A 43,792-nucleotide genomic window follows, 5' to 3' on the forward strand; every position below is an offset into this window, starting at 1 on the left:
GGAATTTCGTTAATAGTTTTTTTAGGATATATATTTTTTTATGATTTACTAACTAAATTTGTAAAATACAAAACTTTATTTAAAAGGAATAAAGATTTTTTAAAGGCTGTTTTTATAGCAAGTACAATATCTTTCTTTATTTTATTGCCCCAGCTATTTCCAGCTATTAAGAGTTATTTCGATTCTTCTGAAGCAATAAATATTTCTGCCTATAATCCGCAGCATAGACCGTTTGAGGATTTATTTAATCAATCGGCAAAGCCATTAGGTTATCTTTTGCCTTCAACTGAACATCCGATATTTGGGGGATTTACAAAAAGATTTGTAGGTTCGCCTTTATGGGGGGCAAGCTATACCGAGCATCAGCTGTATTTAGGATGGACGACGATATTGCTTACTCTTTATGCTATTAAAATATGGAGAAAGAAACGTAAAGCAATAAGAATCAAAGATCAAATGGCAAGAGGGGAGGAAGAACTAAAGGAGGATTTTTATATCGGGTTTTTTATCTTTTTTGTAATTGTTGCCTGGTTATTTTCACAACCACCTTGGTGGCAGTTAGGGAAGTTTAAAATTTTATTGCCTTCGTTTTTTATGTATAAAGTTTTACCTATGTTCAGAGCATATTGCAGATTTGGTATAGTAGTTTTATTGGCTATGGCTGTTTTGGCAGGATATGGGTTGAAATTTGTCATGGAAAGGCAAAGATCTAAAATTAAGCGGGGTTTTATAGGGGTGTTTTGTTGCGGGTTAATTCTGTTTGAATTTTGGCATAATCCTATGACTCATTATATTGATTTATCTAAATATCCAGCTGTTTATGACTGGTTAGAAGAACAAGAGGGTGATGTTGTTATCGTTGAATATCCAATGATAAAAGACGGGGTTAATGAGAAATATAAGTTTTATCAGACAATACATCATAAAAAATTGATTAATGGGGCTGCGCCTGGTATGTCTGGATATCAAGTTAAACTGCAAATCTTGGATTTAGGAGCTCCTAAAACACCATTTATATTAGATTATCTAGGTGCAGATTATGCTATTGTTCATACAGGTGAGTATAAAGAATCTGAGGATTATTCAAGATATAGCCAGTATGAAAAAATCAGGAACCACCCTGATTTAAAATTAATTAAGTCTTTTCCTGATGGAATTGAAGTTTATAGAATAAAGTGATTTCTTTTATTTTATTAAATTTGTTGGTTATATGATGGTTTTGACGAATCCGATCATCTTAATCTGTATATACCTTAGTTATGTTTTTCGGTAAATAGGTTTTTATTGTTGTTCAGAAAGAATAGATGAAACTTACAATAATAATGCCTGTCTACAACGAAGAATATTTAATAGGTAAGATGTTAGTTGACATAGTAAGTCAGGTACTGCTTGAGATAATAGAAGAGATTATTGTGGTAGATGATCATTCAGTAGACACCACAGCTCAGATTGTTAGCGAATTTGCTCAAAATCATATTGCCTTTGATATCAAAGTTGTCTCTAATAGTACTCCTGCAGATTTTTCCAATGCTTTAAGGTTTAGAATAGAGAAAGCAAGAGGAGATCTGATTATTCATTTTATCTTTTCGCCCCTCCATAATATTTCTTCTGCACCACCTATCCAGTAACACCATACTCTCTCAAATATTACAGGAGAAATATTTATTAAAAAATTTATGACGGGTGACAATGCTCTGGAAATAAAAAATAATATTTTATGATTAGTCATAGGAAAATCTCTATCTATCTCCATATAAGGATGTTTTGTATTATTAGGTATTTTTATCCAATTTATTCTCTCTTTAATTATATCTTTAAATAAAGACTCATCTTTAGGGAAATGGAAAGTTCTCCCATGTGTTAAGCCATTAGATATTGCACCATAGCAAAATGTTCTATAATGCTCAATCTCTCCTACTGCTCTTATGTCAGAACTATGAGGAACTTGTATGTGTAAAAAACCGCCTATTTTTAATATTCTATGACACTCTTTTAATACTTGACTTGTCATATTTCTTGGAAAATGCTCTAATACATGAGTTAAATATATTCCGTCTATACTATTATCTTTCCATTTCCAAGGGAAATTTCCTAAATCAACTATTTCATCAGCAACAGTATTTTCAGATGTGCAATCAATATTTACTACATTTTTAATCTTTAGTTTTCCACAACCAAGATTAAGTATCATATTATCCTCTTTTATTTTTAAAGATTTGAACTTGCATATTGCATAAAAAGATAGGTAAAATCTCCATAGCTTGTTATAATATAGGTTATTAGATAAAAAACAAAGAAAATTTTACTTGTGATAAATTATAGCACAATTAAAACGGTATAAAGAATCTGAAGGCTATTCAAGATATAACCAATATGAAAAAATCAGAAGTCATTCTGATTTAGAATTAATTAAATCTTTTCCTGATGGAATTGAGGTTTATAGAATAAAGTGATCTCTTTTATTTTATTAAATTTGCTGGTTATCTTTTCTGCAAAAACAGTCGTAGAGAGGTTCTTTGCTGAATTCTCTACAACGGATAAAATATTAGCAGGCTTCTCATTAACGCTTGCTCAGATAGTTTTATCAGAACAGATACTCGGTGTCTTTTCTCAATTAAATTTATTGAATCTGATTATTTTTAATACATTTATTTGTATTACATTTTTGATTCTATTTAGAAAGAATAAAGAGAAAGAATATACTCAAAGATTAGATTCTGATTTTAAATTCTTAGATAGCAAGGTTTTGTTATTTGCAGTATCTATTCTTTTAGGTTTTGTGTTGGTTAAAGTGTTTTTGAGCCTTATTAATCCTACCTTCGGCTGGGATTGCCTTAATTATCATTTTACTCAGCCTGTAGAGTGGCTAAAAAATCATAATCTTATTAATCCAATCACAATAAATGATGATCCATCCCCGGAGTATTACCCTATCAATGGAGGGCTAATATATCTCTGGTTTATTCTGCCGTTTAAGAGCGGTTATATGGCGGATTTAGGACAGCTGCCTTTCTATCTAATATCTTTAATAGCAGTATTTGCTATTGCTCTTAAAGCCGGGTTAAGTAAAAGGATTAGCTTAATGGCTGCTCTTACATTCGGAATTATTCCTAACTACCTTAAAGAGATTGAGATAGGTTATGCCGATATTATGATGAGTTCTCTCTTTATATTAAGTTTTTATTGGCTTTTTCTGCTGCATAAGAGATTCAAGTGGTCGATATTCTTTATTGCTGCTATTACATTGGGATTTCTTCTGGGTATTAAAACAGCAGCCTTTCCTTATACAATTCTACTGTTCCTCTATTTATTCTATATACTCTTAAAGTCTAAAGGTATAAAGAGAGCCTTGCCGTATATGCTCTTTACCTTATTCGGATTGTTATTATTCGGAGAATACGGATTTATAAGAAATTTCATTCTTACCGGTAACCCCCTATATCCTTTGGATTTTACTCTATTCGGTAAAACGATATTTAAAGGTGTTATGCCTTTGTCTAACTATCATGCTCAATGGACGGCAGCAGACTTTAACTATAAGAAGTTATTCTTTTCAGAAGGCTTAGGAGCTCAGCTTGTCTTATTAATAGCCCCTCTTACGATTATTGCTCCAATTATTGCAATTATAAAAAAGAGAGTTAATTTCTTTGTTTTTTTACCTATAATTTTGTTTTTAATGTTCAGGTATTTTATACCTCAACTCTGGGTGAGGTTTCTTTATCCTTATTTAGCGATTGGAACTGCAGTAGGTTTCTGGGGATTAAAAGAGCTGAATATTAAGCAGAATATCATAAGTGTATTCTTTATTCTCTTTATGTTGCTCTCTGCAGCAGAGCTTGCAGGACATATGGAATTAATATCCAGCTTAGCTCTTGGTCTATTGATATTTAGCTTCTTTCTTCTTAAGAAGAGATATAATTGGAACATTAAGAGGTATATCCCTATTCTGCTGGTTATAATGGCAGGTCTGATGTTTTTGGGTGAGAAGAAATATTTAAAAGAAGAGTATGATAGGTATATTAAATATGCTCCTTTTCCTAAGGAAGAGGCGGAAGGCTGGAAACATCTAAATGAGATAACAGCTGATGGAGCTAATGTTGCCTATGTTGGACGTCCTCAGGCCTATCCTTTATACGGGACTAAGCTGAAAAATAATGTTTATTACATTTCAGTAAATGAGAAGGAACCTTATTTACATGCATATAAGGATAGTTATTACGAATGGAGTCCTGATTATAATCTTAAACATGCTGTAATAAGGGCCAATGAAAATTATAGAGGTAATGCTGATTATAATGTTTGGCTTAAGAATTTAAGAGCCAAAGATATAGATTTTCTATTTATCTATGCGCTGCACAGGATAGAGGATTTTCCTTTTGAAGATAGCTGGGCAGAGAACCATCCTAAGGTGTTTAATTTGGTTTTTTCAAATAGATTGGTGCATATCTATAAGGCTAATAGATGAAAGTCAGTATTATAATACCCGCCCACAACGAAGAGTATTTAATAGCTAAGATATTGGCTGATATAGTAAGCCGGACACCGCTTGAGATAGTAGAAGAGATTATTGTAGTAGATGACCATTCAGTAGATACTACAGCCAGTGTTGTCAGTAAATTTGCTCAAAATCATACTGCATTTAATATCAAAGCTGTTTCTAATAATACCCCTGCAGGTTTTGCCAATGCTTTAAGGTTTGGAATAGAAAAAGCAAGAGGCGATCTGATTATACATTTAATGGCTGATGAGTGTGACAGGATTAGTGATATCTCTTTGATGTTTAATAAATTTAAAACTAGTAATGCAGATATAGTCTGCGGTTCCAGGTATATGGAGTCTGGAGAGAGAAACGGAGGGTCTGTATTGAAGGGTTTTTTCTCTCGTTTTGTCGGCGTGAGCCTGCATTCCATTATAAATATTCCTACCAGAGATTGCAGCAATGCTTTTAAGATGTATAGAAAGAAGATATTAGATAAGATTATACTCAATTCTAATGGTTTTGAAGTTTCCATGGAATTATGTTTAAAAGCTTATCTTTTAGGTTATAAGATAGATGAGGTCTCCACTGTCTGGCATGAGAGGGAGGAGGGCAGTTCTGATTTTAAGATGTTTAAGGAGTCATCCGGATATATCAGATTGTATTTCTGGGCTATTTTTAAATATTTCCAAAGTAGAATGTATGCTGTAAAATCATAGGGTTATGAAAGGTATAATTTTAGCAGGCGGTAAAGCAACAAGACTATATCCTGTAACAAAAGGGGTATGTAAGCAGATGCTGCCTGTCTATGATAAGCCGATGGTATATTACCCCCTTTCTATTTTAATGTTTTCTGGGATAAGAGAGATTCTCATTATTTCAACTCCGCAGGCTATTGATGGATTTAAAAGCTTATTTAATAGCGGGGAAGATTTTGGACTTAGTATTGATTATGCAGTACAAGAGGAACCGAGAGGAATTGCAGAAAGTTTTATTATAGCGGAGGATTTTATCGGGGAAGATAGTGTCTGCCTTATATTGGGGGACAACATATTCTACGGTCATGATTTTCCTGATATCTGCAGGAATGCTCTTGATTCTCGTGAGGGTGCTTTAGTATTTGGATATTATGTCAATGACCCTGATCGTTATGCAGTAATAGATTTTGACAAAGATAATAAAGTAATTTCTATAGAAGAGAAACCTGAAAAACCAAAGTCTAACTGGGCTGTAACAGGACTATATTTTTATGATAATAAGGTTGTTAATATTGCAAAGAATCTTAAACCCTCTGCCAGAGGAGAGCTTGAGATTACCGATGTAAATAAGGAATATCTTAGACGGGGTGAATTGAACGTCAAATTATTGGGCCGTGGTTATGCCTGGCTTGATACTGGAACACATGATTCTTTAATTGATGCTTCTATTTTTATAAAAACAATAGAGGAGAGGCAGGGATTAAAGATAGGCTGTATAGAGGAGATAGCATATAGAATGGGATATATTGATAGAAAACAGTTAAAAAAGTTAGCAGAAAAGATAAATATGACATATGGAGAATATCTAATAAGGGTTGCCAATGAAGAATAGTAAAGATGTATTGATTTTAGGCAAAGGTTTTATAGGTGAGATGTTAGAGAGAGCATTACAGTGCTCTATAACTGATAAATATATCAGCTCCTTTAGGGATGCTCAGAAAATTATTGAAGAGTTTAAGCCTAAAGTTTTAATCAACTGTATAGGTTCAACCGGTGAAAACAACGTTGATGATTGTGAAAAGAATCCGGATAAGACTTTGATGGCAAATACATTTGTTCCGATTATTCTTTCTGAGGCAGCATTACGTTACAATATTAAACTTATACATATATCAAGCGGCTGTATCTATCATTTTAATTATTCAGAAGATGAGCCTATAGCTGAAGATAAAATTCCTGATTTTTTTGAGCTTTTCTATAGTCGAACAAAAATATATTCTGAACAGATCTTGAAAATATTGGCTAAAAAATATTCTATTCTGATTGTAAAAATACGTATTCCTTTAACAGGCTTCCCTCATCCCAAGAACCTTCTTACTAAGTTAATTGAATATAAGAGTATTATAGATATACCCAATTCGATCACTTATATACCGGATTTTATAAATGCATTAGAGCATTTAATTAATATAGGAGCAGAAGGAATTTATAATGCAGTTAATAAAGGGGGATTAAAGTATTCCGAGCTTTTAGATGTTTACAGGAAGTATACTCCTGATTTTAACTATAAGATAATCGACATTAAAGAGCTTGGTTTAGTTAGAACCAATCTTATTTTATCTACAGATAAATTGGAAAAGACAGGATTTAAAATAAGAGATATCCATGATGTTTTAGAAGAATGCGTAAAAAACTACATAAAGTATTAATAACGGGCGGCGCTGGGTTTATCGGCAGTGAATTCGTAAGGCTTCTTGCAGGGCGTAGATATGAAATAATAGTTGTTGATAAGCTAACCTATGCCGGCGATTTAGAAAGATTAAAAACTCTAGAAGAGAAGTATAAGTTTTATAAATTAGATATATGCGATAGATACGGTATAGAGAAGATTTTTAAGCAGGAGAGACCTGATATAGTAGTTCATTTTGCCGCTCAAACCCATGTAGATAGAAGCATAAAAGATGCAGCAGTGTTCATAGAGACAAACATAAAAGGAACTCAGAACTTATTAGATGCTGCCAAAAAATACAGAATTAAAAAGTTTATTCATATCTCAACAGATGAAGTATATGGCGAGATAAAAAAAGGAAAGTTTAATGAAGATTCTCACTTGCAGCCCGGCAATCCTTATGCCGCTTCAAAGGCAGCTGCCGATTTACTTATAAAGTCATATATCAGGACTTATGATTTTCCTGCAGTAATTGTAAGGCCGTGCAATAACTACGGGCCCTGGCAGTATCCTGAAAAACTTGTCCCTTTAACCATTGTTAAACTGTTAGATAATAAGCAGGTTCCTATTTACGGCAAGGGGGTTAATAAAAGAGAGTGGCTCTATGTAGCTGATTGTGCTGGAGGTATTTTAAAGATAATGGAGTCTGGTAAGCCTGGAGAAATCTATAATTTAGGCAGCGGTATAGAGAAAATGAATTTAAATCTAGCAAAGAAGATTATTAAGATTTTAGGCAGTTCGGAGCATTTAATTAAATTTGTAACAGACCGGCCTGGCCACGATTTAAGATACTGTTTAGATTCAACCAAGATAAATAAACTTGGCTGGAAACCTAAAACCAGTTTTGATGAAGGAATTAATCAGACGGTGCTCTGGTATAAGGAAAATAGTCAGTGGCTGGAGACTAAAATTGAATATTTAAGGAAATATTGGCGGGATGCTTACCGCAAGAAGTAATCACCTGATTGTAATCAGCGTTTTTTAAATAATAATTTTCATAAATAGCTATGAGTAAGAAAAAAGATATTAGAGATGTATTTTTATCTCTTGTGCCGGATAAGACTAAAAGAATACTGGATATAGGTTGTGGTGCTGGCGGGTTCTCTGAGAAGTTAAAAAACAGAGGCGTAGAAGAGATTGTAGGGATAGAAAAAAACTCTGAATTATGCAAGTTAGCTAAAGATAGATTGAATGAAGTCTTCTCAGCAGATATAGAGAATTTTCAGCTCTCTTATCCTAAGGAATACTTCGATTGTATTATCTATGCGGATATTTTAGAGCATTTAATTGAGCCTTTAAATGTTTTGATAAGCTATAAAAAGTATTTAAAAGATCAAGGCTTCATAATAGCCAGCATACCTAATATTCGCTACTATAAGGTAATTTTAAGATTAATTTTAGGTGGAACTTGGGATTATATGGATGAGGGCGGCCTTTTAGATAAGACTCATTTGAGGTTTTTTACTTTAGTAAATATTAAGGAACTTTTCCAGAAAGCTGGTTTTGAGATTGTTGAAATTAAAAGAAATATAGTGGCTGCTCGAGGATTTAAAATATTGAATATTTTATTTTTTAATAAATTAAAGGGTTTTCTTAGTTATCAGTATTTTATTAAAGCAAAGAAAAATAAACTTGGTTTTATTGAGAAAAAGAGAAAGGTTTACTCATTCTGAAATGAACTCTATTTGTGATGTAGTAGTTCTTACCTGGAACCAGCTAGATGTAGTTAAAAAGTGCATTGAGAGTTTTTTTGAAAAAACGAATATCCCTTCCAGATTAATCATTATTGATAATAATAGCTGTGACGGAACGAAAGAGTATATAGCTTCATTGAAAGATACAGAGAATCATCAAGTTAGTATCGTGCTGAATAGTGAAAACAGAGGTTTTGTGAGAGGGATGAACCAGGGAATAGCTCTATCAGAGGCTCCCTATGTATGCTTAGCAAATAGTGATTTGATTTTTACCAAAGACTGGCTTAAAGAGATAATTTTGGTGTTCGAAAAGTACCCGGATGTAGGGGTTTTGAATCCGGACAGCAACAATCTAGGATTAAGATTTGATAAAGGAGAGTCTTTAGATGAAGCTGCTGAGAGATTGAAAATTAGAGAAAGTGGCGATTTTGAAGAGATGCCCTTCTGCATAGGTTTTTGCATGCTGATAAGAAGGAGTGTGATTGAAAAGGTGGGAGTATTATCAGAAGAGTTTATACCTATGTTTTTTGAAGATACGGATTATTCGATGAAATCTAATCAGGCAGGATATAGAGTAGGAGTAGCTAAGAGATCTTATGTCTGGCACGAAGAGCATGTCTCTTTAAAGGATATAGGAGATAAGAGAAAAGAGGAAATTTTTAAAAACAGCAGAGATGTTTTCTTTAAAAAATGGGGTAAGATTTTGCGTATCGCATGGATTGTGGAAAATTACAAAGAGTTGGTCGAGAATATTAATCGAGGTATAGAGTTAGCGCGAAATGGTAATTTTGTATGGTTTTTTGTTAAGAATTTAAAAGTAAACAAAGATAAAATCTTTAAAGAGAATGGGTTTATTAAACATTCCGGAGTCTATTTCATTAGTTACAGGAATAGAGTCGACTTAATGTGGAAAATCTTGAAAAAGAAGAAAAGATATCAGCCGATAATAGTAAAAAGTAGATTTTTGGGGTATCTCTTCGCTAACTTAGGATATGAAGTGATAAAGAAGTTCGATAGAAGTAAAATAACAGAGATAAAAAAGATAGGTTAAAATCAATATTCTCTCCAATATAAGCTTAAGATAAAGAATTACAAAGATTGTAATGGAGTAGATAGAGATGTCCGGATTATTTAGATTGATTAAAAAGATTCTTAGTAAATAGGGTATTTAGTTATTTTAAAAATAAAGTATATAGTGTAAAATTTCATAACCATGAAACTTAAATTTAAGATCTTAATACCTCTAGCTGTATTGGTTATAGCAGCTGTATCTTATTCAAGATTTCTATTGTTTGACAGAAACAATTTAAATTTACCTCAAAATATTAATAATCTCCATTATCAGGCTTACTGGTGGATAATACCGGTTGGAGAAGCGGTTCTTACTGTAAGCGAGAATCAACTTTATAACGGGGAAGATGCTGTTTTAATAGAAGCAGAAGCAGAGACGAAAGGTATATTCGAGACTATCTTTGGTATTAAAACTAAGATGAACTCCGTTGTTGATGCTGAGACTATGCTCCCTATCCTTTTCAGAGAAGTAACTTATCGTGTGGATGAGAAAAAAGAGGATAAGATTATAAATTACGATCAGGAAAACAATAAGTTAACTACAAAAGATGCTATCTGCCGTATCTTACCCAGTACCCATGACCCTCTCTCTGCAATTATGTTTTTAAGGAATAAGGATATTAAGGAAGGAGATAATATAGAGATAAATCTAAATAGTAATCGAAGTAATTATAAAGTTGGGATTGATGTAATGAATAAAATTAAGAATAGAGAGAGAGAATTCTTCCATCTTAAAGGTCTATCTGAAAGAAGACAGGGTGAGAAAGCGCGCCACAGAGTTGAGTTCTCACTCTATATAACAGAAGGTGAGCATATTCCTGTTTTAATTAGAGCTTTTACTCCTCTTGGGCCTATTGCATTTAAACTGGTTAATCCTGATTAAGTCTATTAAACAATATTGTGAAGATACTAGGGATTGCGGCGCCGTTCGGACATGACTCATCAGCAGCCCTTATTGTTGATGGTAAGATAGTTGCGGCAGTTGAAGAAGAGCGTTTTACACGTAAGAAGCATGCTGAAGGACAGCTCCCCCTAAACTCTGTTAAATACTGCCTTGAGGCCTCAGGATTAAGGCCGGAGGATATAGATATTATAGCCTATCCCTGGGCTGTCAGTGCTCTGCGCAGCAAGAGAAGAGAGTATCTCTTCAGGACTTTTAAGAGCAGGCCTTCAAGAGCATATAAGAAGTTCTTCCGTAATAGAAAGGAGTTTAATGACCAGATAAACTTTATAAATAAAACACTCTCTCCCTGCGGTTTTGATACAGACAATATAAATATCAGGTGGGTTGAGCACCACACGGCTCATGCAGCAAGCAGTTTTTACTTATCAGGCATGAGCGAAGCAGCCTATCTCTCTATTGATGCAGGGGGTGAGATAGTATCGACTCTGATTGGGAAGGCAAAAGACAGCAGGCTGACTAAGATAAAAGAGATTATAGCACCTGATTCTCTGGGCGACTTTTATGCCACCATGACAGATTACCTGGGTTTCAGGCGCGGCAATGGCGAATATAAGGTTATGGGTATGGCGCCGTACGGCGATCCCGATAATTTTAATTTTGACCATATTATTAACTGGATAGATAGAAAGAAAAGCTATTGCTGTAATGATGACTATGTCTGGGTGCAGAGAAGCAGGAGGTTTAAAGCTGATAAGGTCTATTCCAAGAAGATGGTTGATGAGTTTGGCTTGGAGAGAGAAGGAGAGGGTCTATCAGAGCCTTATATTCATATCGCAGCAGTTACACAGAAGAAGTTGGAGGATATAACGGTTAAACTTATCGATACTTATCTTAAAGATGAATTAGAGAGGCATGGTAATCTCTGTTTTGCAGGGGGCTGTGCTTTAAATGTTGCCTTAAACAGGGTATTACTTAAGCTGCCTTATATAAAGAGACTCTTTGTTCAGCCTGCATCTCATGATTCAGGGGGTTCTCTGGGCGCTGCAGCTTTTGCAGCAGTAGAGGCAGGGGATAGAGTTGAAGTTATGAATCATGTCTATTACGGTCCGGAGTACTCTAATAGTCAGATAGAAGGCGAGCTTAAAAGGTCAGGCCTTGCATATAAGTATGAAGATAATATAGCTGAGACTGTAGCTGATCTATTATGCCAGGATGAGATTGTCGGCTGGTTCCAGGGCAGGATGGAGTGGGGACCAAGAGCATTAGGGGCAAGGAGTATAATAGGCAATCCAACAATACCCGGAACAGCTGATAGAATAAATGCTTTAATAAAATTCAGAGAGAAGTGGCGCCCATTCTGCCCTTCTATCTTAAGAGAGTTTGCCTCTGATATCCTAAACTCAGACCACCCGGCTCCTTTTATGGCTATAGCCTTCGATGTTAACGAAAGCTGGCGTGAGAAGATACCTGAAGTAGTCCATGTCAATGGAACCTGCAGGCCGCAGATAGTAGATGAACATACCAACCTGAAGTACTATAAGCTTATTAAGAGCTTTCAGCATAAAACCGGGGTACCTGTCGTCATAAATACATCTTTAAACAGAAAAGGTGAGCCTATAGTCTGTACCCCTCATGATGCGGTAGAGATGTTTAAGGGGAGCGGGTTAGAATATATGGCAATAGGTGATTACTTGGTTTGGAAATAGCATTAATTAAATATGTTAATTACTCCTAAAAGAAAGTCAAAAATATCTAAGTTTTTAAGAAAAACAAAACTCAGTTATCTTCCTTACCGTCTTGGTATTGAGCCGGGTAATATTTGCAATCTTAAGTGTCCTCTATGCCCCACAGGCAGCGGCGATCTTTCTATGAAGAAAGGTTTTATGGAATTGACTCTGTTCAAAAAAATAGTAGATGAGATTAAGGGCAGTATATCATCTTTAAATTTTTATAGCTGGGGAGAGCCGTTGTTAAACCCAGATTTTATCTCAATGATAGAATATGTAAAAAAAGTGAATAGTAGTATATATGTTACAACAAGCACTAACTTGAATATAAACAATAGAGATTTGCTGGTCTCTTTAGTCAGGTCTGGAATTGATAAGATAATAGTCTCTTGTGATGGTATAACAGCTGAGAGTTATCTGAAATATCGTGTTGGCGGAGATTTTAATCTTGTTATGAATAATTTGAAATTTATCCATGATATTGAGAAGAGATATAATAAATCAATAGTGCTTTGGAACTTCATGGTATTTAAACATAACGAAAAAGAGGTAGAGAAAGCTATTCAGCTGGCAAAATCTTTAGAAGTTAATTTGGATATAGGTAAAATGCGTGTCTCACTTAAGGATGATATAATGAAAACACATAGTGAAAATATAGAAAAGTATAAAGAATGGATTCCAGATAGTCCGGAGTATAGCGGTTACGATAAAGAAAAGAATATACCAAAGAAGATAATAAAGACATGTATTAAGCCATGGCAGGAGATAAGCATAAACTGGGACGGCAAGGTTTTTCCATGCTGCGGTGTCTATGGTGATTTCTTTAGTCTGGGAAATGTTAAAGATAGCTCTATAAGAGAGGTTTGGAATAATGAGCTCTATCGTATTGCACGGCATGAGATTTTAAATAAAAAAGTCAAGGTAAAGACTATCTGTGGAATCTGTAAGAGCACAGGTTTTATGTCAATGTAAGGTTTATTAATGAAAAAAGCTCTTCTATTCAGAAATGATAGACTCGGTGAGTTCCTCTTGAATATCCCAGCTTTACGCGCAATAAAAGAGACTTATAATTCTAAAGTAACAATAGTCGTTAGCGAATATTTAAAAGATTTAGCCTCCTGCATTGAATATGTAGATAAGGTCTTAGTCTGGAATAATGAGAAACACTCTTTAATTGATATCTTAAGGTTTAGTTCTAAATTAAAAGCTGAGAAGTTTGATTTCTCAATCTCTTTTAATCCTACAAAAGAGGCCCATCTAATTGGTTTTTTAAGCAGGATACCCATAAGAGCCGGTTACGATAAAAAACTCGGGTTTTTGCTGAATCACAAGATAAAAGACTATAAAGCACTCTCTTTAATGCATGAGGTTGAGTATAACCTTGAATTAGTCAGCCTAATAGGTGCTGAGACAAGGAATAGGGATTTAAACATTAAAGTTTCCAATGAAGTTTTAGTCCAATGGGATAGTTTTTTAAAAGAGAAAAATATAACTAAATATATGGTAGTTCATCCTTTTACATCTTATGACTGGAAGAGTTGGCCGATGGATAGATATTTTAAGTTAATTCAGGAACTTAAAGATAAAATAGAGATTGTAATTGTCGGGGGAGAAGAGAATAAAGACAACAACAAATTTGACTCTTTAGTGGATGACTTAAGAGTATTTAATCTTGTTGGTAAGACTGACTTACTTAAGCTCTCTGCAGTCTTAAAAAAAGCAGCTCTCTTAGTTTCAAACGATAGCGGTCCGGTTCATCTATCATGCTCTGTCAATACGCCTGTAGTCGCGTTATTTAATACCTCAAAGCAGCAGTTGTCGGCTAGGAGATGGGGCCCTTGGGGAGATAATCATAGCGTTATTGAGAGCGGTAATATTTCAGATATTGAGGTCTCAAAAGTATTAAATAAAGCCTCTGAATATCTTTTTTAACTAAAGCACTCCTTAAATATTGTTCTCCTTGACTCTGAAATTGGCTGTATTATAATAGTATTGTCTCTGCGATGAGCGCTTGTTGGCTAGTATAAATTTGAGTCAAATTTATAACTTAGGGTGTTCGGAGTCAAGTCAGCTTATTGCGCCTCAAGAGCAGTAGAGGTACAGACGCTGGCCTGCAGAGCGCCCACTTGTTGAGAGAGCTCAATAATCATCTAGTTAGCGGCGGCATCGCGGAGTCTTTTTATTACCACATGGATCTGCTTCACATTATTGTTCTAATTTTTTGAATAAAATTATTATTGACAAATTTCCTTAAACTACATATATTATGTAGTATATGGAAAGATATGATTTAGGTATTTTAACAAAAAAAATCTATGATTCAGATATCTCTTTTTTTACGATTAAGACAATTAGGGATATTTTAGAGATTAAAAAAGAAAGTACTTTTTTCGCTATAATGAATAGATTGGTAGAATCAGAGTTATTCATCAAGATTGAAAAAGGGAAGTATCTTCTGTCTAACAATAATATCTCTGATTTTACTTTGGCTAATTTAATCTATCAGCCTTCTTATATATCTTTTGAAGCTGCTTTAAGTTTTTATGGGATTCTATCACAGTTTCCTTATGAGATATCTAGTGCTAGCGTAAAAAAGACTATCAGAAAGGTCTTTGAGGGCAAGATCTTTACTTACAACCATATAAAGAAAGATTTATTTTGGGGTTATGAAAAAAAGAACAATGAACTAATTGCTTTACCTGAAAAAGCATTATTAGATCAATTGTATATCGCGGCCAATGGTTATAAGAGAATAGATTTAGATGAGTATGATTTAGATAGAATCAATATTGTAAGATTAAGGGAGTATCTATCTAAATATCCAAAAACGAGGCAGTTTAATAGTATTATAGGGAAAGCAAGGAGTTATGTTAAGTTATGATAACTAAAGAACAGCTTCATTCTTTAGCTAAGGAAAATAAAATCAGTGAAACTGTTATCTTTCGAGAATATTTACAGCTACTTTTCTTAAGCGAATTATATTCTAAAAAAGAGGCTACTAAAATATTTTTTAAAGGTGGTACAGCTCTACATCTTATTTATGGAGCTTTGCGGTTTTCTGAAGATTTAGATTTTACAGTAGAATTAGAAGAAAAAGATTTTATAGGATTTATTTCAGATTTTTTAAAATCATTATCAAAAAAAGAGTCTATTAATTTTAAAGAGAGAAAGACTATTACTGGGAAGAAGTTCTTACTAACAGTTTCTCCTGGGATTTTGCCGTATAAATCCTTTGTTAGTTTAGATTTTTCTTTTAGGGAAAAAGTCATAGAGCCTCAAAAATCATTTCTTCATACTGCTTTTCCTGTTCTTTTTAGTTCTTATGTTTATCATTTTTCAAAAGAGGAGATTTTGGCTGAAAAAATCAGAGCTCTATTAACTAGGGCTAAGGGCAGGGATATGTACGACCTATGGTTTCTTTTTAATCAAGGGGTTAAGTTAAATGGGGATTTAATTAAGGAGAAATTAAAATATTATAATTTATTAGATATTGATAATACTGAGATATTAGAAAAGATTAAAGGATTTTCAAAGAAAGATTTTGTTTTAGATATGCGCCCGTTTTTACCTCTTTATCAGAGAGATAAGCTGCCTGATTTTTTTGATTACCTTATAGATTTTTTGAAAAAGAAATTAAGTTGAATAGATAATATTATAAATATTTTATTTTAAAAGAGTCTCTCTTTTGTTAAAATTTAACAGCATATGAAGAAAAATACCCCTACTTTTGAGGAGATTATAGCCAGACTTAACTCTTTCTGGAGTAAGCAGGGATGTTCTCTGTTACAGCCTTACGATATGGAGGTTGGCGCAGGAACTTTCCACCCGGCTACTTTCTTTAGTTCTCTGGATAAAAATCCCAGGAGATTTGCCTATGTTCAAGGCTCCCGCAGGCCGACTGACGGAAGGTACGGTGATAACCCTTTAAGAGCGGGTTCTTATTACCAGTATCAGGTAATACTCAAGCCCTCGCCGGATAATGTCAGAGAGCTCTATCTAAAGAGCTTAAAGGCAATAGGTTTTAATCTAGATAATTATGATCTCAGATTTGTTGAGGATGACTGGGAGTCACCCACACTTGGTGCCTGGGGGCTTGGCTGGGAGGTCTGGCTGGACAGCCTTGAGGTTACTCAGTTTACCTACTTCCAGCAGGTCGGCGGGTTTAATTTAGATGATATAACAGTAGAGATAACATACGGGCTTGAGAGGCTCTCAATCTACTTGCAGGATACTCTGGAGATATCGGATTTAATCTGGTCCAGCGGTGTTAAATACGGTGATTTACATGACGTGCGCGAGAGAGAACTCTGCAGTTATAACTTTAAATTTGCCGATATAGAGAGCTACAAGAAGATATACTCTCTATTTGAAAGAGAGGCTGACAGGCTTATCAAAGAAGGCCTGCTCTATCCAGCCTATGAGATGGTATTAAAGCTGTCTCATACATTTAATATCCTGGATGCCAGAGGTGCGCTATCTGTAACAGAGCGTCAGAACTATATCACATCAATCAGGAAGAGGGCCAAGGGCTGCGCCAGGCTGTACCTAAAGAGGCAGGAGTCTTAATCATGGCCTCAAAGTCTGATTTCTTAATAGAGCTTGGAGCTGAAGAGATTCCATCTAATCTGATAGAGTCCATATCAGAGCAATTTAAAGATAGTTTTATTGCAACTCTCTGTAAGGAGGGGGTAAAGGTAGAGAGAGCAGATATAGAAGCAGCTGCAACCTCCAAGCGCCTTCTTCTCTTTGGAGAGCTTAATAGTGAGAGCGAGTCTAAAGAGGTAACTCTTCAAGGTCCAAGTGAAAAAATTGCTTACGATAAAGATGGCAAACCTACTCAGGCTCTAGCTGGATTTGTTAAATCTCAAGGAGTCTTAATTGAAGATGCATTTATAGAGTCTACAGATAGAGGGAGATATCTATTTATAAAGAAGAGAGAGAAGTCCCGAAAGACAGAGGATATAATAGTCCAAGCATTGCTTGGTATAATATCAGATATATCTATTCCAAGGTATATGAAGTGGGATAGCTCCAGTTTTAAGTTTACCCGCCCTATCAGATCGATTCTCCTGATCTTCGGCTCAACTATTTTAAAAAGGGATTTTAATGGTATTAAGTCATCTGACTTTACTTTAATACGGGAATCTTCAAGCATAAAGAGAGTAAAAGTAGGTTCAAAAGAGGGTTACTTTAAAGAGTTAAAGGCGAGAGGTATAGTCCTCTCTATTAAAGAGCGAGAGAAGAGAATAAAGAGCCTCTTAGATAGAGAGGCTAAGAAGGCAGGGTTTAAGTTATACCCTCAAGCTGAACTATTGGCTGAAGTGGTAAATTTAGTCCAAAGCCCTGCTGTTATAAGATGCAGTTTCAATAAGAGTTATCTTAAGCTTCCCAAGGTAGTTCTCATGGCCTCTATGGCAAAATACCAGAGGGTCTTTGCTCTGGTTGACAAGGATTCTAAACTGGAAAATCAGTTCTTGGCTGTATTAGATTCAAGCCCTAAGAATAAGAGCTCTATAAGGCGTCATTATGAGTTTGTACTGGATGCCCGTCTCAGGGATGCAGCGCTCTTCTATAATGAGGATATAGAGAGTTCATTGGATAGCAGAGTAGAGAGGTTAAAGGGTATAGTCTTGCATGATGAGTTAGGGACTTTGCTGGATAAGACCAGCAGACTCAAGTTAATGGCTAAAGAGATATCAAAGATACTTAACTTCGACGATAAAAAGACCAAGGACTTTATCCGTTCAGTTGAGCTCTCCAAGGTAGACCTATTGACAAAGATGGTCTATGAGTTCCCTTCTCTTGAAGGTGTCATGGGCGGGATCTACGCCGGGCATCAGAGAGAGAGTAAAGGAGTAGCTGCTGCAATAGCTGAGCATTATAAGCCGAGGAGTAATGATGACAGCTTACCCAATACAGAGTTAGGGGCATTGCTATCATTGGTTGATAAGCTCTACAATGTAGCCGGAATCTTAGGTATTGGCGTGGTTCCGTCAGGAAGTACGGACCCTTTTACAATAAGGCGTCAGATTCAATCTATTGTCAGAATACTTATTCAATACCAGCTTGAGATCTCACTTGAAAATCTCTTCTCACTTGCCTTCATGCTCTTTAAGAACTCTTTAAGTGAAGATTATGATAGAGTAAAAAACATATTCTTATCAATCGCGGGAGAGAGGTTCTCTCTCTTAATGGCTGATGCGGGTATAGCCTCTGATCTGGTAGAGGCTGTATCAGAGGTTAATTTCAAGGTTCCATCCGAGGTCTATCTAAGGCTGAGACAGCTTCTCAATATCTATGAAACAGAAGATTTTTATAAGGCTCTCAAGGTTGCCGAGAGGACCGGGAGAATAGTAAAAGATAAAGGAGAGTTAACCGGCAGTATTGATAGAAGACTATTAAAAGAGAGAGAAGAGCTGGAACTTTACAAGGTATATCTTGAGGTAGAAGATAAGATTGCAGAGAGAGTAGATAAAAGAGAGTATGGTAAAGCAGCTATTTTGTACGGAAAGAGTTTTTATGATATAATAGACAGGTTTTTTAGCGAGGTCTTGGTTAACGTGGATGAAAAAAAATTAAGAGAGAACAGAAAGCTGCTTCTCTCTGAAGTTAATAGACTATTAACTGAAAGGGTTTTAAATCCAAAAGAAATGGAGGTATTAAAAGATGCAAAGTCAACCCAGCGCAAAAACAGATCCAACAATGACTGATAAGTATATCTACTCTTTCTCATCAGGTAAGGCGGATGGAGATGCTGCTATGAAGAATCTTCTGGGTGGAAAGGGAGCAAACTTGGCAGAGATGACCAATCTTGGAATTCCGGTTCCGGCAGGTTTTACAATCTCAACCCAGAGCTGCATCTACTATACAGAGCACAATGAGTGGCCTAGAGGATTAGAGGCTGAACTTAGACAGGCCATTAAGAATTTGGAAGAGGTAACAGCTAAGGGTTTTGGCGATAGAGAGAATCCGCTCCTTGTGTCTGTCAGGTCTGGTGCAAGGGTATCTATGCCTGGAATGATGGATACGATATTAAACCTTGGTTTAAATGATGATGCTGTTCAGGGCTTGATTAAGAAGACCGATAATCCAAGATTTGCTTACGATGCTTACAGAAGGTTTATCCAGATGTTTGGAAGTGTTGTCTTAGAGATTGAGCATAGTAAGTTTGAGAAGCTGATAGAGAAGAAGAAGGAAGATAAAGGTGCTGAGATTGATACAGATTTAAAGGCCGAAGATTTAAAAGAGCTGGTTGGAGAGTATAAAGCACTTGTTAAAGAGGAGACCGGTAAAGATTTCCCCGACGAAGCCTGGGATCAGCTTGTCGAGTCTACCAACGCCGTCTTTAAATCCTGGGGTAACAAACGTGCGAATACCTATCGTGAGCTGAATAAGATTCCGCATGATCTGGGAACAGCTGTAAATATACAGACAATGGTATTCGGTAATATGGGTGATACATCAGGTACCGGAGTTGCATTTACAAGAGACCCCTCAACGGGTGAGAGAGTCTATTACGGTGAGTTTCTTATCAATGCTCAGGGTGAGGATGTTGTTGCAGGTATCAGAACTCCTGAGCCTCTGGCAGACCTGGAGAGAGAGATGCCGGCAATCTATAAAGAGTTAACAGCTATCTTTGATAAACTTGAGACTCATTACAAGGATATGCAGGATCTTGAGTTTACAATAGAAGATAATACGTTATATCTCCTGCAGACCAGAACAGGTAAGCGTACTGCACTCTCTGCTGTAAATATTGCAGTAGATATGGTCAATGAAGGATTGATTGATGAGAGAGAGGCTATTATGAGAGTTATGCCTGAGCAGCTGGATAGACTTCTGCATCCTATGATAGACCCCAAAGAGAGTATTACCGTTATCGCTAAGGGTCTTCCGGCTTCTCCCGGTGCTGCAGTAGGTAAGGTTGTATTTGAATCTGATGATGCAATAGAGATGGCTAAAAACGGAGAGAAGGTAGTGCTTGTCCGTACTGAGACCTCACCTGAGGATATCGGCGGCATGGCCTCCGCTGAAGGAATCTTAACAGCAAGGGGCGGCATGACATCACATGCTGCTGTTGTAGGACGCGGCATGGGTAAGTGCTGTGTTGTAGGCTGTACCGCTATCTCCATAAATGAAGAAGAAGAGTATCTCTCGGTTGGAGAGCTGAAGATAGAGAGAGGCGATACCATCACTCTTAACGGTTCAACAGGCGATGTTATCCAGGGCAGAGTTAAATTGATTGAGCCTGAGGTCAGCGGTAATTTCAGGACTCTTATGGAGTGGGCCGATAAATATAAAACTTTAGGCGTTAGAACAAATGCTGACTCTCCCGGAGATGCTAAAGTTGCGCTTGATTTTGGAGCTGAAGGTATAGGTCTATGCCGTACGGAGCATATGTTTTTCGGTGAAGATAGAATCAAAGCAGTACGTAAGATGATACTTGCTGATAATAAAGAGGCAAGAGAAGAGTCGCTTTTAAAGCTTCTTCCGCTTCAGCAGGGTGACTTTAAAGGTATCTTTGAGGTTATGGACGGTCTACCTGTTACGATAAGGCTCCTTGACCCGCCTCTGCATGAGTTCCTGCCTCAGGGTGATGAAGATATTGAAAGAGTTGCAAATGATTTAGGAATTGAGAAGAGAGAGTTAAAGAGCAAGGTTGAACAGTTAAAAGAGTTTAACCCTATGCTTGGTCATAGAGGCTGCCGTCTGGGTATAACCTATCCTGAGATCTATAAGATGCAGGCAGAGGCGATATTTAAAGCTCAAGGTGAGGTGCAGAAGTCCGGTAAGAATGCTATAGTAGAGGTTATGATACCTCTTGTGGGAGATGTAAATGAGTTAAAAGGTTTAAAACAGGATGTAATTGATGCAGCAGATAGAGTTCAGAAAGAGCTTGGTATTGAGTTGAAGTATATGATCGGAACCATGATAGAGATCCCCAGAGCAGCTTTAACGGCGGGTGAGATAGCTAAAGAGGCTGAGTTCTTCAGCTTCGGGACGAATGACCTTACTCAGATGACATTCGGTTTCTCACGCGATGATATTGCAAAGTTCTTGCCCGTATACCTTGAGAATAAGATCTTAAAGGAAGATCCTTTTATGGTCTTAGACCAGGCTGGAGTCGGTCAGCTAGTCAAGATGGGAATAGAGAGGGGCAGAGCAGCGAATCCAAAGTTAAAGATTGGAATCTGCGGAGAGCATGGCGGTGAACCGGAGTCTGTTACGTTCTGTCATAAGGTTGGAATGAACTACGTCAGCTGTTCGCCCTATAGAGTTCCGATAGCGAAACTTGCTGCTGCACAAGCAGCACTTAGCTGAAAAGTCTATATGAGCTTTGATGTATTAAGAGATTATTTTAGGGAGATAAGAAAGATTCCGGTTCTCTCTTTTGATGAAGAGAAGGAGCTGGTTATAAGAGCGCAGAAAGGGAACGAGAATGCGCGGGTTAAACTTATTAGAAGCAACCTGCGTCTTGTTGTTAAGATAGCCAGGAAGTATGAGAGATACGGCATGTCTTTACCCGACTTAATTGAAGAGGGTAATATCGGTCTTATGAAGGCATTGCACAGGTTCAATGTCGAGCTGGGCTACAGGTTCTCAACCTATGCATCCTGGTGGATAAGACAGCATGTCATAAGAGCTCTTGCCAATCAATCCAGGGTTGTCAGAATTCCGGTCTACATGACTGAACTTCTGTATAAGATGCGTAAAGCTCAGGAGAGGCTTATTCAAAAATACGGACGCAGGCCTACGGATGAAGAGCTCGCGAAGGCCTTAAAGGTTAAGGTCTCCAAGATCCATCGACTTAAGAAGGTTCAGTATAATGCCTCTTCACTTGATAGGCGCATAAGCGAAGACAGTGATGTTGAGTTTATCGATCTTCTGCAGGATGATGAGATAGGGGCGATAGATGAGCTTGTCAATCTCTTTGAGAGAGAGGAGGTTGAGGCGCTGCTCCTTTTTATGGATGAGCGCTCTAGAGATATTATTAAGCTGAGATTCGGTCTTAAAAGCGGGATTCCAAAGACATTGGCTGAGATAGCAAGAAAATTTAATATCACAAGAGAGCGCGTGAGGCAGATTGAGAAAGAGGTGCTGGTTAAGATGCGTGAGATTATAACCTCAGGTAAACCTCTTATAAGAGCAGATATAAAGAAAAAAGAAGAGGCTATAGAGAGCGGTAAACATAAGAGGTCTAAGTCCGGGAAGAGCTCTAAGACTAAGAAGGTTAAAAAGTCAAAACATAGGACCGCTAAGAGTAAAATCAAAACTAAAAAAACAGCTAAAGTAAAACCTAAGACTGTTAAAAAGAGAGTCAAGGCTGCTAAAGCTAAGAAGGTGGTTAAAAAATCAGCTAAGGTAAAACCTAAGATTACTAAGAAGAGAGCAATCAAGAAGAACCTTAAGGTGGCTAAGAGTAAAGCTAAAAGGAGAAAGAGATAGTGGATTTAAGTTCTTACATTAGAGAGGTAATGGATTTTCCAAAAGAGGGGATAGGTTTTAAAGATATAACCACTCTTCTTAAGGATGGCAAAGCTTTCTCTTCATCAGTTGATGCTCTATATGATGCAGTTAAGGATTATGAATTTGATAAGATAGTTGCTATTGAATCCAGAGGGTTTATCTTCGGTGCGGCATTGGCTTATAAGATGGGAGTTGGTTTTGTTCCGGTGCGTAAGGAAGGAAAGCTTCCCTCCGATACCGTTTCAGTTACTTATGAGCTTGAGTACGGTCAGGATACGCTTCAGATGCATAGCGATGCATTATCTCCCGCTGAGCGGGTATTAATAATAGATGACCTACTTGCTACAGGCGGTACCGCAGCTGCAGCAGCTGAGATGGTTAAAAAAGCAGGGGCAGAGGTAGCTCTGGCTGCATTTCTTATTGAGCTTGAGTTTTTAGAAGGCAGGGAGAAGTTAAAGGATTATCCTATCCTAAGTCTTATTAAGTATTGAGGTTCTAATTCCATCATTTAATTATTTTACCTTAGGTTGGCTCGTCTTATAAATGCAGATAATAGTAGTAAAATACTTGATATTATTAATTTTTGTATGTATATTTAAGCTATGAAGGAGAATATTGAAGCAATAAAACAGAAAATTGTTCCTATTTTGCAAAATTACGGAGTTAAAAAAATAGCTCTTTTTGGCTCTTCTATTCGAGATGAGATGGAAGAGAACAGTGATATTGATATTCTAATAGATATTAAGGCAGATATTAGTCTGCTTGGCTTTGTAGGGCTTAAACAAAAACTTGAAGAAGTTTTAGGGCGGAAAGTAGATTTAGTAGAATATGATACTCTTAAACCTATTCTTAGAGAAAGGATTTTAAAAGAACAGGTAGTGCTATTATGAAAAGAGATATCAGGGTATATATTGAAGATATTTTAGAGGCTATCTCAAAGATAGAAGAGTATATAAAGGGACTTAATAGTGAGGATGACTTTTACAATAATACCCAAGTTCAGGATGCTGTTTTAAGGCGGTTAGAAATTATTAGTGAAGCTGTTAAAAGTATTCCTCAAGAATTCCGAGATCAATATCTAAATATACCGTGGAAACAAATTGCTGGCATGCGAGACATACTTATTCATGAATAATTTGGGGTAAATCTAAAGCGAACCCTAAAGGTTGCCAAAGAAGATATAGTTGATTTAAAAGATAAGATTTTAAAGATAAAAAAAGATTTAAGCTGAATTTGTAAAACAGAGTATTAATTTGACGGAGTCTCTTTTCTATCATAGAATCTACAGATATGGCTGCAGAAGAACGTAATTTTAGTAAAATTGATGATATCTTAAAAGAGCTCTCTCTGGGCCGAGTTGTCATCATGGTTGATGATGAAGGCCGGGAGAATGAGGGTGATTTTATCATGTCGGCTTCAGATGTAAAGCCGGAGGATATTAACTTTATGGCTACTCACGGCAGGGGTCTGATCTGTGTTCCCATGGAAAGTAAGAGGCTGGATAAGCTGGATTTAAAGCCGATGCGTCTTTCATCAGAAGATAAGTTTAAGACTGCCTGGGCCGTCTCCTGCGATGCAGCCAGCGGTATCACAACTGGAATATCAGCTCATGATAGGGCATATACGGTCGGAGTCTTAACAGCTGAAGATACGGAACCTGAAGATTTAATCAAGCCCGGCCATGTATTTCCCCTAAGGGCAAAAGACGGAGGGGTTCTGGTTAGAGCTGGACATACAGAGGCTGCTGTTGACATGATGCGTCTGGCAGGTCTCTATCCGGCCGGGGTGATATGTGAGATTATGAATCAGGACGGGACTATGGCAAGAGTTCCGGAGCTGCTTAAGATAGCCAAGAAGCATAATCTTAAGATCTCAACTATAAAGGATTTAATAGAGTATAGAAGAAAGAGAGAGAGGCTGATTGAGAGAGTTCTTGTAACAGAGATGCCTACATCGGCCGGTGAGTTCAAGTTATATCTTTATAATGACAGAATAGATAATGGTTACCATCTTGCTCTTGTTATGTCTAAAGGGGATAACGAAAAACCTTTAGACCAAGAGCCGGTATTAGTCAGAGTCCACTCCCAATGTCTTACGGGTGATATCTTTCACTCTTTACGCTGCGACTGCGGAGAGCAGCTGCATAGAGCGATGGATATGATAGCCAAAGACGGCAAAGGTGTGATACTATATATGAATCAGGAAGGAAGAGGAATAGGACTTGTTGAGAAACTTAAGGCCTATGCTCTTCAGGATAATGGTTTAGATACAGTAGAAGCCAATGAAGCTTTGGGTCATGGGCCTGATCTGAGAGAGTACGGTATAGGCGCTCAAATCTTGGCCGACCTGGGTTTAAAAAATATAAGACTCCTTACAAATAATCCCCGCAAGATTGTGGGTTTAAAAGGTTATGGTCTTGAGATAGTAGAGAGAGTCTCTATTGAGGTAGAGCCCAATCCCTCAAACGCAAGGTATCTTAGGACAAAGAAGAGAAAGTTAGGACATGATTTAAAGAATGTGTAAAGGAGGAGAGAGATATGAAAGAAGTAAAAGCAGATCTAATAGCAAAAGGTTTAAAGTTCGGTATTGTCATCTCAAGGTTCAATGAGTTTATTACGTCAAGGCTTTTGAGCGGAGCAGTAGATACACTGATTGCCCACGGAGCAGAAGATAAGGATATAGAGAGTTACTACTGCCCGGGCTCTTTTGAGATTCCCGGTTTTGTCAATCAGGTTGCCAAGAAGAAAAAATATAACTCAATAATATGTCTCGGTGCTGTAATACGCGGTGAGACACCTCACTTTGAGTATGTTGCATCTGAGGTATCTAAAGGGATAGCCAAGCTGAATATGGATTTGAATATTCCTATAAGCTTTGGAATTATAACATCAGATAGTCTGGAGCAGGCTATAGAGAGGGCTGGTTCAAAAGACGGCAATAAAGGCCGAGAGGCTGCACTCTCAGCCATTGAGATGGCCAATCTTTATAAGAAGATTAAGTAGTCCACAATCTTGTTTCGTAATAGGGGTTCTTATGCGTAAGCGCACTAAATCACGTGAGATTGCATTAAAGATTCTGTATAGGGTGGATATATCCAAAGAGTCTTCCTCTGAGGTTTTGGACGATATCTTAAGGAGAGAGAGGGATAAAAATATCAAAAAGTTTGCCCGGGAACTCGCTATAAATACTTTGGATAATATGCCGGTTTTAGATCGACTGATAACAAAGCATACTTTAAACTGGCAGCTTAACAGGATGGCGGTAATTGATAGAAATATCCTCCGTCTTGCCAGCTATGAGCTTCTCTTCTGCAGCAGTATCCCTCCCAAGGTTAGTATTAATGAAGCTATTGAACTGGCTAAGAAGTATGGGGACCAGGATTCCGGAAAGTTTGTAAATGGAATACTTGATGAGATAACACGTCAAGAGGTCTCCAGCAAATCAGAGTTTTTAAATGAATAGAGAAGCGGATCTGCATTTACACTCAATGTATTCAGACGGTACGTTTAGCCCTGCTGAGATCTTAAGACGTGCTAAAGAGCTCTCCTTGAGCTGTATCTCTATAACAGACCATGATACCGTAGCTGGACTGGATGAAGCTTTTAAAGCGGCCAATGAGATTGATATCGAGTTTATATCCGGGGTTGAGCTCTCCTCTTCTTATAGAGATAGAGAGATTCATATCCTGGGCTATTTTATAGATTATAAAGAAGAATGGTTTTTAAATAGACTTAAGAGTTTTAGAGACTTTAGAAAGTTAAGACTTCTTAAGATGGTTAAAAAGTTAAGAGACTGTGGTCTTAGCGTCAATTATGAGAAGATATTGAATGATAATCCCAAAGCTGCGATTGGCAGGCTCCATCTCGGTAAGGCTCTTTATGAGGAAGGCCATATATCGTCAATAAAAGAGGCATTTGATAGATATCTGGGAGAAGGGAAGTCCTGTTATGTTGAGAAAGAAGAGCTCTCTGTTCCAAGAGCAATAGAGATGGTAAGGTCTTTAGGGGGTATCTCAGTCTTAGCCCACCCTTACCTTTTAAGAGATGACTCTATAGTGGCTGAATTGCTGGATTTTGGTTTTGATGGAATAGAGGCAGCTCATTTTAAGCATCCTAAGGGTACTGAGAAAAGGTATTCCAAGATGGCCGGAGAGAGAGGGCTTCTTTTAAGCGGGGGCTCTGATTGTCATGGTGAGGCTAGGGCAGATATACTTATGGGTAAGAAGAGAGTCCCCTATGATATTGTAATTAAGATGAAAGAGTATTTAGATGAGAGAAGATAGAGATCTTAAATTTATGCATAGAGCTATCTCTCTTGCTAAGAAGGCCAGAGGCAAGACCAGCCCCAACCCTATGGTTGGTGCAGTATTGGTTGATAAGAACGGTAAGATAATATCGGAAGGTTATCACAGAAGAGCCGGGGCCAGCCATGCAGAGGTTGAGGCTATAGATAAGGCCGGCTTAAAATCTAAAGCTGCAACTCTATATGTCAGCCTTGAACCCTGCTCTAGTTATGGTCAAACTCCACCCTGCGTGGATAGAATAATAGAGTCTGGAATAAAGCGTGTTGTAATAGCAGTGCTAGACCCAAATCCCGAGAATCATAATAGAGGAGTTAGGCTTTTAAAAAAGAGCGGAATAGATATTAGATTAGGAGTCATGAGAGAAGAGGCCGAATATCTTAATAGGGTCTTCTTTAAACATATCAGGGAGAGAGTGCCCTATGTTAGTCTAAAGGCTGCTCTATCTTTAGACGGCAGGATTGCAGATAATAAGGGTCTATCTAAATGGATTAGTTCAGGAGATGCCAGAGATTTTGTACATAGAGAGATACGTTCAAAAGTTGATGCCGTAATGGTTGGAATAGGTACTGTTTTAAAAGATGATCCTTCTCTGACCTTAAGAGATTCAAAAGGAAGGCTGGTTAAAGAGCAGCCTCTAAGAGTCGTTCTGGATTCAAATTTAAAGATTCCGATAGGGGCTAATATTTTAAAACATAGAAAAGGAACTCTCTTAATAGTTACCTCAGTTAAGACGGGAAAGAAAAAAAAGAGAGAGGAATTGATAAAGAGAGGGGTTAGGATAATAGATATAGCCTATTTAAGCGCTAAGGGGTTAGATCTGAAGAGAGTGCTTAAAGCGTTATACAGAGAGGGTATCTGCCATCTTTTGGTTGAGGGCGGATCTTCAGTCTTAAGCAGTTTCTTAGAGAGAGGTTTAGCCGATTATCTCTATCTCTTTATCTCTAATATGGTTTTAGGCGGAAGCTATCTTATCTATAATGGCAGAGAGTTTAAATTAAATAAGTGTCCTAAGATAGTCCGTAGGGATTGTAAGATTTTCAATAATTCAGTAATGGTATCCGGGGATATAGTCTATGTTTAGCGGTATTATAGAAGAGGTAGCTCAACTTGAGAGTATAACCAGGAAGTCCAGCTATTATGAGCTTAAGGTTAGAAGTAAAAAGATCATAAAAGAATTGGCCTTAGGTGATAGCATAGCTGTAGACGGGGTCTGTCTGACCTTAAAAGCTAAAAATAGGGATAGGCTTATCTTTGATGTTATAGACGAAACTTATTCAAATACTAAGCTTAAATATCTCAGGAGGGGAAGATTAAATTTAGAACGGGCTTTAAAGTTAGGCGATAGAATCTCCGGTCATATCTTAACAGGCCATGTTGATACTGTTATATCTGTAGCAAAGATAGAGAAGAGAACTAAGAGGTTAAAGCTATATTTAAAATTGCCTTCTAAATATAAACATCTGATTGTCGATAAGGGGTCTGTTGCCTTAGACGGGGTAAGCCTTACCGTACAGGATTTAAAGCCGGACTCATTCTCTGTTGCCATTATACCCTATACAGAAGAGCGGACGAATCTGGGTGATTTAAGAGTCGGCTCCAAGGTAAATATTGAGTTTGATCTATTCGGTAAATATGTAGACAAGAGATTAAAGGCCGGGGCGTAGCTCAGCATGGCTAGAGCGCTTGGTTCGGGACTAAGAGGCCGCTGGTTCAAATCCAGTCGCCCCGACCAGATTAGACATTGTGATTTTTGAGGGAAAGAAAGATTCTCTTTTGACTTCTTTTCTGCCGAAATTTTGCCTTTTTTCTAAAGAACAACAAAAATCAAAATATTTTCTCAAAGGAGCCGATTTTAGTTTATTTTTCTAAGGACTTACAGTATAATATGGCCTGAAAGTAATGGTTATATATGACTGGTAGTATAATACCATATACATATCCAAAGTCAAGGGCTTAAATGTTATCCGTCAATATTAAGAAATTAAGAAAACAAAAAAAGTTATCTCAAGATCAACTTGCCAGATTGGCAGACATCCCATATAATACTTTGGTAAAAGTTGAATCTGGCAAATCAAATAATCCTACTTTTGAAACGCTTTCTAAATTGGCTGACGTTTTTGATGTTACTATTGATGATTTAGCAGGAAAGAAGAGGAATAGCAAAAAATGAAAGATCGGACACTGCATAAGATAGTTATTGGCGACTCACGGCAGATGAATGAAGTAAAAGATAATTCAGTCCATTTAGTAATTACATCACCTCCTTACTGGCAACTTAAAGATTATGGGTCTAAGGCTCAAATTGGCTTTAATGATTCATATCAGGATTATATCGATAATTTAAGCAAGGTCTGGAAAGAATGTTACAGAATATTACATCCGGGTTGTAGATTGTGTATTAATATAGGAGATCAATTTGCACGAGCAGTTATTTATGGTCGATATAAAGTTATTCCCATAAGGACTGAAATTACTAAATATTGTGAGTCAATAAGTTTTGACTATATGGGTGGAATTATTTGGCAAAAGGTTACAACATGCAAAACTACAGGCGGTGCTACTGTGATGGGTTCTTACCCTTATCCACGGGGGGGCATAATTAAAATTGATTATGAATTTATTCTAATATTCAAAAAATTAGGCAAAGATATAAAACCGAGTGTAGAAATAAAAGAAAAATCTAAGCTTTCAAAGGAAGAATGGAACGAATATTTTAATGGGCATTGGAATTTCCCTGGTGAAAAACAAAATGGCCATATTGCAATGTTTCCTTTAGAGCTGCCAAGGCGGTTAATTAAAATGTTTAGTTTCTACGGTGATACAGTTTTGGACCCATTTTTAGGAAGCGGTACTACATTAAAAGCAGCTTTAGAATTAAAGAGAAATTCTATTGGTTATGAAATAAACAAAGAATTTTTGGAGACAATTAAATCTAAGATTGGTGTACCCAAAGAACCCCTACTTTATAAAAGAAACTTCGATTACGAAATTATTTTTCAAAAACAAAATAGTAAGAATGAAAACGAAAAGAGCATCTCTGCCAAGATCAATAATAGCAATAATCATTTAGAGAGATTAACTGACCCAAAGCAATTTAGATTCGGGACTGTAATAGATAATAGCGGCAGAAGAGAAAGGGTGGATACATATAGAGTAAAAATTATTCCTCAGCCAGATGAAATAATATTAGATTCAGGATTAAAAATTAAACTTTTAGGAATTTGCCCTGCCGAAGATCAAACATATAAAAATAAAGCTATTGAATTCCTGAAGAATATGACATCTGGCAACAGAGTCTTTTTGAGATACGATGATTTAAAATTTGACAAGAAAAAAAATATTTTAGCTTATCTTTATTTAGCTAATAAAACATTATTAAATGCTAAATTGATAACAAATGGTCTTGCAGGATGTAACAGGGAATTAGATTTCCGGCTTAAAAATAGATTTATGAGATATGAAGAAGAAGCGAGGAATGCTAAACTTGGTATATGGGGCAAGAAAAAGAAAGGACAAACATTATGCCTAAAGAGTGGATCCTGAATCAGGCAAATATGAGATGGGGATTAACAAGAAAAACCAAAGTAGGTTCAGTTTCAGAATTAATAAGAAAATGCTCTCCCAAAGCTGTTAAGGTATGGGAAGAATATTATTATAAAAATGTTTATTCCAAACAGCATTTGGAACAACTTGGGAGAGTGCTATATATGAAGATAACAGAAGTATGCCAGGCAGAGATTGAAAGTTTAACAGAAGAAGATTGTATTAATTTTATTGTCAATCTTGTAGTAAATCGGACATACGATGGTTATCAATCAGAAATTCAAACTATTTATGGTCAGTTACAACAGATGCTGGGAGTTAAAGTTGAACCTGCCTCGGATGAGTGGGATAGAGGGTATAATGTAGATTTTTTCATCAAAATAAAAGGTCGATATATTGGACTTCAAATCAAACCAGCAGGATATGCTTATATCACACAGATTATCAACGAATTGAAATTTCAGAAAAAGACGCACGAAAAATTTACTACTAAATATGGCGGGAAAGTTTTTTATATTATTTCTGTGAAAGAAGGCGATAAAAAGAAAATTTATAATACAGGTGTAATTGAGGAGATTAAACAAGAAATAGCGAGATTAGAAAATGAGTAAAGAAACTGACAAGAAAAAAATTAGAAGAGCGTTTAGAAAAGGAAAAAAGTCTGCTAAAACAGCAGATGAGATACAAAGAGAAACAGGAATTGAGAGCAGTAGAACGCAAGAGCCTATACGTGGGATGATTAGAGAACTTATCAGAGAGGGGTTGCCAGTAGAGGTTTGCCTAAATGTGGATAGAGGATAATAAAGATAGAAGAAGAGCTAAAAGAAGTGATTAAAAACTTGAAAAGTAGAAGTAAAGGAGGTGTTAGATGAATATTTTGTTTCAGAGAATGATTAGGGCGGCAAAGTTAGACTCAAATCTGTATGAAGAAGTAGAGCATGATAAGACCTCACTATCTCAGGCAATGCTTGTTGTTCTTTTATCCAGCATTGCCGCTGGTATCGGGGCGATGAGCATTAAAGGCGGTATAAACCTGATTGCAGTTGCAGCTGCAGCATTGATAGGATGGGCTGTCTGGGCTTCTATTGTCTATTTTATCGGTGTAAAGTTATTGCCCACGCCTCAAACAGAGTCTAATGTCGGAGAACTTTTGAGAACAATAGGATTCTCTTCATCTCCGGGTCTAATTAGAATTTTAGGTATTATTCCAGGGTTGTTCAATGTAGTCTCGCTTATTGCCCAGATTTGGATGTTGATAGCAATGGTGATAGCAGTACGGCAGGCTCTGGATTATGAATCTACCGGTAGAGCAATACTGGTCTGCATCATCGGCTGGTTTATTCAGGCAGCTCTTTTAATGTTTTTATTGAGATAGAGGGCTGGGAATATGTTAAAGAGAGTAGATGTATATTACTCCGGAAGGGTCCAGGGGGTTGGCTTTAGATTTACCGCAGAGCGGATTGCTCTTGATATGAAAAATATTGCAGGCTGGGTAAAGAACCTGCCTGACGGAAGAGTCGAGATGGTAGCTGAGGCGGATGAGGATAGTCTGAAAGATTTTCTGGAGAGGATTCGTAAGAGCATCATGAAGCTATACATTGAAAGAGAAGATATTATCTGGGTAACTGCAGAGAACGGAATGAATGATTTTATCATAAGGTTCTATTGATCTATTATGCGTTATGCAGTCTTAGGAGATATCCATTCTAATTTAGAGGCCTTGGAAGAGGTTCTGCTGGACTTAAAAGAGAAGAAAATAGATAAGGTCTTCTCTATCGGCGATATTGTAGGCTATGGGGCCGACCCTTCAAAATGTATAGATATTGCAAGAGAGCGTTTTGAGTTTACTACTTTAGGTAATCATGATTCAGCCCTAACAGGGGGGCTTTCGCTGGACCTATTTAGCGGTATGGCTAAGGATGCTATAATCTGGAGCCAGAACAGAGTCGAGCATAATAATATTGAGTTTTTATCAGACCTGCCTTTGATTGAAGAGTATGGCGGTATGGTATTTGCCCATAGCTCACTCTATTCTCCCGAGAGTTTTGACTATCCTGTATCCTCCGAAGGGATAAGGAAGAATTTTGATATCCAGGATGATAAGAGGGTCTGTTTTATCGGTCACTCCCATATCCCGGCTATATTTATGATCGATGATATCTCGGGGGATATTGTAGAACTTCAAGATAAGGATACTATGGTTGAGTCCAAGAAGAGGTATTTCATAAATACAGGAAGCGTGGGTCAGCCTAGAGATGGAGACTCCAGGGCCGCATATATATATTATGATGATAGCGAGGGCAGAATAAGCATAGAGAGAGTAGATTATGATATCGGTAAAACAGCTTCTAAAATAACTGTGACAGGTTTGCCTGATAAATTGGCTGCCAGACTCTATGAGGGCGTTTGATATGGCGGGAGGGAGTATCTCCAAGATAGAACGTAGAGTAGAAGAGTTGAGGAAGAAGATAAGACTCTACGATCGCAAGTACTATTTAGAGAGTAATCCTCAGGTATCAGACTCTATCTATGACGCCCTCTATAGAGAGTTAAAAAATTTAGAAGAGAAATATCCTGAGCTCGTAAGACCTGACTCTCCCACTCAGAGAGTAGGTTCTTCTCTCATAGACGGTTTTAAAGCTCTCTCTCACAGTGTTCCTATGCTGAGCATGGATAATACTTATTCTGAGGATGAGCTTAGAGATTTTGATAGCAGGGTCAGGAAGAACCTGGGTCTGGATAGCGTTGAATATGTTGTTGAGCTTAAGATAGACGGTGTAAGCATCTCAATACGTTATGAGAATGGATTGCTTATCTCAGGAGTGACAAGAGGGGATGGCTACAGGGGTGATGATGTAAGCAATAATATCAAAACCATCAGAACTATTCCTCTTAATATTAAGACCGGCAGAGGTAGGATTGCCTCTGTCTTAGAGCTTAGAGGTGAAGTCTATATCTCAGAGAGCAAGTTCCTGGAGATAAATAGAGCGAGAGATAGAAACGGTGAGAATATGTTCGTTAATCCTAGAAATGCAGCAGCCGGCTCTCTTAAATTGCTGGACCCTTCTGAGGTTAGGAAGAGAAAGCTGGATATCTTTCTCTGGGGGGCAGGAGAGTATCGGGGGGTAAGTTTCAGCAAGCAGAGTGAGATACTCAATTACTTTAAAGAGCTTGGATTTAAAGTAAATGAGAATTACAGAGTGATTAAAGGAATAGAGAGAGTTATAGAGTATTGTAATAGCTGGTGCAGCAAGCGTGATTCTCTGGAGTATGATATTGACGGCATGGTTGTTAAAGTTAACTCTCTTAATGCCCAGAGGAAGCTGGGCAGGACTTCAAAATCACCCCGCTGGCTTATAGCCTATAAATTCCCGGCTCAGAAGGTTGAGACCATATTAAGAGATATAAAGGTCCAGGTCGGAAGGTTCGGTACCCTTACTCCTGTAGCTGTAGTTGATGCTGTCTTTGTATCCGGCAGTATAGTCAAAAGGGCAAGTCTGCATAATCAGGATCAGATAGAGAGGCTGGGGGTTAAGATAGGCGACCATCTATTGATTCAGAAATCAGGTGAGATTATACCTCAAGTTGTCGAGGTGTTAAAGAAGAAAAGAAGAGGCAGAGAGAGGAGCTTTAAGATGCCAAGCGAATGTCCTATCTGCGGGGGCAGCGTAAGGAGATTAAAGGGTGAGGTAGCTCTGCGTTGTTTAAACTCAAACTGCCTTTCTAAGCTTAAGAATTCAATAAAGCTCTTTGTCTCAAGAGATGCTATGGATATAAGCGGAGTGGGTGAGAGCCTGGCTGCACAGTTAGTCCAGAGCGGTATGGTTAGAGATTACGGGGATCTCTACTCCTTAAAGAGAGAAGAGTTATCAAGTCTTGATAGGATGGGAGATACTTCAGCCGGAAATATAATAGCTTCATTAAAAAAGAGTAAGAGCCAGCCTCTATCCAGGCTGATATATGCTTTAGGTATAAGACATGCCGGGCTCCATACTTCAGAAGTTTTGGCGGATAACTTCTCGTCTTTAGACGGGCTAAGAGCTGCTTCTTTCCAAGAGCTCTCTAATATAGACGAGGTTGGGCCTAAGATTGCAGAGAGCATTATTAATTTTTTTTCAGAGAGCATAAATAAGAAGGTTATCTATAAGCTTAAAAAAGCGGGGTTAAACTTAAGAAGTAAGAGAGCTAAGTCCGATACCCTCAAAGGTAAGAGATTTATTATAACCGGGACTCTTAAAGGATTTAGTAGAAAAGAGGCTGAGAATGCTGTAAAATTAAATGGAGGCCGGATCTTATCAACTGTAAGTTCTAAGACTGATTTCTTGGTAGTTGGAGAGAATCCGGGCTCTAAGCTTAAAAAAGCAAAAGAGTTAAAGGTTAAAATAATAACAGAGGATGATTTCAATAGAGTCTTAGTTGAGGAGAAGATGGTTTCATGAAAAAGATTATATTTATTCTATTTTTGGTGTTTTTAGCTCTGGATATATCCGGCTGCGGTTCTTTGAAAGGTGTGCGGGGTAAGTTTATCAGAGAGAAAAAAGATAAAGAGGAGAGGCCAATAGTTATTCTTGCGCTCAGAGATGATGAAGATATTGCAGACTACCATGAGCTTTACAGAAAACATTACTTTCTCTGGCAGTACTGGCATGATGAACTTATTGATTCTATAGAAGAGAATTTTAAAAAGCAGCAGCAATGTGTTTTGCAGGTATCTGAGCATCTGGAGTATTTGAAAAAATATGTTATTCTTGGAAAACAGGATCTTCTGAACGGTTATATCGGGAGAGTGAACAAGATAAAGAACAGGATGACCGATAGACGTCTCTCCGATATCCGGCGTTCCAGAATAGCTAAAGAGCTGAAGAAGCTTAAAAGGCTGATAGATAAAGAGTATAGATACTCTGAGATTAAAGACTATATTATTACTCCCTCCGACAAAGAGTGATCTCTCCTTATGAAGAGTATTTTACCCAAAGAGCTGATCATTGCCTCTAATGCTTATAAAAATATAGGAGCCATACTATCCAGATACGGTAAGAGAGTCTATATCTTAAGGGCCGGAGGGTCGTTTAAAAATAGTTTCTGGGCTAAAGAGATAGTGGCTTTACTCAAGAAGAGCGAGCTGGACTTCCTGATATCTAGACCTATACCCCCTGAGCCTGAGGTATCTATTGTTAGAGAGCTGATAAGAGAGGCCAGGTCTTTTAAGGCTGATATTATCTGCGGGATAGGCGGGGGCAGCGTTATGGACGCGGCAAAGATGACGGCAGCATGCTTTAACGAGAAGTTTAAGAATATCTCTGAGTATCTATATTCCAAGAAGATAGAGTCGAGAGGGGTAAAGTGTGTATTGTTAACTACAACTTCCGGTTCCGGTTCTGAGGTCTCAAGCAGCGTTGTCTTAGGAGATAGTTCAAGAGGGGAGAAGCGGGGAGTACGGGATCAGAAGCTAATAGCGGATCTAGCTATAATAGACCCGGTAGTTACTCTTACTTTAGGAAGAGATGTTACTCTTTATTCCGCTTTAGATGCTTTGACACACGCAGTTGAGGCCTATGTCTCAACTGATGTTGACGTAGCAAGCTCTATTTTAGCTAGGAGGGCATCTGAGATTATCTATAAGAATCTAAGCCGGGCTCTTAAAGAGCCTAGAGATATGCTATTTAGGCAGAGGCTCTCTTATGCTTCGCTCTTTGCTGCTCTTGCCTTCTCTTCATCCGGGCTCGGGCTTGCTCATGCTCTATCCCATCCAATAGGTATGGCCTATGGTCTCTCTCATGGTTTAGTCAACGCTGTAATTATTCCCCATGTGGTTGAGTTTAACTATTCTGTAGCTAAAGAGAGTTATCAGGATTTGATTTTTGATAAAAGGTATAAGAGTCTCTATAATCTTCTTAAGAGCTGGTTAAAGAAACTCGGTATTCCTTCAAGCTTTAAAGAGTTAGGGTTAAAAATAGATAATAAGTTAAAAGATAAGATTGCCTCTGCTACTCTTAATTCGGGAGTCTTAAAATATAATCCTAAGGGAGTTAAGGAAGAGGATATCTATTATATTCTGGAGAGACTATGGGTGAGATAAACGTTAAAAGAGTAGTAGTGCTCGATGACTATCAATCCAACTCCTATTTGGTCTGGCAGGAGGGTATTAAGTTCTGCCTGATTATTGATTGCGGCGGTGAGTTTGATAAGATAACCAGAGCTCTTAAGGGGCTCGGCTTAGAGCCTGAAGCAATACTTTTAACCCATGGCCATGGGGACCATATAGCCGGAGTTGACGAGAGCGGGTTAGATATCTATATCCATAAGGATGATCTGGATTTCCTCTCTAATCCTGAGCTTAATCTCTCTCTCTTTTTGGGCGGTTCTTTAAAGATAAAGAGAGAGCCGGCTATTTTTAATTCAGACCAAGAGCTATATTTTCCTAAATCGGATTTAAAGTTTAAAGTTATACATACTCCGGGGCATACTCCGGGAAGCTGCTGTTTTTTAACTAAAGACTTGCTTTTCTCAGGAGATACGCTCTTCTTATCCGGGGTGGGCAGAACGGATTTGCCTCTATCTTCAGAGAGCGCTCTTAAAGATTCTATTTTAAATAAGCTTTTTAAGCTGGATCAGAGTATTAGTATATATCCCGGCCATGGCGATATGACCGGAATAGGTTATGAGAGAGAGAATAACCCTTTTCTTTTCAGTGATTCTTTATAAGAGCAATGGATAGAGAACTGCTATTAGATGATTTTTTGTCTTATGTTAGTTTAGAGAGAGGTCTAAGTGATAATACTTCCCGGGCCTACAGGGTCGACATTAAAAAGTTCTATGATTTTATGGATAGTAAAGGAGTAGGGCTATCATCAGTAAGGAGAGATTTTATATCAGACTACCTCTGGAGTGAAAGAGAGAGAGGTAAGGAGTCTTCTACTGCTGCAAGAAACCTTGTATCTATAAAGGTCTTCTTCCGCTTCTTAACAAGAGAGGGCCATATCAAAGAAGACCCTACCGAGGCTATGGATTCACCTAAGCTTTGGAAGAGATTACCTGAGGTCTTAAACTTAACTGAAGTTGAAAGGCTTCTTGAGGCTGCAGGATCTGGTGATACCCAGAGCATAAGAGATAGGGCGATACTTGAGCTGCTCTACGGCAGCGGATTGAGGATATCAGAGCTCAACAGCCTTAAAGTGTTAGACGTTAATCTCGGAGTAAGTTTTCTTAAATGTAAGGGTAAAGGCGGTAAAGAGAGGATAGTCCCCTTAGGGAGTAAGGCTGCTTGCGCAATAGAGAGATATTTAAAGACCTCAAGGCCGGAATATTTAAAAGGCAGCAGCGATTATCTATTTTTGAATAGGTCGGGCAAGATGATATCGCGGCAATCCTGCTGGAAGATCATCAAAAAATATGCCTCTCTTTCAGGGATAAAGAAGTCTATCAGTCCTCATACGCTGAGGCACTCTTTTGCAACGCATCTTCTTGAGGGGGGTGCCGATTTAAGGTCTGTACAAGAGATGCTTGGCCATGCTAATATTTCTACAACACAGATATATACCCACGTGGATAGGGAATATCTTAAACAGATTCACAAAAAATATCATCCACGTCCATGAAGATAAGAGTAGAGAATCTAAATAAAAGAGTTGACCCCAAGCTTAAACCCTTACTCAGGAGCTTCTCAGATATCGCAGAGAGTTTAGACATTAAACTCTATATCGTGGGGGGGTTAGTCAGAGATTTGATATTAAAGAGAGGCTGTTTGGATTTAGACTTACTCTTAAGTTCAAAGTTAGACAGCTTTATAGATTTAGTTCAGAGTAAGCTTGGGCTAAGTGTTGAAGAGACCTCTTTCTTGACCGCTAAGGCCGAAGTTAATGGTCTAAGTATTGATATTGCTCAGGCTAGAGGAGAGCTGTATCAAAATAACGGTTCTCTTCCTGAGGTCTACCCCTCAAAGATAGAAGAGGATTTTAGGAGGCGGGACTTTACCATAAACAGCTTGATGGCTAGAGTCTATAAGGGTGAGCTGGTTGAGGTTTTGGACTATGCGGGAGGGTTGGCTGATATTGATAAAAGAGTTATACGGATAATAAGAAAAGGCAGTCTCTATGAAGATCCTACCCGGATAATAAGAGCCTTAAGGTATAGAGCGAGGTTTGGTTTTAAGATAGAAGAGAGCACTTTAAGCGAGCTGAAGGAGGCTATCAATTCAAATGTCTATGAGAGTTTAAGCACTCAGAGGCTGGGAGCTGAGCTTCTAAGAGTATTTAAGGAAGAGAGGGTATTTGGGCCGATAACCGAGTTATTTAAACTTAATGCTATGGGTTTTATCCCTTCTGTTGAGATAGACTCTACTCTTAGAGAGAACTTAAAAGTCTGGGATGGTTTTAAAGGCAAATCCTGTTTCGAGCACTATTTTATTGTGCCTTTAAATATTGTAGCTGGAGATTTAAGTAGAGAGGATTTAAATATTCTCTTTGATATCTTTGAGCTTACGAAGCATCAGAGAAAGATAATGGTTGAGTTTAAAGATATTGATAGAGAGAAGCTGCTGGGGTATCTTTCAAATAGCTTGAAGGCTGTTGATATTTATGATAGATTAAATGGCCTTGATATACATTCTATCGTCTCTCTCTATATCTCTGCTTCCAGCAGAAGAGCAAAGAGGAATCTGCTCTCTTTTATAGATAAGATATCCAAGGTTAGGCTCGAGATAACGGGAGAGGATGTAAAGGGTTTAGGTGTTGCTGAGTCTCCTCAGATAGGCGAGGTACTGAAGAGGGTCTTACGCAGTAAGATATCGGGGGCTCTTAAGAGCAGGGCTGATGAGGTTAGAGCGCTTAAAGATCTGTTAAAGGTCTAATGCAGATATGGTAATCTTCATATCCGGAGTTTTGGTTAAGATAACATTAAAAAAGTATTGAGCAGTCTGTTATAGGATAGAGTCTTTAAATGAGCAGAATAGATAGGGTAAATCAAGAACTTAAGAAGGCAATAAGTGAGATACTTCTCTTTGAAGTCAAGGACGAGAGAGTAGGCTTGCTTACGGTGACCCATGTTAAGATGAGTGCTGACTTAAAACAGGCCAAGGTCTACTACACTGTTTCAGGAGATGAAAAGAAGAGAGAGGAGGTTAAGAAAGGGATAGATAGTGCTAATGGTTTTGTGAGGCAGCTCTTGGCTCATAAGATGCGGATGAAGTATGCCCCCGAAATTATATTCTATTTCGACGATACACTGGATAGGACTATAAAGGTAGAAGAGATGCTTGATGAGATAAGAGATGAAGATAGAAAAGAAGATCAAAGACAAGTTACTTAAATTTAACAGTTTTATTATAACAACCCATATAGATCCTGATGGTGATGCTATAGGCAGCCAGCTGCTTCTCAGGCGGCTCCTGAAGAGGCTGAACAAGAAAGTGGTTATGGTAAATGTCAATTCTACACCCGCTAACCTTAAGTTTCTGCCCGGGGTTAAAAGCATAAAGCTTTCCAGAGATTATAAGGTAGACTTTAATAAGTTTGATACTTTAGTTGCTTTAGATATTGCAAATCCTCATAGAGTCGGGAGAATGAGTAAGGTTATCTCTTCTGCTGAATATGTTATAAATATTGACCACCACATAAGCAATAGCAATTTCGGTGATTTGAATTGGGTAGAGAGAGATGTGTCTTGTGTAGGTGAGATGATATACCGGCTTTATGGTTACCTGGGCTTAGAGCTGGACTATAAAGATGCTCTGCTTAGCTATGTTTCAATAGCAACAGATACAGGTTATTTCAGGCATGAGAATACAACTTCTGAGACTCATAGGATTGCTGCCTCTCTCATAGATAAAGGGGTCAAGCCGAATGTTGTCTATAGCGAGCTTTTTGAAAATAAGAGCCTCTCCAAGATGCGTATTTTTGCTTATGCTTTGAGCAGCCTGGAGAAGAGAGACTGTATGGCCTGGGTAGATATCAGCAAAAAGGCACTTAAGAGGAGTACTGCAAAGAGGGAGGAACTTGAAGGGTTGATAGACTCCGTTAAGACTCTTAGAGGAATAAAAGTGGCTATGGTATTTCAAGAACTTGATGATGGTATTATTAAGATAGGTTTTCGCTCTAAAGAGAAGAGAGTAGATGTGGATAAGATTGCAGCTATCTTTGGCGGCGGAGGCCATAAGATGGCCAGCGGCTGCAGAGTTAAAGGGACCCTTTCGGGAGTTAAGAAGAGAGTGCTCTCTATAGTAGCTGAATATCTAAAGAAGGGTTAGCAATATGTTTAATGGATTCCTACTAATCAATAAACCTAGTGGTATAACTTCACATGATGTGGTTGATTTTATCAGAGAGCGTTTTCAAATCAGAAGGGTTGGTCATGGAGGGACACTCGATCCTCTTGCAACAGGCCTTTTGATTTTAATGCTGGGAAGAGCTACAAAGCTCTCTCAGAATATTATAGGGCTCGATAAAGAGTATTTTGCTCAGATGAGCCTGGGATTTTCTACTACGACCGGAGACCTGGCCGGTGAGACAATTGAGAAAGCAGAAGATAAGAGTTATTTAAACCTTAAAGAAGATCAGGTTCAAGGAGCGTTCGACTCTTTTATCGGTAAGATAGACCAGATTCCTCCGATGTATTCAGCAGTTAAGTATAAGGGTAAAAGGTTATATAAGCTTGCCCGGCGTGGTATTGAGGTTCCCAGAAAGCCCAGAAAGGTTAAAGTCTATAATATGACTATAGAGAAGATAGAGTTACCCGAGGTATCTTTTAAGGTAAAATGTTCTAGGGGGCTCTACATAAGACAGCTCTGCATTGATATAGGTAAGAGGCTCGGCTACCCGGCCCATCTATCTAGAATGGTCAGAACCTCGATAGGTAGATTCGGTTTAGAGGAAGCTAAGAACCTTAATCAGATACTGAATGAATCTGATTCTGAAAAATATATTATACCTCCTGAGATAGCCTGGGATCTTATCCAGAGATGATACTTCTAAAAGAATCTGATTTTTCGAAAAAAGATATTCATAAAAACATAGTTTTGACCTTAGGCGTCTTTGATGGTGTCCATATAGGTCATAGAGAAATATTTGACCTTCTTAAGTCTTTAACTTCCGATCTGGATTCAAAGAGTCTCATTATAACGCTCTCTCCTGACCCTGAAGAGGTTCTCTATTCCGATAGGAGGTTTACCGTTATAAGCCCCTTGGATTATAAGATAGAGATCTTGTCTCAGTTGGGCTTGGACTACTCTATGGTGCTTAAGACTGATAAAGAGTTGCTTGGGTGCAGCCCTAGAGAGTTTTTCGATAAGTTTATCTGGGAGAGGTTCCGTCCTAAAGCTATTGTTGTCGGAGAAGATTTTAGGTTTGGCAGAAAGAGAGAGGCTGACGTAGATGGTTTACGTAAGCTTTCGAGTGAGTATAAGTTTTCACTCCATATAGTTCCCTTTTTAAACTATAAGGGAGAGAAAGTAAGCAGCTCTAGAATCAGAGAGGCTCTTTTGCGGGGTGAGATAGAAGATGTGAGTTATATGTTATCCCGGCTCCCCAGATTTAGCGGCCGTGTTGTACCCGGTGAGGGCAGGGGGAGAAAACTCGGTTTCCCTACAGCCAATATAATAACCGATTATGTATTTGATTTAAAGAAGGGTGTCTATACGGGTTGGGCTTTGCTTAAATCAAAGAGGTTGCCTGCTCTTCTTTACGCCGGCACTGCGCCTACCTTTGGCGGCAAGTTTTTGCGTTTTAGGTCTATATTCCTAGATTTAGAGGTTATCTCTACGGGAAGAGAATGGCATTTGAAATTCAGAACTTCTTAAGAGAAGAGAGATTGTTCTTTAATAAGGGAGATATCCAGAAGCAGCTTGAAGTAGATAGAGAGTCTCTTATAAAAGAACTCTCTCATGAGGTTTAATAAAGATGGATAGGGTAGTCTTAAGGAATAAAAAGGTAAGACGAGATTTTTATGTTGAATATACTATTGAGGCTGGGATAGTCCTCTGTGGAAGCGAGGTGAAATCCTTAAGAGAAGGAAAAGCCTCTCTCTCGGATAGTTTTGCTTTAATTGAAGGAGGAGAGGTCTTCTTATATAACTTTCATATCAATCCCTATAAGTTCTCATCCGTAAATCATGAGCCTAAAAGAAAGAGGAAGCTCTTGCTTAATAAGCGTGAAATATCCAGATTAGTTATGGATGTTCAGAAGAAAGGTTTTACCCTTATACCTCTGAGCGTCTATTTTAAAGATAGTAGGTTGATCAAGGTTGAGATTGCCTTAGCGCGGGGTAAGAAGAAATACGACAAAAGAGAAGACCTTAAGAAGAAAGTTATCAATGCTGAGATTGATAGGGAGTTGAAAAAGCGCAGATAAGATGTTATATTTATATTGTATTATTGATCTTTGAAAATGGGGGTGAATGGATTCGATCCATTAAGTAGGCTTTGAAGCTGCATGCCGAGGATATCAGGCGGCCTCGCTAAAAACCTGATAACACAATTAAGTGACGCTGGTTGCGTCCCATTCTCTTTCTGTTAAAGAGAGAGGCCTCTCTTAGGGTTTACCTGTGACTCTATCTGAGGCTTGAAAAGCAGGTTGCCTCTCTTATTCTGCCTGCGGATAAGAGGTTAAGACTTAGCAGGATAGCTTCTTTAAATCCTGCCTTTTGGAGTTAAAGAGGTGAATTTAAATAAAAGGCTAAACATGTAGAAGCTCAGAGTACACTCATTGGAGACGCGGGCTCAATTCCCGCCACCTCCATCTTTAATATATTAGGTAGCATAATAGGGTCAGTTAGTTATGTAAAAAGTAGTCAATCCTGCAGTAAAATCAAGTATTTACATTACAAGATAAGTCAAGTTATTGTAAGTTATCATTTACTCTTAGAAAGCATGATTTTGTATTTTTGGTGGTGTTTTGGTGGGGTTTTTGATTTGATTTAAATATTTTATTTATTGTAAAACAATATAAGTTATTATATTATTTACACATGAGTCCAACTGTATTCAAAGAAGGAAAATATAGATTTCATTTTTTCTCTAAAGAGGAAGATAGAGTCCATATCCATGTTGTTTCTTCTGATGGAGAAGCAAAATTTTGGATAGAACCAACAATTTCATTAGCAAATTATTTTGGTTTTTCTAAAAAACAACTAAATTTTTTACAAAAGATTGTCGAAAGGCGTAAGAATGAAATTATTAAAGAATGGAAA

Annotated in this window: 49 protein-coding genes, 1 tRNA gene and 1 other RNA gene; 50 read left to right on the plus strand and 1 reads right to left on the minus strand. The window is 37.7% G+C overall.

Going from position 1 to position 43,792, the window contains the following annotated elements; all coding sequences use genetic code 11:
* The coding region (locus tag P9L98_05495; GenBank protein ID MDP8216752.1) for a hypothetical protein at nucleotides 1-1,179 on the plus strand (1,179 nt) is incomplete at its 5' end.
* A gap of 125 nt (nucleotides 1,180-1,304) precedes the next feature.
* Nucleotides 1,305-1,628, plus strand: a complete 324-nt coding sequence (locus P9L98_05500; protein MDP8216753.1) for a glycosyltransferase — start codon at nucleotides 1,305-1,307, stop codon at nucleotides 1,626-1,628.
* Here P9L98_05500 and P9L98_05505 read toward each other — a convergent pair.
* Nucleotides 1,574-2,206, minus strand: a complete 633-nt coding sequence (locus P9L98_05505; protein MDP8216754.1) for a methyltransferase domain-containing protein — start codon at nucleotides 2,204-2,206, stop codon at nucleotides 1,574-1,576. The genes P9L98_05500 and P9L98_05505 overlap by 55 nt on opposite strands.
* Nucleotides 2,207-2,449: 243 nt before the next feature.
* Here P9L98_05505 and P9L98_05510 point away from each other — a divergent pair, with 243 nt between their 5' ends.
* The 48 genes from P9L98_05510 to P9L98_05745 all read left to right on the plus strand — a co-directional run.
* Nucleotides 2,450-4,465, plus strand: coding sequence for a hypothetical protein (locus P9L98_05510; GenBank protein ID MDP8216755.1), 2,016 nt, complete (start codon nucleotides 2,450-2,452; stop codon nucleotides 4,463-4,465).
* The gene (locus P9L98_05515) at nucleotides 4,462-5,196 is read left to right on the plus strand and encodes a glycosyltransferase family 2 protein (GenBank protein MDP8216756.1); all 735 of its coding nucleotides are present in this window, start codon (nucleotides 4,462-4,464) and stop codon (nucleotides 5,194-5,196) included. The genes P9L98_05510 and P9L98_05515 overlap by 4 nt, the downstream gene beginning before the upstream one ends.
* A 4-nt stretch (nucleotides 5,197-5,200) precedes the next feature.
* Nucleotides 5,201-6,067 (plus strand): glucose-1-phosphate thymidylyltransferase RfbA, encoded by an 867-nt coding sequence (rfbA, locus tag P9L98_05520; protein MDP8216757.1) that lies wholly within the window; start codon nucleotides 5,201-5,203, stop codon nucleotides 6,065-6,067.
* Complete coding sequence (locus P9L98_05525) at nucleotides 6,057-6,884, plus strand: sugar nucleotide-binding protein (GenBank protein ID MDP8216758.1); 828 nt, start codon at nucleotides 6,057-6,059, stop codon at nucleotides 6,882-6,884. Before rfbA ends, P9L98_05525 begins: the two co-directional genes overlap by 11 nt.
* The gene (gene rfbB, locus P9L98_05530; protein MDP8216759.1) at nucleotides 6,857-7,861 is read left to right on the plus strand and encodes a dTDP-glucose 4,6-dehydratase; all 1,005 of its coding nucleotides are present in this window, start codon (nucleotides 6,857-6,859) and stop codon (nucleotides 7,859-7,861) included. Before P9L98_05525 ends, rfbB begins: the two co-directional genes overlap by 28 nt.
* A gap of 50 nt (nucleotides 7,862-7,911) precedes the next feature.
* Complete coding sequence (locus P9L98_05535; GenBank protein ID MDP8216760.1) at nucleotides 7,912-8,577, plus strand: class I SAM-dependent methyltransferase; 666 nt, start codon at nucleotides 7,912-7,914, stop codon at nucleotides 8,575-8,577.
* Nucleotides 8,546-9,649: a glycosyltransferase family 2 protein gene (locus P9L98_05540; GenBank protein ID MDP8216761.1), complete on the plus strand. Its 1,104-nt coding sequence runs from the start codon at nucleotides 8,546-8,548 to the stop codon at nucleotides 9,647-9,649. The genes P9L98_05535 and P9L98_05540 overlap by 32 nt, the downstream gene beginning before the upstream one ends.
* A gap of 162 nt (nucleotides 9,650-9,811) precedes the next feature.
* Nucleotides 9,812-10,552: a DUF3108 domain-containing protein gene (locus P9L98_05545; GenBank protein MDP8216762.1), complete on the plus strand. Its 741-nt coding sequence runs from the start codon at nucleotides 9,812-9,814 to the stop codon at nucleotides 10,550-10,552.
* A gap of 17 nt (nucleotides 10,553-10,569) precedes the next feature.
* Complete coding sequence (locus P9L98_05550; GenBank protein MDP8216763.1) at nucleotides 10,570-12,279, plus strand: carbamoyltransferase C-terminal domain-containing protein; 1,710 nt, start codon at nucleotides 10,570-10,572, stop codon at nucleotides 12,277-12,279.
* A gap of 12 nt (nucleotides 12,280-12,291) precedes the next feature.
* The gene (locus P9L98_05555; GenBank protein ID MDP8216764.1) at nucleotides 12,292-13,272 is read left to right on the plus strand and encodes a radical SAM protein; all 981 of its coding nucleotides are present in this window, start codon (nucleotides 12,292-12,294) and stop codon (nucleotides 13,270-13,272) included.
* Nucleotides 13,273-13,281: 9 nt separating this feature from the next.
* Nucleotides 13,282-14,232, plus strand: coding sequence for a glycosyltransferase family 9 protein (locus P9L98_05560; protein MDP8216765.1), 951 nt, complete (start codon nucleotides 13,282-13,284; stop codon nucleotides 14,230-14,232).
* Nucleotides 14,233-14,575: 343 nt separating this feature from the next.
* A complete protein-coding gene (locus P9L98_05565) occupies nucleotides 14,576-15,181 on the plus strand; it encodes a hypothetical protein (protein ID MDP8216766.1) in 606 nt (201 codons plus the stop codon).
* A complete protein-coding gene (locus tag P9L98_05570; protein ID MDP8216767.1) occupies nucleotides 15,178-15,942 on the plus strand; it encodes a nucleotidyl transferase AbiEii/AbiGii toxin family protein in 765 nt (254 codons plus the stop codon). The genes P9L98_05565 and P9L98_05570 overlap by 4 nt, the downstream gene beginning before the upstream one ends.
* Before the next feature lie 63 nt (nucleotides 15,943-16,005).
* Nucleotides 16,006-16,866, plus strand: coding sequence for a glycine--tRNA ligase subunit alpha (locus tag P9L98_05575; GenBank protein MDP8216768.1), 861 nt, complete (start codon nucleotides 16,006-16,008; stop codon nucleotides 16,864-16,866).
* 2 nt (nucleotides 16,867-16,868) lie between these two features.
* Nucleotides 16,869-19,010: a glycine--tRNA ligase subunit beta gene (gene glyS / locus P9L98_05580; GenBank protein MDP8216769.1), complete on the plus strand. Its 2,142-nt coding sequence runs from the start codon at nucleotides 16,869-16,871 to the stop codon at nucleotides 19,008-19,010.
* On the plus strand, nucleotides 19,003-21,621 hold the full coding sequence (ppdK, locus tag P9L98_05585; protein MDP8216770.1) for a pyruvate, phosphate dikinase: 2,619 nt from the start codon (nucleotides 19,003-19,005) through the stop codon (nucleotides 21,619-21,621). The genes glyS and ppdK overlap by 8 nt, the downstream gene beginning before the upstream one ends.
* A gap of 9 nt (nucleotides 21,622-21,630) precedes the next feature.
* Nucleotides 21,631-22,746: an RNA polymerase sigma factor RpoD/SigA gene (locus tag P9L98_05590; protein ID MDP8216771.1), complete on the plus strand. Its 1,116-nt coding sequence runs from the start codon at nucleotides 21,631-21,633 to the stop codon at nucleotides 22,744-22,746.
* Nucleotides 22,746-23,258 carry an adenine phosphoribosyltransferase gene (locus P9L98_05595; protein ID MDP8216772.1) on the plus strand — a complete coding sequence of 171 codons (513 nt, stop codon included), beginning with the start codon at nucleotides 22,746-22,748 and terminating at the stop codon, nucleotides 23,256-23,258. Before P9L98_05590 ends, P9L98_05595 begins: the two co-directional genes overlap by 1 nt.
* A gap of 111 nt (nucleotides 23,259-23,369) precedes the next feature.
* On the plus strand, nucleotides 23,370-23,657 hold the full coding sequence (locus P9L98_05600; GenBank protein ID MDP8216773.1) for a nucleotidyltransferase family protein: 288 nt from the start codon (nucleotides 23,370-23,372) through the stop codon (nucleotides 23,655-23,657).
* On the plus strand, nucleotides 23,654-23,902 hold the full coding sequence (locus tag P9L98_05605) for a DUF86 domain-containing protein (GenBank protein ID MDP8216774.1): 249 nt from the start codon (nucleotides 23,654-23,656) through the stop codon (nucleotides 23,900-23,902). Before P9L98_05600 ends, P9L98_05605 begins: the two co-directional genes overlap by 4 nt.
* Before the next feature lie 155 nt (nucleotides 23,903-24,057).
* Nucleotides 24,058-25,290: a bifunctional 3,4-dihydroxy-2-butanone-4-phosphate synthase/GTP cyclohydrolase II gene (locus P9L98_05610; protein ID MDP8216775.1), complete on the plus strand. Its 1,233-nt coding sequence runs from the start codon at nucleotides 24,058-24,060 to the stop codon at nucleotides 25,288-25,290.
* 14 nt (nucleotides 25,291-25,304) lie between these two features.
* Complete coding sequence (gene ribE / locus P9L98_05615) at nucleotides 25,305-25,769, plus strand: 6,7-dimethyl-8-ribityllumazine synthase (GenBank protein ID MDP8216776.1); 465 nt, start codon at nucleotides 25,305-25,307, stop codon at nucleotides 25,767-25,769.
* 31 nt (nucleotides 25,770-25,800) lie between these two features.
* Nucleotides 25,801-26,229: a transcription antitermination factor NusB gene (gene nusB, locus P9L98_05620; GenBank protein ID MDP8216777.1), complete on the plus strand. Its 429-nt coding sequence runs from the start codon at nucleotides 25,801-25,803 to the stop codon at nucleotides 26,227-26,229.
* Complete coding sequence (locus P9L98_05625) at nucleotides 26,222-27,049, plus strand: PHP domain-containing protein (GenBank protein ID MDP8216778.1); 828 nt, start codon at nucleotides 26,222-26,224, stop codon at nucleotides 27,047-27,049. Before nusB ends, P9L98_05625 begins: the two co-directional genes overlap by 8 nt.
* Nucleotides 27,036-28,151, plus strand: coding sequence for a bifunctional diaminohydroxyphosphoribosylaminopyrimidine deaminase/5-amino-6-(5-phosphoribosylamino)uracil reductase RibD (ribD, locus tag P9L98_05630; protein MDP8216779.1), 1,116 nt, complete (start codon nucleotides 27,036-27,038; stop codon nucleotides 28,149-28,151). The genes P9L98_05625 and ribD overlap by 14 nt, the downstream gene beginning before the upstream one ends.
* Nucleotides 28,144-28,734 carry a riboflavin synthase gene (locus tag P9L98_05635; protein ID MDP8216780.1) on the plus strand — a complete coding sequence of 197 codons (591 nt, stop codon included), beginning with the start codon at nucleotides 28,144-28,146 and terminating at the stop codon, nucleotides 28,732-28,734. Before ribD ends, P9L98_05635 begins: the two co-directional genes overlap by 8 nt.
* Nucleotides 28,725-28,802, plus strand: a tRNA-Pro gene (locus P9L98_05640). Before P9L98_05635 ends, P9L98_05640 begins: the two co-directional genes overlap by 10 nt.
* A gap of 225 nt (nucleotides 28,803-29,027) precedes the next feature.
* Nucleotides 29,028-29,240 carry a helix-turn-helix transcriptional regulator gene (locus P9L98_05645; protein MDP8216781.1) on the plus strand — a complete coding sequence of 71 codons (213 nt, stop codon included), beginning with the start codon at nucleotides 29,028-29,030 and terminating at the stop codon, nucleotides 29,238-29,240.
* A 44-nt stretch (nucleotides 29,241-29,284) separates the two neighbouring features.
* Nucleotides 29,285-30,613 (plus strand): DNA methyltransferase, encoded by a 1,329-nt coding sequence (locus P9L98_05650; protein ID MDP8216782.1) that lies wholly within the window; start codon nucleotides 29,285-29,287, stop codon nucleotides 30,611-30,613.
* Nucleotides 30,592-31,224 (plus strand): MjaI family restriction endonuclease, encoded by a 633-nt coding sequence (locus P9L98_05655; GenBank protein ID MDP8216783.1) that lies wholly within the window; start codon nucleotides 30,592-30,594, stop codon nucleotides 31,222-31,224. Before P9L98_05650 ends, P9L98_05655 begins: the two co-directional genes overlap by 22 nt.
* Complete coding sequence (locus tag P9L98_05660; GenBank protein MDP8216784.1) at nucleotides 31,217-31,414, plus strand: hypothetical protein; 198 nt, start codon at nucleotides 31,217-31,219, stop codon at nucleotides 31,412-31,414. The genes P9L98_05655 and P9L98_05660 overlap by 8 nt, the downstream gene beginning before the upstream one ends.
* Nucleotides 31,415-31,481: 67 nt before the next feature.
* Nucleotides 31,482-31,988, plus strand: coding sequence for a YIP1 family protein (locus tag P9L98_05665; GenBank protein ID MDP8216785.1), 507 nt, complete (start codon nucleotides 31,482-31,484; stop codon nucleotides 31,986-31,988).
* A 12-nt stretch (nucleotides 31,989-32,000) separates the two neighbouring features.
* Nucleotides 32,001-32,282 (plus strand): acylphosphatase, encoded by a 282-nt coding sequence (locus P9L98_05670; protein ID MDP8216786.1) that lies wholly within the window; start codon nucleotides 32,001-32,003, stop codon nucleotides 32,280-32,282.
* Between the two features lie 6 nt (nucleotides 32,283-32,288).
* Complete coding sequence (locus P9L98_05675; protein MDP8216787.1) at nucleotides 32,289-33,023, plus strand: metallophosphoesterase family protein; 735 nt, start codon at nucleotides 32,289-32,291, stop codon at nucleotides 33,021-33,023.
* Entirely contained in the window at nucleotides 33,010-35,052 is a 2,043-nt protein-coding gene (ligA, locus tag P9L98_05680; GenBank protein MDP8216788.1) for an NAD-dependent DNA ligase LigA, read from the plus strand. Before P9L98_05675 ends, ligA begins: the two co-directional genes overlap by 14 nt.
* The gene (locus P9L98_05685) at nucleotides 35,049-35,558 is read left to right on the plus strand and encodes a hypothetical protein (GenBank protein ID MDP8216789.1); all 510 of its coding nucleotides are present in this window, start codon (nucleotides 35,049-35,051) and stop codon (nucleotides 35,556-35,558) included. The genes ligA and P9L98_05685 overlap by 4 nt, the downstream gene beginning before the upstream one ends.
* Before the next feature lie 9 nt (nucleotides 35,559-35,567).
* Complete coding sequence (locus P9L98_05690) at nucleotides 35,568-36,692, plus strand: iron-containing alcohol dehydrogenase (protein ID MDP8216790.1); 1,125 nt, start codon at nucleotides 35,568-35,570, stop codon at nucleotides 36,690-36,692.
* Entirely contained in the window at nucleotides 36,680-37,318 is a 639-nt protein-coding gene (locus tag P9L98_05695) for an MBL fold metallo-hydrolase (protein MDP8216791.1), read from the plus strand. Before P9L98_05690 ends, P9L98_05695 begins: the two co-directional genes overlap by 13 nt.
* A gap of 5 nt (nucleotides 37,319-37,323) precedes the next feature.
* A complete protein-coding gene (xerD, locus tag P9L98_05700; protein MDP8216792.1) occupies nucleotides 37,324-38,211 on the plus strand; it encodes a site-specific tyrosine recombinase XerD in 888 nt (295 codons plus the stop codon).
* Complete coding sequence (locus P9L98_05705; protein ID MDP8216793.1) at nucleotides 38,208-39,461, plus strand: hypothetical protein; 1,254 nt, start codon at nucleotides 38,208-38,210, stop codon at nucleotides 39,459-39,461. The genes xerD and P9L98_05705 overlap by 4 nt, the downstream gene beginning before the upstream one ends.
* Before the next feature lie 89 nt (nucleotides 39,462-39,550).
* Nucleotides 39,551-39,919, plus strand: a complete 369-nt coding sequence (gene rbfA, locus P9L98_05710) for a 30S ribosome-binding factor RbfA (GenBank protein ID MDP8216794.1) — start codon at nucleotides 39,551-39,553, stop codon at nucleotides 39,917-39,919.
* A complete protein-coding gene (locus tag P9L98_05715) occupies nucleotides 39,882-40,856 on the plus strand; it encodes a bifunctional oligoribonuclease/PAP phosphatase NrnA (protein MDP8216795.1) in 975 nt (324 codons plus the stop codon). The genes rbfA and P9L98_05715 overlap by 38 nt, the downstream gene beginning before the upstream one ends.
* Before the next feature lie 4 nt (nucleotides 40,857-40,860).
* Entirely contained in the window at nucleotides 40,861-41,571 is a 711-nt protein-coding gene (truB, locus tag P9L98_05720; protein ID MDP8216796.1) for a tRNA pseudouridine(55) synthase TruB, read from the plus strand.
* Entirely contained in the window at nucleotides 41,568-42,404 is an 837-nt protein-coding gene (locus tag P9L98_05725; protein MDP8216797.1) for a riboflavin kinase, read from the plus strand. The genes truB and P9L98_05725 overlap by 4 nt, the downstream gene beginning before the upstream one ends.
* Complete coding sequence (locus P9L98_05730; GenBank protein ID MDP8216798.1) at nucleotides 42,377-42,499, plus strand: hypothetical protein; 123 nt, start codon at nucleotides 42,377-42,379, stop codon at nucleotides 42,497-42,499. The genes P9L98_05725 and P9L98_05730 overlap by 28 nt, the downstream gene beginning before the upstream one ends.
* A 5-nt stretch (nucleotides 42,500-42,504) precedes the next feature.
* A complete protein-coding gene (gene smpB, locus P9L98_05735; protein MDP8216799.1) occupies nucleotides 42,505-42,954 on the plus strand; it encodes an SsrA-binding protein SmpB in 450 nt (149 codons plus the stop codon).
* Between the two features lie 38 nt (nucleotides 42,955-42,992).
* Nucleotides 42,993-43,344: a transfer-messenger RNA gene (ssrA, locus tag P9L98_05740) on the plus strand.
* A 226-nt stretch (nucleotides 43,345-43,570) separates the two neighbouring features.
* Nucleotides 43,571-43,792 (plus strand): DUF4160 domain-containing protein (locus tag P9L98_05745; GenBank protein MDP8216800.1); only part of this gene is annotated, 222 nt, incomplete at its 3' end.

It is taken from the genome of Candidatus Kaelpia imicola, assembly GCA_030765505.1.
GTDB lineage: Bacteria > Omnitrophota > Gorgyraeia > Kaelpiales > Kaelpiaceae > Kaelpia > Kaelpia imicola.

Bases quoted from the DNA above. Each gene is read 5' to 3' on its own strand.
- P9L98_05500 (MDP8216753.1), top strand. From the start codon at position 1,305: ATGAAACTTACAATAATAATGCCTGTCTACAACGAAGAATATTTAATA.
- P9L98_05605 (MDP8216774.1), top strand. From the start codon at position 23,654: ATGAAAAGAGATATCAGGGTATATATTGAAGATATTTTAGAGGCTATC.
- rfbB (MDP8216759.1), top strand. From the start codon at position 6,857: ATGCGTAAAAAACTACATAAAGTATTAATAACGGGCGGCGCTGGGTTT.
- P9L98_05675 (MDP8216787.1), top strand. From the start codon at position 32,289: ATGCGTTATGCAGTCTTAGGAGATATCCATTCTAATTTAGAGGCCTTG.
- glyS (MDP8216769.1), top strand. From the start codon at position 16,869: ATGGCCTCAAAGTCTGATTTCTTAATAGAGCTTGGAGCTGAAGAGATT.
- P9L98_05670 (MDP8216786.1), top strand. From the start codon at position 32,001: ATGTTAAAGAGAGTAGATGTATATTACTCCGGAAGGGTCCAGGGGGTT.
- truB (MDP8216796.1), top strand. From the start codon at position 40,861: ATGTTTAATGGATTCCTACTAATCAATAAACCTAGTGGTATAACTTCA.
- P9L98_05555 (MDP8216764.1), top strand. From the start codon at position 12,292: ATGTTAATTACTCCTAAAAGAAAGTCAAAAATATCTAAGTTTTTAAGA.
- P9L98_05665 (MDP8216785.1), top strand. From the start codon at position 31,482: ATGAATATTTTGTTTCAGAGAATGATTAGGGCGGCAAAGTTAGACTCA.
- P9L98_05645 (MDP8216781.1), top strand. From the start codon at position 29,028: ATGTTATCCGTCAATATTAAGAAATTAAGAAAACAAAAAAAGTTATCT.
- rbfA (MDP8216794.1), top strand. From the start codon at position 39,551: ATGAGCAGAATAGATAGGGTAAATCAAGAACTTAAGAAGGCAATAAGT.
- P9L98_05730 (MDP8216798.1), top strand. From the start codon at position 42,377: ATGGCATTTGAAATTCAGAACTTCTTAAGAGAAGAGAGATTGTTCTTT.
- P9L98_05655 (MDP8216783.1), top strand. From the start codon at position 30,592: ATGCCTAAAGAGTGGATCCTGAATCAGGCAAATATGAGATGGGGATTA.
- ribD (MDP8216779.1), top strand. From the start codon at position 27,036: ATGAGAGAAGATAGAGATCTTAAATTTATGCATAGAGCTATCTCTCTT.
- P9L98_05650 (MDP8216782.1), top strand. From the start codon at position 29,285: ATGAATGAAGTAAAAGATAATTCAGTCCATTTAGTAATTACATCACCT.
- P9L98_05565 (MDP8216766.1), top strand. From the start codon at position 14,576: ATGGAAAGATATGATTTAGGTATTTTAACAAAAAAAATCTATGATTCA.
- ligA (MDP8216788.1), top strand. From the start codon at position 33,010: ATGAGGGCGTTTGATATGGCGGGAGGGAGTATCTCCAAGATAGAACGT.
- P9L98_05685 (MDP8216789.1), top strand. From the start codon at position 35,049: ATGAAAAAGATTATATTTATTCTATTTTTGGTGTTTTTAGCTCTGGAT.
- P9L98_05575 (MDP8216768.1), top strand. From the start codon at position 16,006: ATGAAGAAAAATACCCCTACTTTTGAGGAGATTATAGCCAGACTTAAC.
- P9L98_05660 (MDP8216784.1), top strand. From the start codon at position 31,217: ATGAGTAAAGAAACTGACAAGAAAAAAATTAGAAGAGCGTTTAGAAAA.
- P9L98_05545 (MDP8216762.1), top strand. From the start codon at position 9,812: ATGAAACTTAAATTTAAGATCTTAATACCTCTAGCTGTATTGGTTATA.
- ribE (MDP8216776.1), top strand. From the start codon at position 25,305: ATGAAAGAAGTAAAAGCAGATCTAATAGCAAAAGGTTTAAAGTTCGGT.
- P9L98_05635 (MDP8216780.1), top strand. From the start codon at position 28,144: ATGTTTAGCGGTATTATAGAAGAGGTAGCTCAACTTGAGAGTATAACC.
- P9L98_05715 (MDP8216795.1), top strand. From the start codon at position 39,882: ATGAAGATAGAAAAGAAGATCAAAGACAAGTTACTTAAATTTAACAGT.
- P9L98_05610 (MDP8216775.1), top strand. From the start codon at position 24,058: ATGGCTGCAGAAGAACGTAATTTTAGTAAAATTGATGATATCTTAAAA.
- P9L98_05535 (MDP8216760.1), top strand. From the start codon at position 7,912: ATGAGTAAGAAAAAAGATATTAGAGATGTATTTTTATCTCTTGTGCCG.
- nusB (MDP8216777.1), top strand. From the start codon at position 25,801: ATGCGTAAGCGCACTAAATCACGTGAGATTGCATTAAAGATTCTGTAT.
- P9L98_05600 (MDP8216773.1), top strand. From the start codon at position 23,370: ATGAAGGAGAATATTGAAGCAATAAAACAGAAAATTGTTCCTATTTTG.
- P9L98_05725 (MDP8216797.1), top strand. From the start codon at position 41,568: ATGATACTTCTAAAAGAATCTGATTTTTCGAAAAAAGATATTCATAAA.
- P9L98_05590 (MDP8216771.1), top strand. From the start codon at position 21,631: ATGAGCTTTGATGTATTAAGAGATTATTTTAGGGAGATAAGAAAGATT.
- P9L98_05690 (MDP8216790.1), top strand. From the start codon at position 35,568: ATGAAGAGTATTTTACCCAAAGAGCTGATCATTGCCTCTAATGCTTAT.
- rfbA (MDP8216757.1), top strand. From the start codon at position 5,201: ATGAAAGGTATAATTTTAGCAGGCGGTAAAGCAACAAGACTATATCCT.
- ppdK (MDP8216770.1), top strand. From the start codon at position 19,003: ATGACTGATAAGTATATCTACTCTTTCTCATCAGGTAAGGCGGATGGA.
- P9L98_05705 (MDP8216793.1), top strand. From the start codon at position 38,208: ATGAAGATAAGAGTAGAGAATCTAAATAAAAGAGTTGACCCCAAGCTT.
- smpB (MDP8216799.1), top strand. From the start codon at position 42,505: ATGGATAGGGTAGTCTTAAGGAATAAAAAGGTAAGACGAGATTTTTAT.
- P9L98_05695 (MDP8216791.1), top strand. From the start codon at position 36,680: ATGGGTGAGATAAACGTTAAAAGAGTAGTAGTGCTCGATGACTATCAA.
- P9L98_05525 (MDP8216758.1), top strand. From the start codon at position 6,057: ATGAAGAATAGTAAAGATGTATTGATTTTAGGCAAAGGTTTTATAGGT.
- P9L98_05560 (MDP8216765.1), top strand. From the start codon at position 13,282: ATGAAAAAAGCTCTTCTATTCAGAAATGATAGACTCGGTGAGTTCCTC.
- P9L98_05515 (MDP8216756.1), top strand. From the start codon at position 4,462: ATGAAAGTCAGTATTATAATACCCGCCCACAACGAAGAGTATTTAATA.
- P9L98_05570 (MDP8216767.1), top strand. From the start codon at position 15,178: ATGATAACTAAAGAACAGCTTCATTCTTTAGCTAAGGAAAATAAAATC.
- xerD (MDP8216792.1), top strand. From the start codon at position 37,324: ATGGATAGAGAACTGCTATTAGATGATTTTTTGTCTTATGTTAGTTTA.
- P9L98_05625 (MDP8216778.1), top strand. From the start codon at position 26,222: ATGAATAGAGAAGCGGATCTGCATTTACACTCAATGTATTCAGACGGT.